The sequence below is a fragment of the Undibacterium sp. Ji50W genome (assembly GCF_049340445.1).
Taxonomy (GTDB): Bacteria; Pseudomonadota; Gammaproteobacteria; order Burkholderiales; family Burkholderiaceae_D; genus Undibacterium.
Map to the genome: position 1 here is coordinate 57,672 of NZ_JBMPOX010000016.1, position 57,671 is coordinate 115,342.

Annotated in this window: 49 protein-coding genes (2 of these 49 cut by a window edge); 25 read left to right on the forward strand and 24 right to left on the reverse strand. The window is 54.3% G+C overall.

Going from position 1 to position 57,671, the window contains the following annotated elements; all coding sequences use genetic code 11:
* Positions 1-364, forward strand: the final stretch of a protein-coding gene (locus ACO0K9_RS19850) for a bifunctional diguanylate cyclase/phosphodiesterase (protein ID WP_422987817.1). The gene continues 3,275 nt to the left of window position 1, outside the view; 364 of the gene's 3,639 nt are visible here — the last part of the coding sequence; its start codon lies beyond the left edge, outside the window; it ends in the stop codon at positions 362-364.
* Between the two features lie 24 nt (positions 365-388).
* On the opposite strand, the gene ACO0K9_RS19855 is transcribed toward ACO0K9_RS19850, so the two are convergent.
* From ACO0K9_RS19855 to ACO0K9_RS19865, 3 genes are all read right to left on the reverse strand, one after another.
* The gene (locus tag ACO0K9_RS19855; protein ID WP_422987818.1) at positions 389-1,501 is read right to left on the reverse strand and encodes a 6-phosphofructokinase; all 1,113 of its coding nucleotides are present in this window, start codon (positions 1,499-1,501) and stop codon (positions 389-391) included.
* A 23-nt stretch (positions 1,502-1,524) separates the two neighbouring features.
* Entirely contained in the window at positions 1,525-2,463 is a 939-nt protein-coding gene (locus ACO0K9_RS19860; protein WP_422987819.1) for a DUF4214 domain-containing protein, read from the reverse strand.
* Positions 2,464-2,610: 147 nt separating this feature from the next.
* Positions 2,611-3,471: an MBL fold metallo-hydrolase gene (locus tag ACO0K9_RS19865; RefSeq protein WP_422987820.1), complete on the reverse strand. Its 861-nt coding sequence runs from the start codon at positions 3,469-3,471 to the stop codon at positions 2,611-2,613.
* 143 nt (positions 3,472-3,614) lie between these two features.
* On the opposite strand from ACO0K9_RS19865, the gene ACO0K9_RS19870 reads away from it, so the two are divergent.
* Complete coding sequence (locus tag ACO0K9_RS19870) at positions 3,615-4,427, forward strand: sulfite exporter TauE/SafE family protein (RefSeq protein ID WP_422987821.1); 813 nt, start codon at positions 3,615-3,617, stop codon at positions 4,425-4,427.
* Positions 4,428-4,590: 163 nt separating this feature from the next.
* On the opposite strand, the gene ACO0K9_RS19875 is transcribed toward ACO0K9_RS19870, so the two are convergent.
* Complete coding sequence (locus tag ACO0K9_RS19875) at positions 4,591-4,932, reverse strand: ArsR/SmtB family transcription factor (RefSeq protein WP_422987822.1); 342 nt, start codon at positions 4,930-4,932, stop codon at positions 4,591-4,593.
* A gap of 188 nt (positions 4,933-5,120) precedes the next feature.
* Here ACO0K9_RS19875 and ACO0K9_RS19880 point away from each other — a divergent pair, with 188 nt between their 5' ends.
* Genes ACO0K9_RS19880 through ACO0K9_RS19890 form a run of 3 tightly spaced genes read left to right on the forward strand, consistent with a single transcriptional unit; the run spans position 5,121 to position 9,612 of the window.
* Positions 5,121-6,188 (forward strand): efflux RND transporter periplasmic adaptor subunit, encoded by a 1,068-nt coding sequence (locus ACO0K9_RS19880; protein ID WP_422987823.1) that lies wholly within the window; start codon positions 5,121-5,123, stop codon positions 6,186-6,188.
* Positions 6,189-6,196: 8 nt separating this feature from the next.
* Complete coding sequence (locus ACO0K9_RS19885) at positions 6,197-9,391, forward strand: efflux RND transporter permease subunit (RefSeq protein ID WP_422987824.1); 3,195 nt, start codon at positions 6,197-6,199, stop codon at positions 9,389-9,391.
* Between the two features lie 11 nt (positions 9,392-9,402).
* Entirely contained in the window at positions 9,403-9,612 is a 210-nt protein-coding gene (locus tag ACO0K9_RS19890) for a YgaP family membrane protein (protein WP_422987825.1), read from the forward strand.
* A 3-nt stretch (positions 9,613-9,615) separates the two neighbouring features.
* Here ACO0K9_RS19890 and ACO0K9_RS19895 read toward each other — a convergent pair whose 3' ends face one another.
* Positions 9,616-9,921: a hypothetical protein gene (locus ACO0K9_RS19895; protein WP_422987826.1), complete on the reverse strand. Its 306-nt coding sequence runs from the start codon at positions 9,919-9,921 to the stop codon at positions 9,616-9,618.
* Between the two features lie 129 nt (positions 9,922-10,050).
* Positions 10,051-10,761, reverse strand: coding sequence for a queuosine precursor transporter (locus ACO0K9_RS19900; RefSeq protein ID WP_422987827.1), 711 nt, complete (start codon positions 10,759-10,761; stop codon positions 10,051-10,053).
* 254 nt (positions 10,762-11,015) lie between these two features.
* On the opposite strand from ACO0K9_RS19900, the gene ACO0K9_RS19905 reads away from it, so the two are divergent.
* Positions 11,016-12,305, forward strand: coding sequence for an HD-GYP domain-containing protein (locus ACO0K9_RS19905; protein WP_422987828.1), 1,290 nt, complete (start codon positions 11,016-11,018; stop codon positions 12,303-12,305).
* A 206-nt stretch (positions 12,306-12,511) separates the two neighbouring features.
* Here ACO0K9_RS19905 and ACO0K9_RS19910 read toward each other — a convergent pair whose 3' ends face one another.
* Complete coding sequence (locus ACO0K9_RS19910; RefSeq protein ID WP_422987829.1) at positions 12,512-13,201, reverse strand: GntR family transcriptional regulator; 690 nt, start codon at positions 13,199-13,201, stop codon at positions 12,512-12,514.
* 195 nt (positions 13,202-13,396) lie between these two features.
* Here ACO0K9_RS19910 and dctP point away from each other — a divergent pair, with 195 nt between their 5' ends.
* From dctP to ACO0K9_RS19965, 11 genes are read left to right on the forward strand one after another with little or no spacing between them, the layout of a single operon-like run.
* Positions 13,397-14,425 carry a TRAP transporter substrate-binding protein DctP gene (dctP, locus tag ACO0K9_RS19915; RefSeq protein WP_422987830.1) on the forward strand — a complete coding sequence of 343 codons (1,029 nt, stop codon included), beginning with the start codon at positions 13,397-13,399 and terminating at the stop codon, positions 14,423-14,425.
* Complete coding sequence (locus ACO0K9_RS19920) at positions 14,422-14,976, forward strand: TRAP transporter small permease (RefSeq protein ID WP_422987831.1); 555 nt, start codon at positions 14,422-14,424, stop codon at positions 14,974-14,976. Before dctP ends, ACO0K9_RS19920 begins: the two co-directional genes overlap by 4 nt.
* The gene (locus tag ACO0K9_RS19925) at positions 14,973-16,322 is read left to right on the forward strand and encodes a TRAP transporter large permease (protein ID WP_422987832.1); all 1,350 of its coding nucleotides are present in this window, start codon (positions 14,973-14,975) and stop codon (positions 16,320-16,322) included. The genes ACO0K9_RS19920 and ACO0K9_RS19925 overlap by 4 nt, the downstream gene beginning before the upstream one ends.
* Positions 16,322-17,986: a malonate decarboxylase subunit alpha gene (mdcA, locus tag ACO0K9_RS19930; RefSeq protein WP_422987833.1), complete on the forward strand. Its 1,665-nt coding sequence runs from the start codon at positions 16,322-16,324 to the stop codon at positions 17,984-17,986. Before ACO0K9_RS19925 ends, mdcA begins: the two co-directional genes overlap by 1 nt.
* Positions 17,987-17,994: 8 nt before the next feature.
* A complete protein-coding gene (gene mdcC / locus ACO0K9_RS19935; RefSeq protein ID WP_422987834.1) occupies positions 17,995-18,309 on the forward strand; it encodes a malonate decarboxylase acyl carrier protein in 315 nt (104 codons plus the stop codon).
* A complete protein-coding gene (locus ACO0K9_RS19940) occupies positions 18,306-19,223 on the forward strand; it encodes a biotin-independent malonate decarboxylase subunit beta (protein ID WP_422987835.1) in 918 nt (305 codons plus the stop codon). The genes mdcC and ACO0K9_RS19940 overlap by 4 nt, the downstream gene beginning before the upstream one ends.
* Positions 19,223-19,933, forward strand: coding sequence for a biotin-independent malonate decarboxylase subunit gamma (mdcE, locus tag ACO0K9_RS19945; protein WP_422987836.1), 711 nt, complete (start codon positions 19,223-19,225; stop codon positions 19,931-19,933). Before ACO0K9_RS19940 ends, mdcE begins: the two co-directional genes overlap by 1 nt.
* Positions 19,934-19,936: 3 nt before the next feature.
* Positions 19,937-20,629: a malonate decarboxylase holo-[acyl-carrier-protein] synthase gene (gene mdcG, locus ACO0K9_RS19950; RefSeq protein WP_422987837.1), complete on the forward strand. Its 693-nt coding sequence runs from the start codon at positions 19,937-19,939 to the stop codon at positions 20,627-20,629.
* Positions 20,623-21,552, forward strand: a complete 930-nt coding sequence (mdcB, locus tag ACO0K9_RS19955) for a triphosphoribosyl-dephospho-CoA synthase MdcB (protein ID WP_422987838.1) — start codon at positions 20,623-20,625, stop codon at positions 21,550-21,552. The genes mdcG and mdcB overlap by 7 nt, the downstream gene beginning before the upstream one ends.
* The gene (locus ACO0K9_RS19960) at positions 21,545-22,492 is read left to right on the forward strand and encodes an ACP S-malonyltransferase (protein WP_422987839.1); all 948 of its coding nucleotides are present in this window, start codon (positions 21,545-21,547) and stop codon (positions 22,490-22,492) included. The genes mdcB and ACO0K9_RS19960 overlap by 8 nt, the downstream gene beginning before the upstream one ends.
* Positions 22,493-22,526: 34 nt before the next feature.
* On the forward strand, positions 22,527-23,159 hold the full coding sequence (locus ACO0K9_RS19965; protein ID WP_422987840.1) for a carboxymuconolactone decarboxylase family protein: 633 nt from the start codon (positions 22,527-22,529) through the stop codon (positions 23,157-23,159).
* A gap of 73 nt (positions 23,160-23,232) precedes the next feature.
* Here the strand turns inward: ACO0K9_RS19965 and infA are convergent, their stop codons facing one another.
* Positions 23,233-23,496, reverse strand: coding sequence for a translation initiation factor IF-1 (infA, locus tag ACO0K9_RS19970; RefSeq protein ID WP_110258049.1), 264 nt, complete (start codon positions 23,494-23,496; stop codon positions 23,233-23,235).
* 590 nt (positions 23,497-24,086) lie between these two features.
* On the opposite strand from infA, the gene ACO0K9_RS19975 reads away from it, so the two are divergent.
* The 3 genes from ACO0K9_RS19975 (at position 24,087) to ACO0K9_RS19985 (ending at position 31,693) form a co-directional block, all read left to right on the forward strand.
* Positions 24,087-28,898 (forward strand): response regulator, encoded by a 4,812-nt coding sequence (locus ACO0K9_RS19975; RefSeq protein ID WP_422987841.1) that lies wholly within the window; start codon positions 24,087-24,089, stop codon positions 28,896-28,898.
* 65 nt (positions 28,899-28,963) lie between these two features.
* A complete protein-coding gene (locus ACO0K9_RS19980) occupies positions 28,964-30,121 on the forward strand; it encodes a response regulator (protein ID WP_422987842.1) in 1,158 nt (385 codons plus the stop codon).
* A gap of 42 nt (positions 30,122-30,163) precedes the next feature.
* The gene (locus ACO0K9_RS19985) at positions 30,164-31,693 is read left to right on the forward strand and encodes a response regulator (RefSeq protein WP_422987843.1); all 1,530 of its coding nucleotides are present in this window, start codon (positions 30,164-30,166) and stop codon (positions 31,691-31,693) included.
* 24 nt (positions 31,694-31,717) lie between these two features.
* On the opposite strand, the gene ACO0K9_RS19990 is transcribed toward ACO0K9_RS19985, so the two are convergent.
* The 10 genes from ACO0K9_RS19990 to ACO0K9_RS20035 all read right to left on the reverse strand — a co-directional run bounded on the left by ACO0K9_RS19990 (position 31,718) and on the right by ACO0K9_RS20035 (position 44,434).
* Entirely contained in the window at positions 31,718-33,466 is a 1,749-nt protein-coding gene (locus ACO0K9_RS19990) for a phospholipase D-like domain-containing protein (RefSeq protein WP_422987844.1), read from the reverse strand.
* 54 nt (positions 33,467-33,520) lie between these two features.
* Positions 33,521-35,047: a flavin-dependent monooxygenase QhpG gene (qhpG, locus tag ACO0K9_RS19995; RefSeq protein ID WP_422987845.1), complete on the reverse strand. Its 1,527-nt coding sequence runs from the start codon at positions 35,045-35,047 to the stop codon at positions 33,521-33,523.
* A 1-nt stretch (position 35,048) separates the two neighbouring features.
* Positions 35,049-36,482, reverse strand: coding sequence for a radical SAM protein (locus ACO0K9_RS20000; RefSeq protein WP_422987846.1), 1,434 nt, complete (start codon positions 36,480-36,482; stop codon positions 35,049-35,051).
* Positions 36,466-37,287 (reverse strand): hypothetical protein, encoded by an 822-nt coding sequence (locus ACO0K9_RS20005; RefSeq protein WP_422987847.1) that lies wholly within the window; start codon positions 37,285-37,287, stop codon positions 36,466-36,468. The genes ACO0K9_RS20000 and ACO0K9_RS20005 overlap by 17 nt, the downstream gene beginning before the upstream one ends.
* Positions 37,287-38,696: a hypothetical protein gene (locus ACO0K9_RS20010; protein ID WP_422987848.1), complete on the reverse strand. Its 1,410-nt coding sequence runs from the start codon at positions 38,694-38,696 to the stop codon at positions 37,287-37,289. The genes ACO0K9_RS20005 and ACO0K9_RS20010 overlap by 1 nt, the downstream gene beginning before the upstream one ends.
* 9 nt (positions 38,697-38,705) lie before the next feature.
* Positions 38,706-40,289, reverse strand: coding sequence for a ferritin-like domain-containing protein (locus ACO0K9_RS20015; RefSeq protein ID WP_422987849.1), 1,584 nt, complete (start codon positions 40,287-40,289; stop codon positions 38,706-38,708).
* A gap of 280 nt (positions 40,290-40,569) precedes the next feature.
* The gene (locus ACO0K9_RS20020; protein ID WP_422987850.1) at positions 40,570-41,583 is read right to left on the reverse strand and encodes an XdhC family protein; all 1,014 of its coding nucleotides are present in this window, start codon (positions 41,581-41,583) and stop codon (positions 40,570-40,572) included.
* A gap of 11 nt (positions 41,584-41,594) precedes the next feature.
* Positions 41,595-43,832 carry a molybdopterin cofactor-binding domain-containing protein gene (locus tag ACO0K9_RS20025; protein ID WP_422987851.1) on the reverse strand — a complete coding sequence of 746 codons (2,238 nt, stop codon included), beginning with the start codon at positions 43,830-43,832 and terminating at the stop codon, positions 41,595-41,597.
* Positions 43,833-43,842: 10 nt separating this feature from the next.
* Positions 43,843-44,316 carry a (2Fe-2S)-binding protein gene (locus ACO0K9_RS20030; protein ID WP_422987852.1) on the reverse strand — a complete coding sequence of 158 codons (474 nt, stop codon included), beginning with the start codon at positions 44,314-44,316 and terminating at the stop codon, positions 43,843-43,845.
* Entirely contained in the window at positions 44,297-44,434 is a 138-nt protein-coding gene (locus tag ACO0K9_RS20035; protein ID WP_422987853.1) for a hypothetical protein, read from the reverse strand. Before ACO0K9_RS20035 ends, ACO0K9_RS20030 begins: the two co-directional genes overlap by 20 nt.
* Before the next feature lie 198 nt (positions 44,435-44,632).
* Here ACO0K9_RS20035 and ACO0K9_RS20040 point away from each other — a divergent pair, with 198 nt between their 5' ends.
* Positions 44,633-45,514, forward strand: a complete 882-nt coding sequence (locus ACO0K9_RS20040) for an AraC family transcriptional regulator N-terminal domain-containing protein (RefSeq protein WP_422987854.1) — start codon at positions 44,633-44,635, stop codon at positions 45,512-45,514.
* 93 nt (positions 45,515-45,607) lie between these two features.
* Here the strand turns inward: ACO0K9_RS20040 and ACO0K9_RS20045 are convergent, their stop codons facing one another.
* The 3 genes from ACO0K9_RS20045 to ACO0K9_RS20055 all read right to left on the reverse strand — a co-directional run bounded on the left by ACO0K9_RS20045 (position 45,608) and on the right by ACO0K9_RS20055 (position 51,067).
* Positions 45,608-48,166, reverse strand: coding sequence for a chemotaxis protein CheW (locus ACO0K9_RS20045; protein WP_422987855.1), 2,559 nt, complete (start codon positions 48,164-48,166; stop codon positions 45,608-45,610).
* Between the two features lie 1,009 nt (positions 48,167-49,175).
* The gene (locus tag ACO0K9_RS20050; protein WP_422987856.1) at positions 49,176-49,544 is read right to left on the reverse strand and encodes a hypothetical protein; all 369 of its coding nucleotides are present in this window, start codon (positions 49,542-49,544) and stop codon (positions 49,176-49,178) included.
* A gap of 8 nt (positions 49,545-49,552) precedes the next feature.
* On the reverse strand, positions 49,553-51,067 hold the full coding sequence (locus ACO0K9_RS20055; protein ID WP_422987857.1) for an MFS transporter: 1,515 nt from the start codon (positions 51,065-51,067) through the stop codon (positions 49,553-49,555).
* Positions 51,068-51,271: 204 nt separating this feature from the next.
* On the opposite strand from ACO0K9_RS20055, the gene ACO0K9_RS20060 reads away from it, so the two are divergent.
* The 3 genes from ACO0K9_RS20060 (at position 51,272) to ACO0K9_RS20070 (ending at position 53,363) form a co-directional block, all read left to right on the forward strand.
* Positions 51,272-52,231: an AraC family transcriptional regulator gene (locus ACO0K9_RS20060; protein WP_422987858.1), complete on the forward strand. Its 960-nt coding sequence runs from the start codon at positions 51,272-51,274 to the stop codon at positions 52,229-52,231.
* Positions 52,232-52,345: 114 nt separating this feature from the next.
* A complete protein-coding gene (locus ACO0K9_RS20065) occupies positions 52,346-52,855 on the forward strand; it encodes a Crp/Fnr family transcriptional regulator (protein WP_422987859.1) in 510 nt (169 codons plus the stop codon).
* A 178-nt stretch (positions 52,856-53,033) separates the two neighbouring features.
* Complete coding sequence (locus ACO0K9_RS20070; RefSeq protein WP_422987860.1) at positions 53,034-53,363, forward strand: hypothetical protein; 330 nt, start codon at positions 53,034-53,036, stop codon at positions 53,361-53,363.
* A gap of 191 nt (positions 53,364-53,554) precedes the next feature.
* Here the strand turns inward: ACO0K9_RS20070 and ACO0K9_RS20075 are convergent, their stop codons facing one another.
* On the reverse strand, positions 53,555-53,791 hold the full coding sequence (locus ACO0K9_RS20075; RefSeq protein ID WP_422987861.1) for a hypothetical protein: 237 nt from the start codon (positions 53,789-53,791) through the stop codon (positions 53,555-53,557).
* A 131-nt stretch (positions 53,792-53,922) separates the two neighbouring features.
* Complete coding sequence (locus ACO0K9_RS20080; protein ID WP_422987862.1) at positions 53,923-54,909, reverse strand: alpha/beta fold hydrolase; 987 nt, start codon at positions 54,907-54,909, stop codon at positions 53,923-53,925.
* 145 nt (positions 54,910-55,054) lie between these two features.
* Here ACO0K9_RS20080 and ACO0K9_RS20085 point away from each other — a divergent pair, with 145 nt between their 5' ends.
* A complete protein-coding gene (locus ACO0K9_RS20085) occupies positions 55,055-55,933 on the forward strand; it encodes a helix-turn-helix domain-containing protein (protein WP_422987863.1) in 879 nt (292 codons plus the stop codon).
* A gap of 201 nt (positions 55,934-56,134) precedes the next feature.
* Here ACO0K9_RS20085 and ACO0K9_RS20090 read toward each other — a convergent pair whose 3' ends face one another.
* On the reverse strand, positions 56,135-57,671 hold the 3' portion of the coding sequence (locus ACO0K9_RS20090) for a hypothetical protein (RefSeq protein ID WP_422987864.1). 584 nt of this gene lie beyond the right edge of the window; the window shows 1,537 of its 2,121 coding nt (coding positions 585-2,121); the start codon falls outside the window, past its right edge; it ends in the stop codon at positions 56,135-56,137.

A 57,671-nucleotide genomic window follows, 5' to 3' on the forward strand; every position in this document is an offset into this window, starting at 1 on the left:
TCCACAGGGTGCTATTGCGGTCATGAATAACCTGCATGAGCGTGGCATACGCATGTCCATCGATGATTTTGGTACCGGCTATTCTTCGCTCAGTTATCTGAAACAGTTCAAGGTATACAAACTGAAGATAGACCGGAGTTTTGTGCGCGATATTACCAGTGACCCAGAGGACCGGGCCATCGTCAGTGCGGTCATCAGCATGGCCAGAAGCATGGGCCTGATGACTATTGCCGAAGGGGTGGAAACGGCCGAGCAACTGGAATTTTTGCGTCAGCAAGCCTGTGACGAAGTGCAGGGTTATCTGTATTCAAAACCTTTGCCGGCCGACCAGTTTGAGGCGTACGTCAGAAACAGTTTGGGGTAAGCCAGTCAGTACGCCCTGGAAAATTCAATGATCACCAAGACAGATGCCGATGTCACGGGCGGTTTGCAGGGTGTCACTGTCCATGGGTACGGCCTTCATGCGTCCTGCCACTTCTTCCAGCGCGACATAATTCACATTCGGAAAAGCCAGCGCCACCATGATGCCGGAATGGCCTTCATCCAGGGCGCGCACGGCTGCTGCACCAAAGCGCATGGCTGACAGACGGTCAAATGCCGTCGGGCTGCCACCGCGCAGCAGATGACCCAGTACGACGGTGCGGGCTTCCTTGCCGGTCAGTCGCTGCAAGTCTTGCGCCAGCTTTTCGCCTATGCCGCCCAGCCTTTCAAGGTGGCCACTACCTGCGCTTTCCTGCACCGCATGCTGGCCACCGACTGGGGTAGCGCCTTCTGCTGCCAGCACGATGGAATAATGACGGCCATTGGTATCGCGGTTACGTATCATGGTGGCGATTTTTTCTGCATCGTAGGGAATTTCCGGTATGACGATGGCATGGGCATTGGCCGCAATGCCGGAATGCAAGGCAATCCAGCCGGCATAGCGTCCCATTACTTCCACCACCATGATGCGCTGATGGCTTTCTGCCGTGCTGTGCAGCCTGTCCACACATTCGGTGGCAAATGACACTGCCGTGTCAAAACCAAACGTGGTAAAGGTCTTGTCCAGGTCATTGTCTATGGTCTTGGGCACACCCACCACACGCAAGCCCTGCAGATGCAGGGCATTGGCGATGGTCAGGGTGCCATCACCGCCTATGCAGACGAGGGCGTCGACATCCATCTGTTTCAGGTAACGGTGGATGTCGGCACTGCGGTCAATTTCCTGCACGCTGCCGTCCGGCATGCTGGTGGCAAACTTTAAAGGGTTACCGTGATTGGTGGTGCCCAGTATCGTGCCGCCCAGATGACCGATGCCACGCACCTGATCCACCGTCAGACGTAGCACACCATTGTGTGGATAACGCTCTGGCAGCAGGATGCCATTGAAGCCTTCGCGTATGCCAAAACATTCCCAGCCGCGTTGTTCCGCTGCCAGCACCACCGAACGTATGACGGCATTCAGGCCGGGAGCATCACCACCGCCGGTGCTGATGGCGATACGTTTGATCGGTGTGGACATGGCAGCCCTGACAAAATGAGGATTTAACCGAAGGGAATATATTCTATACCGTGGGAAATCTGCCCTATGACCTGGGCGATGTTTTCCGTGCTTTCGCTAAAGCTGGCCAAAATATCCGAACGTGTCATGCCGGCTGCAACACGGCCATTCCAGTAATCGAAACCTGCCTGGTCGGGATTGCGATGCAAGACATTGTTGTATAGCGCCGTCAGAAACGTGTTGTCTGAAATATTCGAGCCATACATTTGTTTGAATTCGGCAGAATTCACAAAACCGGCTGCGACATGGTTCAGGTTTTCTGCCCCCTTGTCCAGTTGGCCTATCCAGTATCCCAGCCCTGCTTTATCAGGTGTGCGATTGAAGGCCGCCTGATACAAACGATAGGCCTGACCGGCATTTCCATCCAGGTCCAGTGCCACTATCTTGTCATTAAATTGCAGCCTTTCGACATTGGTAAAAGAATCCACCTGACCATTCAGCCGATTTCCCGGGACATTAAAAGTGGTAGTGAAGCCATTCTTTACCTGGTTAATAGAGAAATAGCTCGACAAATTCTGTATCTGAACCGTGTCCAGGCCGGCGCCACCATCAAATGTGTCGTTGCCTTCGCCCATGACGAACAATTCATTTCCTGCCGTGCCAGTCCAGTTATCACTCCCGGCTACCATCTTGACGAAAATATCTGTCAGTTGACTAAAGTTATCGTTGGCTTGAATTTGATACGAGACCCCACTGATGCTGAACTGCTCGACACCCAGTCCATCTTTTACAGTAAAGGAAGTAACGGTGCCGCCAGTTGGCGTATAAATGCCACTGGTGTAGCTCAGGTTAGAGCCGGTCCATTCGTATTGCAGGGCGCCGCTGACGTAGGTGCCCGATGCCGATTTTTGCGAATAGCTGATAGTGGTAGCCGCGGGAGCGCTGAAAAACAAACCCTGACCATTGACACGTATTGTTGCCATTATTTTCCTTCAAGTTGTAATTATTAAAGCTACTGTACAGATTTTGTGCAAAAATTAATTGTGCAAAATAATAACATTTTGTAACTTTGCATGCAGGCGTTCCACGCGCTTTGAAGCGCCTTGTGTCAGAGAGTTGACTGGCTTTTTTCAAAGGCTGTTCAGGGGGATTTTCAGATAGCTGATGCCATTGTCTTCAGGTGCAGGAAAAACGCCGGCGCGAATATTTACCTGTATCGCCGGCAGCAAGAGGTAGGGCATTTCCAGGCCGCTGTCCCGCTTGTCGCGTAGGGCGACGAATTCAGCTTCCGTGACACCGTCACGAACATGCACGTTTTCTGCTTTCTGTTGGGCCACGGTAGTCTGGGTGCAGGTACTGCGCCCGGCAGGTGGATAGTCGTGACACAGAAACAGCCGCGTCTCGGGTGCATAGGCCAGCAATTTGCGTATGGAATGGTATAGCTGGGTGGCATCGCCACCGGGGAAATCGCAGCGTGCCGTACCCACGTCCGGCATGAACAGGGTATCGCCGACAAAGATACTGTCCACGATATGGTAAGCCATGTCTGCCGGTGTGTGGCCCGGCACCAGCAATGCACGCGCTGCCAGTTTGCCGATGAAAAATTCTTCATTGTCGACAAACAGGTGATCGAACTGTGAACCGTCGACGGCGAATACCGGGTCCAGATTGAACAGGGATTTGAATACTTGTTGCACCTGGCTGATGTGCTGGCCGATAGCGATCTTGCCGCCAGCTTGTTGCTTGATGTATTGCGCCGCAGACAGGTGGTCGGCATGGGCATGGGTTTCCAGTATCCATTGCAGTTGCAAGCGCTGAGCCTGAAGAAAATCCAGTACCTGATCGGCAGACTGGGTTTTGGTGCGGCCCGATTTGGGCTCGTAATTCAGCACCGGATCAATCACGGCAGCATGGCCGCCGGCTTCGTCAAACACGACATGGGTCGCCGTGCAGGTTTGCGTATCGAAGAAACTTTGTATGTGCGGTTTCATGGCGAGCCCGGTTTTGCGTGATGTTCTGATGATAGCAAAATTGTTGTTGAATTTGATATCGTTTTTGCAGCCATTTCCACAGATGTAGACTCGACGAGCAGGACGGCAAGGACTACACTGGCGTTTTTCCATTGCGAGCTTGTATGCTGCTGACGCTGACTGATTTCATCGTTATCCTGATTGGTGCCGTGGTGGGGCTGATCATGGGTTTGACCGGGGCCGGCGGCGGTATTCTGGCGGTGCCGGCCCTGGTGTATACGCAGGGCTGGAGCATGCAGCAAGCCATGCCGCTTGCCTTGCTGGCAGTCAGCACGGCGGCTGCCATTGGTGCCATCGAGGGCTTGTACCGCAAGCTGGTGCGTTATCGCGCCGCCATCCTGATGGCGGTGGCCGGCAGTCTTCCGACCTTGCTGGGTGTACAGCTTGCGCATAGGCTGTCCCAGCAATGGCTGATGCTGGCCTTTGCCCTGATCCTGTGTGCCGTGGTAGTGCGCCTGGTGGTGCAACTGCGTTCGCCAGACGATGCGGATGGTCCACGTTCTGCCCTGGCGCGTATCAATAGCAGCACCGGGCGCTTTGAATGGTCTTTCAAGACGGGGGCCGTGATCGCCTTGATTGGCGCTGTCTCCGGTTTCATGACTGGTTTGCTCGGCGTCGGTGGCGGTTTCGTCATCGTCCCCATGCTCAGGCATTACACCAATGCCAGCATACATGTGGCGATAGCGACGTCGCTGCTGGTGGTTAGCCTGGTAGGTGGCATGGGCGTGGCTTCTGCCTTGCTGAGCGGGGTCAGCTTACCTTTGGCTTTGTCGGCTTTTTTCGTGATCACCACGGTGGGCGGCATGCTGGCGGCGCGACACATTGCGCTTCGTTTGCCTGCACGTCAGGTACAGCTTATTTTCATCGGCTTGCTGGTTTGTGTGGCAGTCAGCCTGTTTTACCGTGCTTTGAAGTAAGAACCTGTTTACGATCTTAAGCGCGAGCGTGATCGGGGCTCATGCGCTGCTCAAAATGCTCATGTACTTAAGTACATTCCGCTTTTTGCGCTGCGTTTTTGTTACCCTTACCCCGCTGACGCTCGCTCGCTACAGATCGTACACACGTTCTGAGTCGTTCGAATCAGCCGGTGCCAGTGCGGCTGCCATTCAGCAAGGCGGCCTGGGCTTCAAACTGGCGTGCCACGTTGTCACACACCAGGTCGCACAGCGCATAGATGGACTGGTCTGCAATATGGTAATACACCGAAGTGCCACGTCCCTCGCGTGCCACCAGGCCATGCTTGGCCAGTGTAGACAGATGGCGAGACACATTCGCCTGCGAGCAGGCACAACGTTCAGCCAGTTCGCCGACATTGTGTTCTTTCTCGCGCAGGCAATTCAGGATGCGCAAACGGGTCGGTTCAGCCAGGGCTGAAAAATAATGGGCAATCTGTATCAATGCCTGATCCGATAATCCGTCCATATCAATCAATGCAGTAGTGGGAATGTTTCTATCATACCTCGACTAGTCTGGATTGCCCACGCTTAGTTTACTATTTGCGTAATTGCGCAAATAAGAATATTATGTGTTCGTGGCTAAGGCAAAAGCTTCCCGCAAAAAATCGCCATTTTTTATTTGCTATTTGTTATTTGTTGAAAGAGGCTTTATCCGTGGCTACCAGACCCTTGACCGTATCAATTCAACTAACAACGAAGCAAGTACTTGCTTCCATTGCCGTCTGCTTTGCGTCGCAAGTTGCAGCGGCAAGCCTGGAGGTTGCCGGGGTCAGGTCCAGCCACAATGCCAGCAGCATTACCGCCGATGGCGTGGTGGAAGCAGTCCGGCAGACGGTCATCGCGGCCCAGGTATCCGGAGCCATTACCGATTTACCGGTCAAGGCCGGTGACAGCATAAAGGCAGGACAAATGCTGGTGCGTCTGGATGGCCGCGCCGCCAGCCAGCAGGCGCATGCAAGCCAGGCACAAGTCGAGGTGGCACGTGCCAGCTTGCAGGTGGCAAGTAAAGATTTCGAACGGCAAAAACAGTTATTTGCACGCCAGTACATCAGTCAGGCGCAACTTGATCGTGCAGAAGCACAATTTAAATCTGCCACTGCCGATGCCAACGCGCAAATTGCCCAGGCCGGCGCAGTGCAGACACAAGCGGGCTTTTATAGCCTGACAGCACCCTATGCGGGCCGGATTGCTGATGTCTTTATCAGTGAGGGCGATATGGTGACACCTGGCAAGGCATTGCTGGCGGTATTTGATCCTTCTGCTTTGCGCGTCACGGCAACCCTGCCGCAAGCACAACTCGCCAGTTTGGCGAACGGGCAGACTATCAATATTGAAATACCTGGCTTGCCACTGGCACAGCGCATCATCAGGCTTGATAAATACATCGTCCTGCCCGTGACGGATGCCAGCACCCATACCGTACAACTGCGCTTTGATTTACCTGCGGTGCCTGGTCTTGCACCCGGGATGTTCGCACGGCTGCAATTGCCAGCAAGGGCAGTGGATGACATGGGTGACAACACGCGTTTGTATGTGCCTGCCACAGCAGTATTGCGTCGTGCTGAGTTATACGGCGTGTATGTTGTGAACCCGCAAGGCAAGGCCATGCTCAGGCAAATCAAGCCTGGTCCCATTGTTGGCGAAGAACAGGAAGTGCTGGGCGGTGTCGCTGCTGGTGAAAAAGTGGCGCGCTATCCTTTAGCCGCCTTACAGTCGCGCTAAGGATTTCCATGTCAAAAGAATTGGGATTGTCGGGACGCATCGCGCAATTTTTTCAAACTGCACAAATCACACCCTTGCTGGCCCTGGTGGCGTTTCTGCTCGGCGTATTTGCCATCCTTGTCACGCCGCGTGAAGAAGAACCACAGATCAATGTGACGATGGCGAATGTATTGATTCCCTTCCCCGGTGCAGCGGTCGGGCAGGTGGAACAGCAAGTGGCTATACCGGCAGAACAACTGCTGGGCCAAATCGCCAATGTCGAACATGTGATATCGGTCTCACGACCAGGCATGGCCATCATGACCGTGCAATTTGAAGTGGGGGTGCCGCGCACCGAAGCACTGGTGCGTTTGTATGATGTGGTACACAGCCACCGCGACTGGTTGCCTGCCAAACTGGGTACCCTGGAAGCCATCGTCAAACCGAAAGGCATAGACGACGTACCCATCGTCGCGTTGACATTGTGGAGCAAGAATCCACAGAGTGCTGCCTATGATCTGGAACGTGTTGCCCACAGCATGGAAGCCGAACTCAAGCGGGTAAAGGGCACGCGTGACATCAGTACCACGGGCGGCCCTGGCCGTGCCATCCGTATCGATCTCGATCCGGCCAGGATGGCAGCGCATGGCCTGACCGTGGTGGATCTGCAAACCAGTCTGCAGGCAGTTAATCTGGGCTTGCCTGTCGGTGAGTTGACGCGCGCCAATCAAAGTATCACCATCGATGCCGGTCCGTTTTTGCATGATGCACGAGCCGTGGCGGAAGTCGTGGTCGGTGTCAGGGGCGGCAAACCTGTATTCATGAGTGATGTCGCCAAAATCGAAGACGGGCCGTTGCCAGCCACATCTTATGTCTGGCACGGCCAGGCGGGTAGCGATGCGGCTGACTACCCCGCTGTCACCATCGCCATCAGCAAGCAGCCTGGCCAGAATGCGGTGGCGGTTGCTGATGCGGTCAGGCAGCGCGTAGCAGAATTGCGCAATACCGTCATACCTGAAGGTGTGGAAGTCAGCATGACGCGCAATTATGGCCAGACTGCGGACGACAAGGCCAAAAAACTCATACAAAAATTATTGTTTGCCACAGCTTGCGTAGTGGCCCTGGTCTTCATCGCATTGGGGTGGCGCGAAGCCGCGATCGTCGGTACGGCGGTGATACTGACCTTGACCGTGAACCTGTTTGCATCCTGGGCCTGGGGTTTCACGCTGAACCGGGTATCGCTGTTTGCCCTGATTTTTTCCATCGGCATACTGGTCGATGATGCGATTGTCGTGGTTGAAAACATACACCGACATCAGATCTTGTTTCCAGATAAACCGCTGCTTGAAATCATACCCGGTGCCGTCGATGAAGTCGGTGGCCCCACTATACTGGCGACACTGACGGTGATCGCTGCCTTGTTGCCGATGGCCTTTGTCAGCGGCTTGATGGGGCCGTATATGAGCCCGATTCCCATCAATGCCAGCATGGGCATGTTGTTGTCACTGGTGATCGCTTTCGTCGTCACACCCTGGCTGGCACGCATCTGGATGAAGCAGGGCCACGATGGTCATCAAAGTAAATGGCAGAAAACACTGGGCTGGCTGTTCCAGCGTGTATTTCGCCCCTTTCTTGACGAGCGCAAGGGCAGTGCGAATGGCTGGCGTCTGGCACTGGCTATCTTTGCACTGATCGTCATGTCGGTGGTGTTGCCGGTGCTGGGCTGGGTGCAGTTGAAGATGCTGCCTTTTGATAACAAGTCTGAATTCCAGGTAGTGGTTGATATGCCAGCCGGTACCCCGGTAGAAAAAACCGCAGCGGTACTGCGCGAGCTTGGCGGGTACTTGTCGAAGGTGCCGGAGGTCGCTGATTATCAGGCGTATGCCGGTACGGCAGCACCGATCAATTTCAATGGCCTGGTGCGCCAGTATTATTTGCGGGCGGTCGGGGATGTTGGTGACATCCAGGTGAATTTGGTGGACAAGCATCATCGCAGCGCGCAAAGCCATGGCATCGCCAGCCGCCTGCGCCCGGCCTTGCAGGAAATCGGCCAGCGTTTTTCTGCGAATGTCAAAGTGGTGGAAGTACCGCCCGGCCCGCCGGTGATGGCAGCCATCGTGGCAGAAATTTATGGCCCGACGGATGCTGGCCGGCGACAAGTTGCCAAAGCCGTACGTGCCGTGTTCATGCGGACGCCAGGTGTGGTTGATGTCGATGACAGTAGCATCACCGATGCACCGCGCAAAGTCTTGCTGATAGACCAGCGCAAGGCAGCGGCACTGGGTATCAGCCAGGCCACCATAGTGACGACGCTACGTGCAGGCCTGCAGGGCGATGCGGCCAGCTATCTGCATGATGAAAGCAAGTATGCCACTGCCATACAACTGCAATTGCCAGTCGCTGAACAGGGCAACCTGGATAGCCTGTTAAATCTGCGTGTCAAGTCAGCGCAAGGACAACTGGTACCGGTGCGTGAGCTAGTGAATGTTTCAGACAGTCTGCGCGAGCAGGCGTTGTTTCACAAGGATGGCCTGGCAGTCAATTACGTCATTGCCGACATGGCTGGCGCGACAGACAGTCCGCTGTATGGCATGTTCGCCATGCGCGCTGAAATCGCAAAAATTATTGCCCCTGATGGTGGCAAGCTGGATGAATTCTTCATCCACACCCCATCGGACCCGTATCGCGGCTTCAGCCTGAAATGGGATGGCGAATGGAAGATCACTTATGAAACCTTTCGCGACATGGGCGCTGCCTATGCCGTGGGCCTGATACTGATTTATTTGCTGGTGGTGGCGCAATTTGGCTCTTACCTGACGCCACTGATCATCATGGCACCGATACCTCTGACCATCATCGGCGTCATGCCGGGTCATGCCTTGCTGGGTGCGCAATATACGGCTACCAGCATGATAGGCATGATCGCCCTGGCTGGCATCATCGTCAGAAATTCTATCTTGCTGGTGGACTTCATCCATGTGCAGGTGGCTGCGGGTATGGCATTCAGGGATGCGATAGTCAGCTCTGCCATCACACGCGCCCAGCCAATTGCGCTGACCGGCTTTGCTGCCATGCTGGGTGCCTTCTTCATCCTTGATGACCCCATCTTCAACGGTCTGGCGATTTCACTGATTTTTGGTAATTTTGTTTCCACCCTACTCACTTTGGTGGTGATACCGCTGCTGTATTACGCCGCCTATAAAAATAACCCTGATTTTCAATAAGGAGTTTCATCATGACTAGCTGGCAAATCGTTCGTATTATTGCAGGTTGTTTCATACTTTTGAGCCTGGTGGTGGGCGCACCCGCCAGCCCACTGTTTGTGAATCAGTGGTGGCTGGCCTTCACGGCTTTTGTCGGAGGTAACTTATTGCAGAGTGGCATCACCAAGTGGTGCCTGATGGAAAGTATTTTGTGCAAACTGGGTGTACACGCAGGTAATTGAAGCTTAACCCTTGATGGAAAAATGTATACGGGAATTCGGTGCTGCCAGTTTGTCTTCCAGGCGGCGTCCCGGGTCTTTGCGCCTGCCTTGCAATTTACGGGTATTCAGCAAGATTGCCTGCTGTTTTTCGCGGCGGTCGGCGCGGCGTCTGCCATCGTTTTGACGGCGATCGACTTCTGGCCAGGTAGGTTCTTCAGTCGTAGTACCACCCGCCTGCGTGGTTGCGGCTGGTGGACGGCGTTGCTGTGTGGTGTTTTGCGGCGTTTCTGCTGCCTGCTCAAACAAACGAAATACTTTTAAAGGAAACATGGCCTAAGTGCTTGTAAATATACGCATCACACTTAGAACGGTAAAATTGCGTAAAACTTTAGAAAATGCTGGTAAATTGGTTTAATTGCGATTAAACCAATTTTTCCGTAGTGAAATTTTTGTGGTCTTTTACAGCTTTAATCTGAAGGGTGTGAAATCAGTATCCTTATCGTAATAGTCTTCATTTTCCATGCGTTTCAAGAAAGCCACGACCTTGTAGGTCACCGGTGTCATCACGACTTCCCAGCCGGTTTTCAAAATGTATTGCGCCACCATGACCGTGATCAACTGGCTGTTTGACCAGATGCCATAAAAGGCAATCACATAAAACAGGCTGGAATCTACAAATTCACCGCATATGGTGGAGCCTATGGTACGCATCCATAGTTGCCTGCCCTGCATGGCCAGCTTCATCTTGGCCAGTACATAGCTGTTCACAAAACTGCCACACCAGAATGCAGTGATGGAGCCGAGGATAATCCTGGGCGTATTGCCAAACACGGCATTCAGGTGAGTCTGGTATTCGGTATTGAAGGGGTCTGCTGCCGGTGTCAGTGACAGCACGACGATAGACATGACGGCGGCAAACAACAGCGCCCCAAACCCCGCCCAGATCACACGCCGGTCACGTCCGTAGCCATACACTTCAGTCAGGATGTCGCCAAAAATATAGGATATAGGGAAAAACAATACACCGGCACCAAAAGTGACCGTACCCAGAATGGGCAGCGTGACCTGGGCAGCCTTGGCGGCACCGATCAGATTGGAGCATAGCAGGACGGTGACGAAAGCCGCCATCACGAAATCGTAGTATTTATAACTGGCAAGTGGGCGTGTCATAAGTGATGTCCTGAAAGAGGCAAAAATTTTGATTAAAGATAGTGCGGCAAGCTATAGATAAGTTCACGTTCGCCCCAATCTATAAATGGGGCTTGATGTGTCCTTTGAGGTCCTGATTTGGCAGATTGCTGTACAGCATAATCCTGTAGCCTGAACCGGCTTGTCAACCTTGAATCTGCATGTATTGAAAATGAAATAAGTTTTGAAACCAGCATTTGTTAAAATGTTCTCATTTTAGCTTTACAAGAATTTCCATGTGCGCAACCCCGATTACCGTTGATGTTCCAGTTGAGCAATTGTGCATAGGATTATATGTACATCTGGACGTCTCATGGCTGGAGCATTCATTTGCCTTGAATAGTTTCAAGATCAAGACCCAGGAAGAAGTTGATGCCATCAGGCAGTTGGGCCTGGCCACGGTCAGGGTCAATCCGGCAAAGTCGGATAACCGGCCCCTGCCACCTCAGCCAAAGCAGGCTGCTTCAGTTGCGCCACCCGTGCTGCAGCAGAGCCCTGAAGAATTGGCCATGATACAAGAAAAGAAAGCACGCATAGACCGGCTGGTGGAACAGAGGCGTGCGGTGGCACAGTGCGAGAAAGAGTTGCTGAAAGCCGCCACGACGCTAAAGAATATTACCAAAAACCTGTTTTCCCGCCCGCAAGAATCTGTACGGGAGGCAGACCAGATGATCCAGCAAATGCTGGATTCATTGCTGCTGGATAAAGACATTGCGATTCACCTCATGAATGACAAGATCGTTGGGGAAGAAACGTATTACCACTCCCTGAACGTCGGCGTGTTGACCATGATGCTGGCGAAAGAGCTGGCGTTTTCGCCTGAAGACATCAAACTGATGGGGATGGCATGTCTGTTCCATGACATTGGAAAGGTAGAAATACCTGATCGCATAGTCCACAAAACCTTTGGCCTGACCAAGGCGGAACAGAATCTTTTGCAGATGCATTGCCATTACGGCCAGCAGATTGCCGAAAAAATTGGTTTATCCAAAGGCGTGGCTGACATCATCATGCAACATCATGAGCACGTGGACGGCAGTGGCTATCCGCAGCAATTGAAAGGGAACAGCATTTCTCACCTGGCGCGCATTGTCGCCATCGTCAATACCTATGATAACTTGTGCAACCGACCGAATCCTGCAGATTCACTCAGCCCGTATGAAGCCATGTCCTTTATGTTTGCCCAGTTGCGCAAACAGTTCGATGCACCGGCGCTGAACATCTTCATCCGCTGCATGGGTGTGTATCCTCCGGGCACCATAGTCAAGCTCAATGATGGTACTTTGGGTATGGTAATAGGTGTTAATTCCGGTAAACCGCTACGCCCCAGTGTCCTGATTTATGATCCCAGCGTCCCCAAGTCCGAGGCCATCATTCTTGACTTGATACATGAGCCGACGCTAGACATCAGTTCCAGCCTGAAACCCGGCCAGTTGTCGCCAGAGGTCTATGATTACCTGAGTCCACGCAAGCGCATGACGTATTTCTTTGATACACAAAAGGCAGACAACCAGCATCGGCCTTAGAACCTGTTTGCGATCTTAAGCGCGTGCGCAATCGGAGTCCGCGCGGGGTTCATGCGCTGCTCAAAATGCTCATGGTCTTAGAGTACATTCCGCTTTTTGCGCTGCTCTTCTCCCCGCTGACGCTCGCTCGCTACAGATCGTAAACACGTTCCTTAGCGGACTGTAATAGTTCATCAGGTCTGCACGCCATAAGCCAGGTAGTAATATTAAGAGCTTGTTGCGAGGTGTTTGCCGGCGGTCATATTGACTAATTGTCGCGGCAGGGAGGCGATCAAATCGGCAAAGCGCTGGCCCTGTATCATGATATGACCGCGCAGTAAATTTGCAGTCAATTCAGCTTCGCCCTGCAGGATGGCTTGCACCACCTGGTCGTGTTCGTTATAGGAATTGGCAATGCGGTCACGTACGCGCAATTGCAGGCGACGGTAAGGGCGCAGGCGCCGGTGCAGATTCATGGCTTGCATCGCCAGGAAATCATTGTGGCTACCCTGATAAATCAGGTAGTGAAAGATTTCATTCTTGTAAAAATATTCGTCCGGGTCTTCGGCATCACGCGCATCCTTGCAGGCTTCATGCGCAGTTTTTAAATCTGTCTGTTCCTGTTTCGACATGCGGCGTGCCGCCATGCGGCCGCACATGGCTTCAAATTCTGCCATGACTTCAAACATTTCCACCAGTTGCTGGGGGCTGACGGTCGCCACCTGGGCACCACGCCGTGGGCGCATTTCTATAATGCCCATGGAAGCCAGTTGTATCAGGGCTTCGCGTATTGGTGTGCGGGACACGCCAAAGCGTTCTGCCAGTTCGGTTTCGTCGAGATGATGGCCGGGCTGGAGTTGCCCTGTTGCTATCAATTCTTCTATTTCTTCTCGCAGACTGGCGGAGCGGTTTTTCATTTTTTTGGTACATCAATATAAATCATGTAGCTAGTATATATTCAAGTTGACTTTGAATGCAAAATATAAGATCTTGTATACAAGAAGATTAAAAAAGCATACACGGAAGAATTTCTGGCAAAATATGCAAGACACAGGGCAAGAGAGAAACTTGCCCAAACGAGATGTTTCGTCCACAAAACCTTAGGAGTAATCATGTCGCAACTGAAGAGAAGAACAGTCTTACAAGCTCTGAGTCTTACCCCATTGGCTGCAGCATGGTCACCCTTGACCGCGTGGGCACAAGCCACGACGCTGAAAATTTCCCATCAATTTCCTGGTGGCACGCTGGAAGAGGGCGATTTCCGTGATCGTCTGTGCCGCATGTTTGCTGCGGAAGTGCAAAAGCGCAGCAATGGCAGCCTGAAGTTTGAAATCTATCCCGGTTCTTCACTGATGAAAACCAATGCGCAGTTTTCTTCCATGCGCAAAGGGGCGCTGGATTTATCTTTGGTGCCTTTGTCGTATGCCGGTGGTGAAGTGCCAGAAGTGAATATCGGCCTCATGCCGGGGCTGGTGCCATCATATGAAGTCGGTGCCGCCTGGAAAAATGCTGAAATCGGCAGAGAACTGAATAAACTCTTGCTGGACAAGGGCATCGTCGTCGTCAGCTGGATCTGGCAAGCCGGTGGCGTGGCATCGCGGACCAAGGCGGTGGTGGAGCCGGACGACGTCAAGGGCATGAAGATACGTGGTGGTTCACGCGAAGTGGATCTGGTATTGAAAGCCGCTGGTGCTGCCGTGGTATCGCTGCCTTCCAATGAAATTTATGCCGCCATGCAGACCGGGGCGATGGAAGCCGCCATGACTTCATCGACTTCGCTGATCTCTTTCCGCCTGGAAGAAGTTTCCAAATTCCTGACCAGTGGGCGTGGTCAGAGCTACTGGTATATGTTTGAGCCGCTGATGATGTCAAAAACGATTTTTGACAAGCTGAGCAAAGATCAGCAAAACACCATCATGACTGTTGGTGCCGAGTTGGAGGCTTTTGCCATCAAGGCCGCCAAGCAAGACGATATCGCTGTCGCCAACGTGTATGAAAAGAAAGGTGCCAAGGTAGTTGACCTGAATGCCGCCACCGTCAAAAAATGGCAGGCAATCGCCCGCACCACAGCCTGGAAAGATTATGCAGACAAAAGTGAAAACTGCGCCAAATTGCTGAAACTGGCGGAGAAATTATTATGAGCCATGGCTTTGAGATGGAAGCACCCAAGGGGCCGCCAGTTCCTGACAATGCCCATGTCGCCGTGCTGGCTAAAATACTGGCATGGCTGAATAAAGTCATCGTCAGCATATCCATGTTTGCCATGCTGTTGACGGCTTTCATCCTCACTTATTCCGTGGTCACACGTTATCTGTTCAAGGTGCCGACGGATTGGCAGGACGAGGCTTCGGTCTTCATGCTGATAGGCGTGACGTTCTTTTCTGCAGCGTATGTCCAGTCGCATCGCGGACATATAGGCATAGAGGTATTGTCCTCGATCTTGCCACCGTCCATCAACCGCTTGCGGCTGTTGATGGTGGATATCATCAGCGGTGCTTTTTGCCTGTTCTTTTCCTGGAAATCCTGGACCCTGTTTCATGAAGCCTGGGTCGATGGACAAACCACATCATCAACATTTGCCCCCCCGCTATGGATACCCTATGCCATGATGGCTGCCGGTATGACGCTGCTGTCGCTGCAAATTGTGGTTCAGGTGCTGGCTGCCATCACCGCCAAACGGAGGGCAGCATGAGCCCACTGACCTTAGGTGTCTTATATGGCATCGTGACCCTGATCGTGATGTTTTCCGGCATGCCCATTGCCTTTGCCCTGGGTGTGGTGGCCACTGGCTTCATGTATTTTTTCATGCCCGCCGCATCACTCGATACCATTACCCAGAACGTGTATGAAGAAATGGCATCGATCACCTTGCTGTCGATACCGCTCTTCATTTTAAAAGGGGCGGCCATAGGCAAATCACCGGCCGGGCGTGACTTGTATTCGGCCATCCATGCCTGGCTGCACAAGGTGCCGGGTGGTCTGGGTATTGCGAATGTTTTTGCCTGTGCCATGTTTGCGGCAATGGCTGGTTCTTCACCAGCGACATGTTCAGCGATTGGTTCTGCCGGCATACCTGAAATGCGCAGGCGTGGTTATTCGCCCGGCTTTGCGGCAGGTATCATTGCTGCTGGCGGTACCCTGGGTATCTTGCTGCCACCATCGATCACCATGATCCTGTATGCCGTCGCTGCCGAACAGTCGCTGGGTCGTTTGTTCCTGGCTGGCATAGGCCCGGGTGTTTTGCTGGTGATTTTATTTTCGGGCTATGCCGTGTATCGTGCGCGTCGTGAATATGCGATTGCGTACAAGGCTTATGAACAGGGCGGCGTAAAATCAGCCTATCTGGAAGAAGAACATTTCACACTCGCGCAAAAAGTTGAAATGTTGCCGCGCGTGCTGCCCTTCGTCATCCTGCTGATCGGTGTCATGGTAGCTTTGTATGGTGGCTATGCCACACCTTCAGAAACCGCTGGCCTGGGCGCTTTGCTGGCGATGGTGCTGATTGCCATCGTATATGGTGTGTGGCGACCAAAAGATATTTCACCCTTCATCACCTCGACCATCAAGGAATCGACGATGTTGTTGCTCATCATAGGCATGTCGCTGCTGTACTCCTATGTCATGAGCTATCTGCACATCAGCCAGTCGGCAGCACAATGGGTGGTGGATTTGCATCTGAGTAAATGGATGTTGCTGGCGGTGATACTGTTGATGGTGGTGGTGTTTGGTTTCTTCCTGCCGCCGGTATCGATTATCCTGATGATGTGCCCGATTATTTTGCCGCCATTGAAAGTGGCCGGGTTTGACCTGATCTGGTTTGGCGTGGTTATGACCATCGTCATGGAAATGGGCCTGATACATCCGCCCGTGGGCTTGAATATTTTTGTCATCAAGAATATTGCGCCTGACATACCCTTGAAGGATATCGTATGGGGTGTCATGCCTTTTCTGTTGTTAATGCTGGTGGCCGTGATCCTGTTGTGCGTTTTCCCGCACATCGCGACCGCATTTCCTGATGCCTTGATGGGAGTCAAATAATGACCGCAGCCGGTCGCTGGAACACCCTGCAAACCAACCGCCAGCAGCGCCTGCAACGCGCTGCTGATGTGCTGGGCAATGATTTGCAGGGCAAGCTATTTCCGCAGCAGCGCATAGGCGACTGCCTGCATGCGGTACTGGAAGCAGGCGACCGGGTTTGCCTGGAAGGTAATAACCAGAAGCAGGCAGATTTTCTGGCCAAGGCACTGACCAGGCTGGATGCTACACGTGTCCACGATTTGCACATGCTGCTGTCCGTGCTGGCCCTGCCTGAACACCTGGATGTGTTTGATAAAGGCATTGCCAGCAAGCTGGATTTTTCTTTTTCCGGCCCGCAGGCAGCCCGCCTGGCCAAACTGGCTTCAGCCGGCAGGCTCAATATCGGTGCCATCCATACGTATCTGGAATTGTATGCGCGCTATTTCGTCGACCTGACACCGCGCGTGGCCCTGGTGGCTGCACAGTCGGCTGACCGCGCAGGTAATTTATATACCGGCCCGAATACCGAAGACACGCCGACGATCGTTGAAGCTACGGCTTTCAAGTCCGGCATCGTGATTGCCCAGGTCAATGAAATTGTGGATGTCTTGCCGCGTGTCGACATCCCCGCCAGTTGGGTGGATTTTGTGGTGCAGGCACCGACACCGCATTACATAGAACCGTTGTTCACCCGTGACCCGGCTTTGATATCCGAGATACAGGTCTTGATGGCGATGATGGCCATCAAGGGCATTTACGCCGAATATGAAGTGAAACGCCTTAACCATGGCATAGGCTTTGATACTGCCGCCATAGAATTGTTGTTGCCTACCTATGCAGCGTCGCTGGGTTTGAAAGGCAAGATCGCCAGCCACTGGGCGCTGAACCCACACCCGGCACTGATCCCTGCGATAGAGGCGGGCTTTGTTGAATCGGTACATTCCTTCGGTTCGGAACTGGGCATGGAAGATTATATCCGTGCCCGCCCCGATGTCTTTTTTGTCGGTGCCGATGGTTCCATGCGCAGCAACCGTGCGCTGTCACAGGCAGCCGGGCATTATGCCTGCGATATGTTTATCGGTTCCACCCTGCAAATTGATCTGCAGGGTAATTCGTCGACGGCAACCCTGGGACGTATCGCCGGTTTTGGTGGTGCGCCGAATATGGGGGCTGATGCGCGTGGCCGTCGCCACGCCAGCCCGGCCTGGCTGAAGGCAGGGCGCGAAGCACGTGCTGGCAGCAATAAAATACCGCGCGGGCAAAAACTGGTGGTGCAAATGGTAGAGACTTTCCGTGAACACATGCAGCCTGCATTCGTAGAAAAACTTGATGCCTGGCAGTTGGCAGAACAGGCCAATATGGCCATACCACCGGTGATGATTTATGGTGATGATGTGACCCATATCCTGACCGAAGAAGGTATTGCCAACCTGCTGTTGTGCCGCAGCGAAGAAGAACGCGAACAAGCCATACGCGGTGTCGCTGGTTATACGCCAGTGGGTCTGGCAAGAGACCAGCGCATGGTAGAGAACCTGCGTGACCGTGGCATCATCAAGCGACCGGAAGACCTGGGCATAGACAAGCGCATGGCCACGCGTGATTTGCTGGCAGCGAAGAATATGAAAGACCTGGTACGTGCGTCGGCAGGTTTATATCAGCCACCAAAACGTTTCAGGAACTGGTAAGGATCATCATGGAAACTTTGGTATACCGCTTTGAACAAGGGCAGCGCAAGCTGGGGTCAGCGGCGCAACTGGTCGGCGTCGTCAGTTCGGGCAATCTGGAAGTGCTGGTGCAGTCACTGGATTTGCAATCGGCCTGTGAAATAGAAATCAGTACTGCAGCAGTTGGCTTTGGTGCGATCTGGCAAGCGGTGATGCATGACTTTAACCAGCGCTGGCAACTGGCCGATTGCCGCATCGCCATCAATGACATGGGCGCCACCCCGGCGGTCGTCAGCCTGCGTATGGATCAGGCGATAGAAGCCTGTCTGGAGCAATTGAAATGAGCAGCTATCTGGAAGCAAGCGCCAGGCAACGAGTTACCGCCCTTATCAGTGATTTTAAAGAATTTTTGCCACCAGCCAGACAATGGACCAGCCCGCATCTGCCACAACTGAATGCACCGGTCTCATTTGATGATGGCGTCATCATCGGTCGTGGCAGGCTGGATGGAAAAACAGTGTATGTCGCAGCGCAGGAAGGCGGTTTCATGGGGGGGGCGGTCGGTGAAGTGCATGGTGCCAAACTGGTAGGCCTGATGCGTGCTGCCATCATCCACAAGCCACAAGCGCTGGTGCTGCTGGCAGAATCGGGTGGCGTGCGTCTGCATGAAGCGAATGCAGGTCTGATTGCCGTGTCGGAAGTCATGCGTGCCCTGCTGGCTGTGCGTGCAGCTGGCATACCCGTCATCGTCGTCATTGGTGGCAGCAATGGCTGCTTCGGTGGCATGGGTATCGTCTCGCGCTGCGCAAATGTCATCATCATGTCGGAAGAAGCAAGGCTGGCCATGTCCGGCCCTGAAGTCATAGAAACCGCCAACGGCGTCGAAGAATTTGATTCACGTGACCGTGCACTGGTATGGCGTACTACGGGTGGCAAACACCGTTACCTGCTTGGCGATTGCCAGATGCTGGTGACCGACGACGATGCTGCGTTCAAGATTGCGATAGTACAAGCCATGCAGCAATATTCCCTGACCGAAGCCGCACTCAGCGTGCTTGAACTGGAAGCAGAACAGCGCATGCTGACCGAACGCCTGCAAGATTTTGGCGACAAGAAAGAACCGATGGATATCTGGTCTGCCATGGGTGTCAAACAACCGGAAGAGCTGGCCATGCTGGATACCCAGACTTTCCTGCAACTGACCGCCGGGCTCAGGCAAAACAAGCATCGCTATGCGGATACGGATGGGGGGCAATAATGGATAGCATGCAATTGCTGGGGCAGTTATTCCCGCAAGGTCATCAGGTCACTATCACCGATGATTTCATCTCTGGTACTGCAGAAATCGATGGGCAAGCCATCAGCCTGATCGGTACCAGCGGCCATACACCCATAGGGGTGGAGATTGCCCTGGCGCAGGCCAGGGCCGTGCTGGCGACCGTGCGCGACTTCCCACAAAGACCGATACTCTTGCTGGTGGATACCCAGGGCCAGCGCCTGCGCCATCGCGATGAAATGCTGGGTATTAACAGCTATATGGCGCATCTGGGAAAATGCCTGGAACTGGCAAGGCAGTCCGGTCACAAGATCATTGCCCTGGTGTATGACCAGGCCTTGTCTGGTGGCTTCATCACCAGCGGCATGATGGCCGATGCCTGCTATGCCTTGCCAGAAGCGACCATACGTGTCATGGGCTTGCCTGCCATGGCGCGCATCACCAAGGTAGCGGAAGACAGATTGACCGAACTGGCGCAAGATAATCCGGTATTTGCCCCCGGCCCCAGGAATTATGAGCGCATGGGCGGCATACAAGCCATTTGGGATGGTGACCTGGTAGCTTGCCTGCGCACGGCCCTGGCGCAGGCCGACGCGCGTGACCAGCGCAGCGAACTGGGTCAGCAACGCGCTGGTCGCCGCATGGCGCAGCAGGTGATTGACGCCATCCTGCTGCAAGCACAAGAAAATTAAAGCATGGATGGCATTGTGCAATTCCAAAGGCATGATCTGGTCTGGCTTTCCGATGAAGCCTGGGCTGTGGTGTTGCAGACGGCAGCAGCACCAGACATGCTCAAACAATGGCAACAGCAGGAATGGCCCGCCGTCGTTACGCGCCGCCATCCGCAGGCAGCAGAAGATGAAGTCTGCATAGGTTTCCCGCTGCCACCTGTAGACGGTAACAAGCCAAGGTTTGCCGCCATCGTCAAGGCGGAACACATTGCCGTCCATCAGTCGGCCCTGTCCTTGCATACCGTGCTTGTGGTTGCTCCCGCCAACTGGCAGGCTGGTTTGCAGAACCTGCATCAACAGGCACTGCTGGCAGGTATCAAGCTGCGTGTGTATGGCTCTTTGGCGATGCAGTTTTTAACCGGACAAAACTATCTGAGTGCAACATCTGATATCGACATCCTGTTTCGTCCTTTTCATCAAGCGCAATTGCGTGCCGGCCTGGCGCTGCTGCAAGAATTTCAGCAAAGCTTGCCACTGGATGGTGAAATCGTATTCCCCGGTGAAGCTGCGGTCGCCTGGAGGGAATGGGTACTGCCCGCTGATACAGAACCAGAATTCAACCAGCAACGTGTCATCGTCAAAGACATGCACGGCGCCAGCTTGCGCACACGGCAGAGTTTGCTTGCGCATTTGCCTGCAGCTGAGTTGCCATGCTGACGCAGCTAAAGGCCTTTGCTGATTCTGGTTTGCCATTGCGGCAAGAAGCTGGAGAATCTGATCGGCAATATCCCTATGCCCAGCAGATCGCCAGACAGGCAGTACGCAGCCTGTATGCCGAACTGGTGCTGTATCCCAAACCTGGCCTGGTGTCCCTGCGTGATAATGGCAGCCATCATGACATGGATGCTGCATGCTTCATGCGCAGCCTGTTTTCGCTACGCCATTATTTCAGGCGCATTACCATCGCCGGCGCACAGGGAGCCGACTTCCAGACATTGAAGTTGTTGGGTATCGTCGCAGAACAACGCATGCTGCAGGCGACCGGGGGCATCAATACCCATCGCGGTGCCATCTTTGCACTGGGTATGCTGAGCGCTGCTGCCGGTTATTGCCTGGGCCGTGGCCAGGCTGTGACGGCTACCGTGCTACGGCAAGCCATTGTCTCGCAATGGGGACAGGCGCTGAGCATGCATAGTGTGCCACCCGTGAGCGAGACCTGCAGTCATGGGCAGCAGGCCGCACAGCACTATGCAGCCAGTGGCGCCAGGGAAGAAGCGGCGCTGGGTTTCCCCTCCATCTTCGAACTGGCACTGCCACGATTGCAACAAAGTCTGCACCAGGGGCGCAGCCTGTATCAGGCGCAAGTGGACAGTTTCTTTACCTTGATGGCACATATCAGCGACACCAATCTGTATCATCGTGGTGGTGCCGAGGGTATCGCCTATGCCAGGGATATTGCGCAGCAGTTTCTGGATCAGGGGGGCACCGACCATCCGCAGTGGCTGGGCATGGCTGAACGCTGTCATCAGCAGTTCATCGCACGCAGGCTGTCACCTGGTGGTGCCGCAGACCTGCTGGCCGCAAGCTGCTTTGTGCATCATTGTGCCGAGGCATTTTCTATCCGCATTGCTCATGAATAAATTCGCTTTGCTTTGTCCGGGACAGGGTGCACAGTCAGCGCAGATGTTTAATCTGGCCAGGCAACATGCCGGTGCAGCCAGTTTTATCCAGGACGTGTTGAAGCAAACCATTAATCAGCATACGCTGGCAGATGTGCTGTCATCGACAGAGCTTCTGTTTGAAAACCGCTATGCCCAGCCCCTGTTGGTTGCCGCCACCCTGGCCCATTGGCTGGCGCTTAAAGAACACCTGCCTGTACCGGATATGGTTGCCGGTTATAGCGTGGGTGAAGTGGCGGCCCATGCTGTCAGTGGTAGTCTCGACGTACATGCGGCACTGGAACTGGCCACGGCACGTGCTGCCCTGATGCAGGCTTGCGTACTGCAACCACAACGCATGCTGGCCATCTCGGGTGTCGCTGTGGCGGATATCCGGCATTTCGCTGCCAGCCATGATTTGTATGTCGCGATCATCACGGCAGACAACAAGGCGATTGTCGCCGGCCTGGAAACGCAACTCATTGCTGCCATGCCACACATAGCGACTCTGCCCGGACACGATATTACCTATACTGAAATTGCGGTACACGTCGCCTCGCATACGCCATTGATGCAGGCGGCTGTACCTGGCTTTGCGCAAGTGCTGGAAAATACGTTAAAAAATGCCGCGATGCGCGACACGGATGTCGCCGTGCTGGCCGGCATTACCGGGGAGCCGGTCACGACAATGGCAGCGATACGCAGCAGTTTGCTGGCCCAGATGACACAGACCATACAGTGGCATGCCTGCATGGATGCACTGGCAGAAAACGGTATCCGTTTTGCGCTGGAACTGGGGCCAGGTTCAGCTTTATCAAAAATGCTGCAGGTACGACATCCGCAGATCGCCTGCCGTTCAGTGGCAGATTTCCGCAGTCTGGAAGGTGTTGTGCAGTGGGTGCAACGCCAGCGGGAGAATTGAAATTTTACCGTAGTCAACATCGTCAGGAGCCAGCATGAAACGCATTACACTGATACCTATCTTCATTCCCTTTATTCTCGCCATGACTATCAATACTTTGGCCCAGGCTGCCGAACGCCTGCCTACCATCCCGCCATCGCAATATACGGAGGAACAGAAAAAAGCTGCCGAAGAATTCCTGGCTACGCGCAAAGTGCCGGTGTTTGGTCCCTTTGAACCGCTGATGTATAGCCCGCAAGTCATGACGCAGGCACGTGCCATGGGTGATTATCTGCGTTATCAGTCCGCGCTCGGTACTACCCTTAGCGAACTGGTGATACTGATCACCGCACGTGAATGGTCACAAGATTATGAATGGTATGTGCATCATCCCATCGCCTTGAAGGCTGGCATCAAACCCGAAGTGACAGCTGCCATCGCCGACGGCAGGCGTCCGGTGGGCATGACTGAGGATGAAGAAATTGTCTATGACTTTTCTACCGAACTGCACAAGAACAAACGTGTATCAGATCGCACTTATGCACGGGCAGAAAAACGTTTTGGTAACAAGGGCATAGTCGACCTGACAGGCATCAATGCCTATTACACCTTGCTGGCGATGCAGATGAACGTGGCGCAGTATCAGATACCCAGGGATGGAAAAAAACTGGTGCGCTTTCCTGAATAGAAAGGCATAAAAAATATGGGGCCAATGCCCCATATCTTCTTCTTATTTATTTACTTGCTTATTTACTGATCTATCAGTAACGACGACGCTGCTGACCACCACCGGATGGTCCGCGTGTTTCAATATGGCGGAAAGTAATTCTGCCCTTGCTCAAATCATAGGGTGATAATTCCAGCGTCACCTTGTCACCGGCGAGTATGCGTATGTGATGCTGACGCATTTTGCCGGACGTGTAAGCGATCAGCTTGTGACCGTTTTCCAGATTCACACGAAAACGTGAATCGGGCAGCACTTCTTCAACTTGACCACTCATTTCCAACAGTTCTTCTTTTGCCATGGGTTTTTCATCTTTATAGTAGGTGAGACAACAGCACACAGACGGCGTCTCAAATGAACAGATGATCGCGATCATCTGCAAGGGAATACGGTGAACTCGCTGGTAATCGGGCAATTGGGCCATCAGCCTGTCAGGCCAGAAAACCGGTGCATCGAGTATGAAGTAGGCTGTGTACCCATGGCTGTGGCCATCAGGTCATCACAGTGCGTAGATACAAAGGCAGATAAGCAGTGCAAAGGGCGACGAATCATTTTTCGCAGCGTGCTGTCGGGATAGCAAATACGAAAACCCGGCTTGTTCAGATGCGCGAAATTGAGTTATATCCGGATTATACTCCCTTGCACCAATTTCGACGCATTTGCTTGCAGTTCGTTAATAAAAACATGAAATTAATGTTGGTTTGCCATCAAAATAGGCTCGCGATCCAGGGAAATGTGCCTGGCCGCATCTATATTTCATGAATATATAAGCATGGTTTTTACATAATTTGTTGCTTTTATGAAATTATCAGAACTACTTCAGAAAAGCTGTTGCGTGACCTAAATCTATGTGATACGGTGTTTTTTTATCAATAGATTCCAGATTTTATTATGAAAAGTCGCCGAATCACCATACGCCGTGCCCTGATCACGCGCGTATCCATATTGATAGTCTTTTTGCTCATCATTTTTGCTTTCAGCGCCATCAAATTCATTATCACGCCTGCCGTGACCGCGCTGGCGAAATCCCAGATGGCGCAAGCCAGCAGCGAACTCAGTGCCAGGGTCAAGCAATTGTTTGGTACGGTCGAAACCACCTTGCGCACCAGCCAGGACTGGGGTGAGCAAGGCTTGCTGAATGTCGATGATTTACCGACTTTTAATAATTATTTATTTTCCGTGATAGCCAATCATGCCGAGATCAGTTCGGCATTGATCGCTACCGAATCCGGACGTGAAATTCTCTTGTTGCTGAATGAAGATGGTACCTGGGTGAATCGCATCAGCGATCCCGGACATTTTGGCAAAAAAACATACTGGCTGAGCTGGGATAAACAGCATCACCTGACCAAGATTGAAATGCGCGAACGCGATTATGATGCGCGCCAGCGACCCTGGTTCAAAGCTGCCATGGCGTTGAATAGCGATGACCAGATTGCCTGGACAGCACCGTATATTTTCTTCACCACCAAGGAGCCGGGCATTACCGCATCCATGCGCTGGACTGCCGCCAATGGCACCCGTTATGTCATCAGCCATGACGTCAAATTACTCAGCCTGTCGCGTTTCACCACCAAGGTAGTGGCAGGCAGCAGTGGCATAGGCGTGATCTTGAATCCGGATGGCCGCATCATGGGTTTGCCGAAAGATGCGCGCTTCAAGGATGACGATAGCCTGAAGGCGAGTATTTTGCATCCGGTTGCTGATCTGGGGGTAGCACCGCTGGCCAAGGGCTTGCAACGCTGGCACGATATCAGCAACAAGCCTGATGAATTATTGCGTTACGACGTCGATGGGCAAGCCTGGTACAGTTTGTTCCGGCCATTTTCCATAGGACAGAATGAAGTCTGGCTGGGTGTGGTCGCACCAGAAGAAGATTTTGTTCCCGGTAGCCGCTCTGATTTCCAGGTGTTGATAGAACTGGCGCTGGCAGTCATGCTGGCTGGCGCATTGATGGCGGCATGGATAGCGCGCCAATTTGTCGGCCCGCTGGAACGCCTGACTTCAGACAGCAGGCGCATAGGCCAACTGGACCTGGAACAAGCCGTGCAATCCGATGGACGCTGGCAAGAAATCTGGCAATTGGGTGAAGCGCAGGAAGCCATGCGGAAAATGCTGCGCGATGCCACCCGCCGCCTGGCCGACGCCAATACCAACCTGGAAGCCAAGGTTGCCCAGCGCACCGAAGAGCTGGAAATAAGCCGGACCGAATTGTCACGGCGTGAGCAGTTTTTCCGCGCGATTTTTGATTATGCTCCGGTCGGCATCCTGAACATGACAGAAGATGGCCAGCGCGATACCAACCAGGCATTTGCAGATTTTCTCGGCTACGAATTGAATGCATTGCCCAACGTAGCACCAGGCCATCTCGTAGCGGACGAAGACCGGGCCCTGATTTTTAATGCTGCCAGCAAACTGCAGGAAGGAGCCAATACACAAAGACTGGAAGCGCGTTATATACATCGCGATGGCAGTTATCGCTGGGCAGATGTCAGCCTGTCTGCTGTGCGGGACGAGACGGGAAAATACACATCGACCATCGTGATTGCGATTGACATGACGCAGCGCAAACTGGCCGAAACGGCATTGGAAAGCGCCCGTGCCCAGGCCGAAGCAACCAAGCGCCAGCTGGTTGCGATGTCCGATGCCTTGCCGCTGGCCATGTTCCAGATGCAAGTCAGTGCCGACGGCACGCGCCGCTACAACTTCATCAGTAGCCCGGCGCAGCAGGTGCTGGGCGTAAGCGCGGAAGAATTGATGCAGGATGCAGATGCGCGTTGGCGCAATATCTTGCCAGAAGATATCGAGGCCGCCTCAAAAGCCTTGAGTGAAAGCACACAAAAAGCCAGGGATGGCGTGGCCAAAGCGACGGGCGAATTGCTGGTACGGGTGCGTGGGCCAAACGGCTTGCGCTGGGTGTTGACCACTGCGTATGCCGACACGCTTGATGCCGATGGCACCCTGATCTGGAACGGTTATAGCCAGGATGTGACCGAACGCAAACATGCGGAAGATGCCATCAGGGACAGCGAAGCCTACAACAAGCTCTTGTTCCGGGATTCTTATGTACCCATGGTGATCTTTGATCCCATACTCAAGAAATTTGTTGACTGCAACCAGGCCGCAGTCGAGATGTACGGACATCAAAGCCGGGAAAAATTGTTGCAGATGAATACCATCGATGTGTCGGCACCAACCCAGTATGACGGACGTCCTTCCACGGTGGTGGCCGCTGAATACATAGAGCAAGCCCTGGTGCAGCGCAGGGCCGTGTTTGAATGGCGACATCAGCGTGCAAACGGGGAACAGTGGGATGCGCAGGTGCACCTGATGGTGTTTGTGCACCAGGGGCGACAGTTATTCCAGTTTACCCTGATCGATATTACAGAGCGAAAACGGGCACAGGCCGCGGCGCAAAAATCCAAGGAAATCGCAGAAGATGCCACGCGCATGAAATCCGATTTCCTCGCCAATATGAGCCACGAAATACGCACGCCTATGAATGCCATCATAGGCATGAGCCATCTCGCCCTGAAGACTGAACTGACACCGCGCCAGCGTGACTATCTGGAAAAAATACAGTTATCAGGCAAACATTTGCTGGGCATTATCAATGATGTGCTGGATTTTTCCAAGATAGAAGCCGGCAAGCTGAGTGTCGAGAAAACCGATTTCAACCTGGAGCAATTGCTCGACAATGTGGCTAACCTGATCGTCGAAAAGGCCGCTGCCAAGGGCTTGGAACTGGTGTTCGATATCAGCAAGGACGTTCCCGTCAACCTGATAGGCGATAGCCTCAGGCTGGGGCAGATATTGATCAACTATGCCAATAATGCAGTCAAGTTCACCGAACACGGTGAAATCGACATCATCATCCGTCTGCATGAACAGGATGATGACAGTGTGCTGCTGTATTTCGCCGTCAAAGATACCGGCATAGGTTTGACAGAACAGCAGATAGCGCAATTATTCCAGAGCTTCCAGCAAGCCGATGCATCCACCACCCGCAAATATGGTGGTACCGGCCTGGGCCTGGCGATTTCCAAACAACTGGCGCAATTGATGGGCGGAGAGGTCGGGGTCGAAAGTGAACACGGCAAGGGTTCCACCTTCTGGTTCACTGCCAGACTGGGCAAGGGCAATGTGATCGAACGCAGCCTGTTGCCCGAACCCGATTTGCGCGGCAAGCGCATCCTGGTGGTAGACGACAATGACAGTGCCCGCACCGTGTTGACGGAATTACTCGACTCTATGACCTTCCTTACCGGTGCCGCAGAATCCGGCGAACAAGCCTTGCGCATGGTACAGGACGCCGCAAGACAAGGGCAGCCGTATGACGTGGTGATGCTGGACTGGCAGATGCCCGGCCTGGATGGCATCGGTACCGCTCGCGGTATCCGCGCCCTGCAATTGCGGGATGAACCCAAGCTGGCGATGGTGACAGCGTATGGCCGCGATGAAGTCTTGAAACAGGCCCAGGACGCAGGCATAGAGCATGTGCTCATCAAACCGGTCAATTCTTCCATCCTGTTCGATACCTTGATACGCCTGCTCGGCGGTGTCTATGCCGAAGAGCGCGAAAAGGCGGACGACAGCAATGCCCATGGTATGGAAGCACTCAGCGCGCTTCGTGGTGCCCGCATCTTGCTGGCCGAAGACAATGAACTGAACCAGCAGGTTGCCTGCGAGTTGCTGGCGGATGCAGGTTTTGTCGTTGAAGTCGCCGACAATGGCAGTATTGCGTTGAACATGGCGCAGCAGCATGCGTACGACCTGATCTTGATGGATATGCAAATGCCAGAGATGGATGGCGTCGAAGCGACCACGCGCCTGCGTGCACTGCCGGCCCTGGCTGGTTTGCCCATCGTCGCCATGACCGCGAATGCCATGCTGGCCGACAAAGAACGCTGTCTCGGTGCGGGCATGAATGACTTCCTCAGCAAACCGATAGAGCCGGACGATTTATGGCGCGTGCTGTTGCGCTGGATTAAGCCACGTTCAGTTGCAGGTTCGGCTGCAAGTTCGGCGGTCGATACAGCCGGACTTCAGGCAGCACCTCACACCACCACTGCAACACATGCGGCGGATGTGCCAGCAGGCTTCCCGGATCATATAGACGGGCTGGATGTGGCAGCCGGCCTGCGCCGGGTGCTGGGCAAACATGCGCGCTATCTGACCATGTTGCGCGGCTTTGTCAGCAGCCAGGCTGTCGTCACACTACAAATCCAAACCTCCTTGCAGCAGGGCGATAGCACAACAGCAGAACGTCTGGCCCATACCCTCAAGGGTCTTGCAGGCAATATCGGCGCTACCCGGTTGCAGGAAATCAGTGGCGAACTGGAGCTGGCACTGCGCTCGGCGCAGCCGACAGAAACTTTACTGGCGGCGACAGCCGAAACACTGGCGCGCCAGGTGGCAGCGATCCTGGATAAATTGCCACCAGAAGAACAAAAAGTTGCCACGGTGGCAGACATGACCAGGTTCAAGCTGGTCAGTGATGAGCTGGCCGGTCTGCTGGCAGATGACAATGCCAAAGCAGAACGGCTACTTGAGCAGCATGAGGCCATGCTGGAAGCTGCCTTGCCCAGCCATTTCAAACAAATCGCTGAACTGATACGACAGTTTGATTATGAGCAGGCATTGCTGGTGTTGAATCAGGCCCGCGCGCAGATCGTCAATGTGCAGACCAGCAAGGCTGAATAAGTGACAGCAAGCCTGCAGCAAACCTGTTGAATTTGCCACCATTCTCAAACATGGGGAGTATTGAAATGATCCATCTGGAAGCTGGTTTACCCAAACCCACCATACTGGTGGTGGATGACACGCCGCAAAACCTGTCTGTCATGAACGACTTGCTGCAGGACGATTATGTGGTCAAGGTGGCCCCCGGTGGCGCACGGGCGCTCAAGGTGGCACGCTCTGACGCACCGCCAGATTTGATATTGCTCGATATCATGATGCCAGACATGGATGGCTACGAAGTTTGCCGCCAGCTCAAGGCCGACCCACAAACCCGCGATATCCCGGTGATTTTCCTGACCGCCAAAGCAGAACAGGATGATGAGCGCCAGGGTTTTGAAATCGGTGCCGTCGATTACATTACCAAACCCATCAGCCCATCCATCGTCCTGGCCAGGGTGAAAACCCATCTTGCCTTAAAAGCGTCTGCCGATTTCTTGCGCGACCAGAATGAATTCCTGGAACAGGAAGTCGCCCGTCGCACGGAAGAAACCAGGGCAATCCAGGATGCCACCATCCTGATGATGGCATCACTGGCAGAAACACGTGACAATGAAACCGGTAACCATATCCTGCGCACACAGTTTTATGTCAAAGTGCTGGCAGAAAAACTGCAGGGCCACCCGCGTTTTTCTGCTTTCCTGACAAGCTCCACCATAGAATTATTATTCAAGTCGGCACCCTTGCATGACATCGGCAAGGTCGGCATTCCTGACCGCATCTTGCTCAAGCCAGGCAAATTCGATGTCGCTGAATTTGAAATCATGAAAACCCATGCCGCGCTGGGGCGTGACGCCATCGTGCAGGCAGAACGCAGATTGGGTTACAAGGTGGCCTTCCTGGATTTTGCCAAAGAGATCGCTTATTCGCATCAGGAAAAATGGGACGGTAGTGGCTACCCACAAGGCCTGGCTGGTGATGCCATCCCGGTTTCAGCCCGCCTGATGGCCCTGGCCGACGTGTATGACGCACTGATCAGCCGGCGTGTCTACAAGGCTGCCATGTCCCACGAAAAGGCGGTGGAAATCATCAGCGAAGGCCGTGGCAAACATTTTGATCCCGACATGGTGGATGCCTTCCTGCAAATACAGAAAGATTTCCAGGCGATTGCCACCCGCTATACCGACAGTGACGCCGATATCCAGGGCCAGCAAGACCGGCTGGAATGGATCGCCGAACAACCCTGAGCCGTCATTCGCAAGCATCCAGCGCCATATTGAGAAACCACTATGCATACACCGGATTTCAGCAAGCTCACTTTCCTGATCGTGGATGACATTTCTGCCATGCGGCAGGTGGCGGCAGGACAATTGCGGGCTTTGGGGGCAGAGCAGATTCAGGTAGCGGGAAACGGGCTGGAAGCCTTGCAAATTCTGCGCAGAAGCAAGATAGATGTGGTCTTGAGCGACTGGAATATGCCAGTCATGGATGGGCTGGAGTTATTGCGCGCCGTGCGGGTCGATCCCAAGCTGGTAGATTTGCCCCTGATCATGGTGACTGCTGAAGTGGAACGCGATCGGGTCGCCGAAGCGGTCAGGAACGGCGTGTCTGACCTGCTGGTCAAGCCTTACACCGCGCAGCGCATGGAAGACAAGATCGTCGGCGCATTGCGCCGCAGTCGCTCACCCACTGCGCCCGAACCAGTGACTAGTGAAGCACCCAAACCGGCACAGTTACCCAGCATTCTGGTGGTTGACGATACCCATCTCAACCTGAGACTGATAGCTGAGCTGTTCGCCGATGAATACAGGGTACGCATAGCCGATAATGGCAAACGCGCATTGACGATCTGCCAGTCAGACAATCCGCCAGACCTGGTCTTGCTGGATGTGATGATGCCGGAAATGGATGGTTTTGAAGTCGCACAGAAAATGCGCGAACATCCAAACAGTGAATTGATACCCGTGATTTTTGTCACCGCACTCAGCGACGACAATTCACGACGCAAGGGCTTTGACCTGGGCGCGGTGGATTTTGTCAGCAAACCAATAGACCCGGAAATCCTGCAAGTCAGGGTCAGGAATTTCATCCGTTATGTAGAGATGCACAAACAGCGTCAGCAAGAATACGACACCATGCTGGCCAATGCCCGCCTGCGCGAAAACGTGGACCGCATGCTGCGGCATGATATACGCGGGCCGCTGGCTGGTGTTATCGGCTTGCTGCAAGACTTTCCCGACGACGGTCAGTTGGGTGCACAGCAAGCGCGGCGTTTAAGTGAAATCGAAGCAGCGGCAGTGCAGGCACTGGATACCATTAGCTTATCTTCAGACCTGTTCAAGATAGAAACGGGTCGCTATCAGTTGGAGCCAGTCGCTGTGGATATAGGCCGATTGCTGCAACAGGTGCTGCAATTGGTACAGTCTGCTTTCGCTGTCCGGCAACTGGTGTTTGTCGATGAGATTCACCTCACCGCCAACGCAAGTGGCGACCCGGTTCTGTGTCATGCCATATTCCATAATCTGCTAAAGAATGCCTGCGAAGCTGCACCCGAAGGTGGCCGTATCAGGCTGAGCCTGCGTGAAGGATCACCTCTGCGTATCGTCATAGAAAATACCGGTGCAGTGCCTGCAAGCATGCTGGACAGGTTTTTTGACCGTGGTGCAACGGCGGGTAAAACTGGCGGCAGCGGCCTTGGTACCTATTCAGCAAAACTGCTGACAGAGGCACAAGGCGGCACCATCACCATGGACAGCCATGAGGGTGAGAACATAACCCGGCTCACCGTATGTCTGTTGCGTGAACCGGCAGGGGAGTGAGCCTTCAGTAAGCCCCGGGTTTTTTCAAGACTTTGAGAAAAGTATCCTCTCCTTGAATTTGATATGTCCCGGTGTATAGTAATTTTCTGACCAGTCTTCATCATTGAATTTAAGCCTGAGTGGCGTGGCTTTTTGTGCGGTGCTGACTGCGGCCCTGAACGCATAGTGGTCCACCAGTCGTACCGCCTCAATCGCAAAGACAGTAGCGATTTCCTGATCGTAAATGGCAATCAAATTGTCACCGTTTTCCTGTTCGCCACCTTCTGCCAGGTTGGATGATCCAAAGAAGACCACCGGATTGCTGTCATTGAAATCCACCACCACGAATTTATGGTGGATTTTATGTGCCAGGCCTTCCTGTATTTCTTTGCTGAAGGGGGGCGGCACGAGTTTATTCAAGGCTGCCGACGTGACCAATACCCCAGCTTTTCCGGGCGAATAGACTTGTACGCCTGAAACGGACTTAGTCTCGTCTGTTGAATTTTTCTCGCCATCTGCCCCGCCAGGATTGTCGGTAATACCATACGAGAAAACTTTCCCGTCATCGTGAATCGTCCTCAGTGTATCCAGCACAGAACTTTTGCCTACCAGTGCCATGACGGCAAACAGGACGGAGCTATTTGCCGTGTTCAATTCGTTTTGCAGTCTGTCCAGAGAAAACGTATTTTTCTTGTGGGGTGCGAAGCTGAAAACGCTGGAAGGCAGGCCAAGTTTGCTAATGGCATATTCTTTCTGGGATATCTTGTCTGCTGTAAATGCAGGCGTGCTCAGTCCACCATTGAACGCAGCTTCGAAGGACTGCGCATACAGCTGTGCCACATCGCCATCGTCGAAGATGGCTACATGATTGGCATTGACATACAGGCCCGTCACAGAAAAATTGGTCGAGCCGGTCAGTACGCGTGCAGGTTTACCCTTGACACGCATGATGAAGACTTTATTGTGCTGGTATCTTGAAAAACTCCCGGTCTTGACGTTTGCCTTTCCGGCAGATTTCTGTAACAGTGCTTCAGCCTGTGGTTCCAGTGCTTTAGCGCCGACATGGGTAGCAGAATTGTCCATCACGATGCGTACCTTCTTGCCAAGAACCGTCAGCGCACGGACTATATCCGGTTCATTGAAGTCATACACCATGGCATCCAGCGTGGCGTCTTTATTCAGGTAGCATTCGTTCAGGAAATCAATGATGGCTACCCGCGCATGCGCCCCCAGCCATTGGTATTGTTCTACATAGTCGGCGGTAGGGAAGTCAACCGTCTTTGGATTTGGGCCGATAGCTTTCGTACCAAATTTGTCGGTGTAAGCCTGCGATGATAAATAGCCCCTGGTAAACGCCAGTTCAAAGTTCTTTTGTTTAAACGGTTGGCACATGACTTTGATACTGACCGTGTCGCCCGTGGTCAGGGCACTGGTATGCGCGGCTGAAAATGATTTGACCGCCACTTCATATTCATATTCGCCAAAGGCATCGCCTGCCGGGAAATCAACCCACCAGAACTTCTGGAAAGGCGCATCTTCAGACGAGTGCCATTTTCTGTCTTCGGCGGTGGTGTCACTGGTGTAATCCGATGTGAACGACAGCCTGTTGAGCAGCGGGCTCCAACTGCCATCTTTAAAGCGCCGTCGTATGGAAAAACCAGCCAGGTCTGTTTTCTTGTGTTCGTCGACGTTAAAGGCCAACATCACACATTGGTCTCCACTATAAGCACGCACGGTGAGGGCACCGGAACTCGCAGAAGTAGGATTGATAGAAGTACTTAGATTGCCAGGCATGTCGCTTCTCCAGTTAGTGAATTACATCGCTTTGAAATGAGTTTTAATTTTTTCCTAAACCAGGCTTTCCAACACTCCCCGCTGCCACAACCACGCCGTGATTTTTTGCGAGGTTTGCCTGCCCATGCTGTGTTCCAGTTTCTGCAATACCTGTGCCAGCGGCTGTGGTTGCCACAAGAAATTCAGATGGGGAAATAAAGCCTGGTTTTCCAGGAAAGAGATAGGGCGCTCAAGATTGGGGTGGCTCAGTGCCAGTTGCTTTTGTACTCTGTCATCCACCACGCAATAGCTTTCTGCCAGACTGGCGGCAGGATGGATACGCAGGGGCTGACAGGGGTTGAATGTGGATAAGGGCTTTAGCTCTGCCGGTTGGTAGTCGCGTAGTTGCGCACTTTGTTCGTGCATGGCCCGGACCAGGGGGTGGTCATCCCCGGCGGCAGCGCCATCGGCGCAGTTAGCGGCAATACCAGCCCGGCTTCGCCAGAACGGATGCTCGCTACACCAAGCTTGCGCATAATATGACTGCGTCCAGTATTGGTGGCGGGCACAGGTTTCTGTCAGTCTTTGCTCAAAGAAGTGGCGGGCCAACTCATGACGATCATGATGGTCATGACGATTACTGTCTGTGCTACCCAGTAGCGTATGTATCGCAACCACCGCCTGCAAGGAAAAGCGCATGGCCTTTTCTACACCTGACGATGAAATCGGGTCCAGCGCAAAGGCGGCATCACCCAGTTTCAGCCTGCCATCTTGCCAGCTATCCAGTGCCAGGTAGGGCGTTGCCACGCATGCCTGCAAGCGACTCGCATACGGAACTTGCGCTATCGTCTTGAATAACTGGCTGTTTGCACAATTCCATCGTAACCAGTTTTCTGCCTGCCCCGGCATCTTTTGATGGGCCGTTTGCGGATCATTGACCAGCATGACTCGGTAGCGCAGGTCGGGCAGGCGTGTGCCCCATAGCCAGCCATGTTCCAGTGCTTCGACCTGGGTCAGGTTGGCCATCTCATTGGCAATATTATGGGCAATATTATTGGAGATCTGATCTGCTTCCAGTTCCACCCACATCGCAGACAGGCGTGGTGCGCAGGCATATTGCTGTACTCCAGTGCTGCGTCCACCTGCATCAAGAATAAAGCGGGCGGTGATTTGCTGCCTGCCCGCAGGCGTGCTGATGTGTAATTGCCAGTTACCTGCCGTGCCGCTGATGTCTTCGATCCGCGCTGGCATGCATACGCTGATGCCGCGTTGCCTTGCCAGTTGCAGCAGGGCGGCATCAAAGGCGGCACGGTTGATGACTGCTGCATCGCCGTGGCCTGCAATTTCTGGCGTAGCGCTGCGCCAGCGCAGTCGGGTAGAAAGGCCAGCCAGATGAGGAACCGCTGCCAGCGCTTCGTTGGCGTCCAGCATGTCTATGATGTTTTTAACACCGGGCGTCAGTGCTTCACCTATCTGTGGGCGCGGCCAGGTTGCGCTACGCTCCAGCATTTGCACGCGGTAGCCCAGTTGTTGCAAACGCAAAGCTGCGGTCAGCCCGGCGGGCCCGGCCCCAATGATGATGATATCGACCGCGTTGTCCATATCAGGTATGACGGTCGTCTGGCGCGCCGGTAAACCATTCGGGTGCCAGGTGGCTCAGGCGTTGATGTGCCCCTATGGTGTAGTGCAGCCATCCGCGTATGTAGTCGCAGGCATGGCGTCCGCGTGCCAGCACTTCATGATGGCAGCCACCGCCGCAGAGGTAACGTGCCCAGCAGGTATTGCAGGGCTGCTGCTGATGCACATGGCGTTGGCTCAGCCAGATGGCTTGCCTGCTGCGGTCAACACCCGTATCCAGGTGACCCATGCTGCCTTGTTCGTCACCGACAAAGCGATGGCAGGCGGACAGATCGCCATCAGCAGACACCCCAAAATAACCGGCACCGGCACCGCATGGGTAGGGCCTGTGTGTGCCGCGCTGCAATTCACGCAAGGCATTTTGCATGTTCATGAAAGGGTAGCGTTGGCCCTGCATGACATGCTGCTCAAATGCCAGGCCGCAGGCGATCATGCCTTGCAGCATGTCGGCCATATCTTCCGGCCCCATTTCTGCCTGCCCATTCGATGCACGTAGTAGCGGTGAGAAGCCGACACTATGAAAACCCATGTTGATAAACATATCCAGGGTTTGTGGCAGGTTCAGGTTGAACGGCGTCACCGTCACCCGTGCTGACACCTGCATCTGGCGCTGGCGTTGCAGCAGTGGGGCGATGCGCTCCACAATCTGGTCGAAAGAACCCTTGCCGCCTTTAAAGGCGCGCAGGCGATTATGTTGTTCTGCCGGCCCATCCAGGCTGACTGTCACGGCAAAGCCATGCTTTTCAAAAAAATCGGCATCGTCAGCCTGCAACAGCGTGCCATTGGTCGTGATCGAAAAATGACAGCGCACCCCCAGCCTGGCTGCCTGCTCGCTTGCATAGTCAGTCACGCTGCGCAAGACCGGGCGATTCGATAGCGGCTCGCCACCCATGAATGCCAGGTTCACCTTGGCACCCGGTGCGGCTTGACCCAGCAATAAATCCACCGCCTGCATGGCTTTCAGCAACTCCATGCTTTTGGCCTTGCCGCCAAACTCACCCTGCTGCGCATAACAATACGTACAACCCAGATTGCATTTCTGCGCAATCGCCAGCGACAGGGCGTGCACTGGTGGCGAAGACAGTGGCACATCATCAATAAACGGTTCGGCGTGCAAGCCATAGCTGTCTATCAGTGCTGCCAGTAATTGCTGGTCGTCGGCATGCACGGCAACACGAAATTCTGGCACTAGTTCTGCCGGCAAGTGAAACAGCCTGCTACCATTCACCAGCAATAACTGCGCACCCTGGGCATCTTCCACCAGGTGTGCATCACGGTGCGAGGGGCGCGATGCTTCGACGATGCGCAAGGCCAGGGCCGGTGCCAGCTTGCCATCTGCCCTGGCCGCATGCTCAGGTTCAGGGGTACGCTCAATGACCAGATCAGGACTCATCGGCATCTTTACCCCGGATGATGAATTGCAAATCCTCTTGCCAGGACTTGAATAAATCATCGTAAGAATACAGCCGCGTGTCAGTGCGGTTATCCGGGATATAGGTGCCGGTACGTTTTTTTGCAAACCACATATCGCCGCGCGACAAGCCATCAACACCAGGTTCTACGTTCACATAATCGGGTCGCGATGCAGCCCAGTAATAACATGCACATTCGCGGTAATCGTTTTGCCATGGTGCACACAAACCCTGCGTCAATTCTCCCGGGTGTAACAGGGCCGGATTGAATGAGGCCGTATTCGCTTCAAAGAAATGACGCAGCTTCAAATTGACCTTGAGGGTAGGGGTATCCTTGCTGTACAAGACCTCGGTGTCGGCATCTTTATCAAGAGTAAATTCACATTCCACCATTTTCCCCTGCAAGTGGATGATGCGGGCGATCGAGTTGGACCATTCCATGAAAGACACTGCGTTCGGATTCGCCACTGACGCCAGCGTGCCTGAGCTACCATCGGGAAACACCGGTCCGGTGGTCACCACCATGGTGCCGGCATCCAGCCCGGCAAAGCGCAGCAGGCGCCTGGATTTCAGATCGGCATGGGCCGGTTCAGCATCCACCACATAGTTATTGTTTTCCACCAGGGTGATGCCTTCAAAAGCGCGCCGCCACAAGTTCCTGAAATCAAACTCCAGCCCAGGGAAGCAATTGGAAATCGCGCTGCGCGGCAAGACCGATGCCGGGTTGCCAGTGCCACGATGGTGGATTTGCGCCGTCAGGTTGCTGGCACTGATGGTTTTCTTGTCAGACATTATTGACCTCCTGCTGGCGTAGGTGCTGCAAACATCGCATTTTTGGCAGCCTTGATGACCATATCGATATGGCGGCGTGTCAAGGTCAGGCTGCGGCCATCGGCACCGCGCATCAGGGCTGGCATCTTGCGCAAGGTGGCAGCAGACAGGTCGCCTATTTCTTCCGGCTGGCGCATTACCTGGGCAAACCAGGGTGCACCACCGGCAGACAGGGCGCTGAAGACCCGTTCATGCAAAGCCCGCAACGCCAGGTTATCGACCAGCGAACTGGCCGCAATCGGTTCGTAATAGCGTTCAAAGTCATTCGTGTTTTGCCGCACCATGGTGCTGGCCACATTCAGTCGGCCATTCACCGGGTTGCCGTTCATTACCGCGGTATTCATCAGCCGGACAGTTTCCAGCGCCCGCAGTACCAGCTCGGTGGCATCATCGAGTGAGACCTCGTCTTCCTTCACTTCCGGCCCGTAGAGCAATTGTTCCATTTCGTCAGAGATCACGCGCACCGGCAAGGTATCGGGTGCAAATGCCGGTGGTCCGGCCCCGATATAGCTTTGTGCATGCAGCACTTTGCCATCGTGCAGTTTAAGGAATACCCGGACGTGACCATCGCATTCATCATCCAGGTAACCCCAACTGACCTGGTTGCCGTCGGCATCTGCATATCCCGCATAAATGCCGGCAGGATTGGTCAGCGCGGGGCCTACGCTTTCTGAGTAATTCAGCCAGTCTTTCTTTTCGTTGTACAGTATCAGCTCATCGCTATCGATGATGGGGTCGGGTGTCAGGACGGGTACATTGTTCTGGTCTGGTTCCAGCCTGTGTTTGCGTGAACCGTACACGATACCGGCGGCCGGTGTATAGCGTAGCCGTATTTCCGGGAATTGCTTGGTCGGCTTGATAAACTGCACATGTCCCAGCGGCAGGGTTTTTCCAGGCAAAAAATTCTTGCAATGCCCTGTCATGGGGTGACGTGCATGATCCTTGATATCTGCAAGTTTGGCGTGAATCTGGTCATCCGCCTTACCGGTGCGGCGAAACAGTTTGATGTTACCCAAAGCCACGTCCCAGTGCAGGCTGGCCATGCTCAAGCCTTCCTTATGCAGCAAATCCGGTGTCAGTGGTTGCAATTCAGCAGGGTGTTCAGTAGTACGCACATACACTTCGAGGAAAGGGGCCACCGGCCGGATTTTTTTGTTTTCATCCTTGAAGCGGATTTGCTCTGGCACGTAGGCACGCACAATCTCGCCTGTTGCCTGGTTCACTTCCAGGCTGGGGCGGGGTACGATGCGGCGATAATCAAGTGGATTGTCCGGGTTTGTCTCCAGGTCAAATGCTTCCAGTGGTTCGTCTGCTGCACCCAGGCGGGCAATGGCCAGGGGCGGCAAAATTCGGATTTCCAGTATGGACATTGTGGGCTCCTAGATCAGTGCAGCATCAATGCTGCCAGACAGAATACGCAGGGCCAGCGCCCGCATGTTCTGGTCGGCTTCGCGCATCGATGTCAGATAAATGTGGCGAGATGGCGGTGCAATATGCAATAAGGCTTTCACCAGGCTGTCGGCTGCCGCCAGCAAATCCAGATGGCCGCGCCAGCGATTGGCTTCACCCAGTGGGCTGTTCAGCGTATAGGGCATCTGGAAAGGTGGCCCGGCAAAACCGGCACTGGCGTCCTTGGCCGACAGCGGTGACTGCATCAAAATCTCGGATATCGCACGCAGGTTATACATCTCACCAAAGCTGCCGTTGACGATGGCGCCGCGCGGGGTAATCGCCCCTGCCGCATTCAGTCCGCCAAACAGGGTAAAGCTGTGTATCAGGTAGGTCAGCAACATGCGATAACGCACATTGTGTAACTGCGCCCAGAGTATCGATTCCGGATGGGTAATCCGCGAAGTTTGAGCGCCTCCATTTTGAGACTCCAATTCAGGTTCCAGATCGGGGTCCAGTGATACATAAGGGTTGATCGCCACCTTGCGTGACGGTGACCATGGCACAAATGTAGAACGCAGCAAGCCAGCCTTGCTTGCTGGCTGCAATTTCTGCCAGCCGTCCGTCGTATAATCAGCCGGACGTGCTTCGCTCCATTCAAGATCGGTCAGGGTTTCCAGGCCCAACAGTTCACGCATTTCTATATAGATGCGCAAGAAGCGCACAAAATGCGATTTTGTCGATCCCGTAGTGGCTTCGCCCTGATAGGCAATCGCCTGCAAGGCCGACACCATGTCGTCACGGCAGGTTTGTGGCACCACCAGCACATCCGGTGTCTGCCTGGGCTGGCCCGAACTATTACCCCGGTTACCACCTTGATAGCCACGCCCCCATTCGGCCCAGTTAGCCTGGGCCGGATAGGTATTCGCCTGGAATACCGTATCAGGCAAATAATCCGGGTCTTGCACCAGCGGTATCAGCGTGTTGAACAATTCCGACACCTGATGCGGGTCATCTGTCTGCGCATGTACACGGGCGCGTATTTCCTTGCCCAGCGCACCGCCATCCCAATCCACCGGGGATTCGGCAAATACGTACTTGGCCAGCGAATCCAGTGTCAGTGGTTCCAGCGCAAAGGGGAAAGGATAAAACGGCACATCCCAGGGGTAATCTTCGCGCTCCATATGCAGGGGGGAACCAATCAGGCGCAGGGAGTTTTGTACCGAGATTAAATGCCCCATCTCTTCCTTGGCGATACCCAGTATCACTTCCTGCCAGTCGCGCACGATATCCCGGTACGCTTCCGGCACCTGCGGCCCACCCAGCGAATACGCACCATACAGGTATTGCACCATCAGGCAATGTTCTATTTCCGCATCGATGGATAACAGGTAAGTCACGTAATCACGCGGCGAAAATTCCAGATTGAATGAGGTTGCATGGCTGGTGGCAGTAGGGCTGATCGCCTCGGCCGAGAGCATCTTTACCCCGGCCATCAAACCCTTGGGCGACCCGGTCTGGGGTAAGGGTTTGTTCATGGCGCCAAGATGACGCCTGATTTGTGCAGAACGCATTTCCTTGTCCTTCTGATGTGGTATGGATGAACGCAAAAGCAAACATCCTAAAAACATCTGAAGGACGTTTTACTGTGGAATTGGATTGAAAATATGATAACTAAAAAGATATTAATTTATTATTGACTTAATATCAAGGGAGGCCGGGGGATTTATTTGACAAAGCAGTTGGCCAGTGAAAAGACGTATTCAAATTGCAACAGTGTGCTTGTTGCCAATGCGCTGGCCTGGCAGCGATAGTCAGATGCAGAAATTAAATTATTTCTGCTTGTGGAGTAGTCTAAGAAGGGCTTTCGTACAAGGTCTTACCCACCACCACTGCTGTGGTCTGGGGCTGGCTGATACCATTTTTCACTGCCACGATCTCGGCCATGATGGACAGGGCAATTTCTACCGGGGTCTTGCTGGCGATATACAAACCGGCTGGCCCATGCAGGGCTTGCAAAGCGGGTTCGGCGATATCAAAGTGCGTGCGCAAGCGTTCACGCCTTTGCTCACTGTTACGACGTGAACCTATGGCACCGACATAAAAAGCTGGCGATTGCAAAGCGTCGATCAATGCCAGGTCATCCAGCTTGGGGTCGTGCGTCAGGGCGATGACGGCGGTGCGGGTATCGGGTTGTAGCCTTAGTATCAGATCGTCCGGCATGTCGTCGCTGACCACTACCCCAGGCAACTGCCAGCTGGCGCGGTATTCTTCTCGCGGGTCGCAGACGATGACTTCAAAACCCAGACTCAAAGCAAACTGGCATAAGTAGCGCGACAGGTCACTGGCACCGATGACGATGATGCGTGCTTGTGGGCCGAGGTAAGTGATCAGTTTGTGTTCATCCAGTTGTGGCAAGCCATCGCGCTGGCCGGTGCGCAGTTCTACCTGGCCAGTCAGCAAATCCAGTGTTCGCTCTATACTGCGCCGCTGTTCGCAAGCCAGCAGCAATTCATCCAGACGGCTAAGTGCAGACACCGGCTCCAGCACCAGTTCCACCGTGCCACCGCAGGGCAGGCCGAAGCGATGCGCCTGGTCGGCAGAGATGCCATAGCGCAGGACCAGAGGCAGGTTGCCTGCGCAGACCACCTGCACCCCTTCTTCCCTGATACGATAGATGAGATCGTCTTCTATGCAACCACCGGATACCGAACCCACGGTTTCACCGCGCCCATTGATAGCCATCAGCGAACCCGGTGGCCGCGGCGACGAACCCCAGGTGCGTGCCACCGTAACGAGGATGACGGGCAAACTCTGTGCATGCCAGTGCAGCGCAGTCCGCAAGACCAGGGTATCGAGATCTTCCATCTGGCCTGGTGCTAGCTGATATTGAACGGCAATTGACGCACAGGCTTGCCAGTCAGTTTGGCGATAGCATTGGCAAACGCTGGTGCCAGTGGCGGCAAGCCGGGTTCACCCATACCGGTAGGCGGTTCGGCACTGGGCACCACATGCACTTCAAACGCCGGTATGTCGGTCATGCGCGCCACTGTGTAGTCACCAAAATTACTTTGCTCAACCACACCATCCTTGAAGGTGACGGCAGCACCTGGCAAACACATTCCCAAGCCCATCACCGCCGCGCCCTGCACCTGTGCTTCTATCGTGCGCGGATTCACCGCCAGGTTGCAATGGACACCAGCAGTTACCTTCTTGAGCACAGGGCGACCTTGCTGCACGCTGGCTTCCACCACATACGCCACCACGGTCGAGAATGATTCATGCACGGCCACGCCCCAGGCACGTCCGGCTGGCAGGCGCTTCTTGCCATAACCGCTTTTATCCACTGCCAGTTGCAATGCTGCGCGGTGACGTGGGTGTTTGTCCCCGAACAGGCTCATGCGATAAGCTACCGGGTCTTGCTTGGTAGCCCGGGCGATGTCGTCCAGCAGGGTTTCCATGACAAAGGCCGTATGGGTAGAACCTACACTGCGCCACCACAACACCGGCACATTCAGTTTGGGGTGATGCACGGTCAGTCGCATGGGGAAAGGGTAGGGATCGCGCATGCCCTCAGTAGCCGTGCCATCCACACCATTCTTGACCTGGAATTGCTCAAACACCGTACCCGCAGTGATCGACTGCCCAACGATCACATGGTCCCAGGCCAGTACCTTGCCCTTGTCATCAAAACCTATGCGGGCACGGTGCAAATGCATGGGGCGATAATAGCCGCCGCGCATATCGTCTTCACGACTCCAGACGGTGCGCACGGGTGCATTCAAACCTGCAGCGCGGGCTGCCCTGGCGATTTCGCAGGCTTCCACCACAAAGTCGCTGCTGCTGGCAAAGCGGCGGCCAAAACCACCACCGGCCATCTGCACATGCATGGATACCTGCTCAGGCTTGATACCCAGTGTACGTGCCACGGCGGCCGCATCCAGTCCGGGGCTTTGTGAACCTGTATAGATATCCGCCGCACCATCCTTCAACGCAACCGTGCAATTCAGCGGCTCCATCGCGGCATGTGCGAGATAAGGGAAAATGATCTCCGCTTCCAGATGTCTGGGCGCAGTGTCCAGTGCTGCCATGTCGGCATCAAAACGACGTGGGCCGGTTTGATCAGCCAGCTTGCGGTAGTCGGCCAGTTGTTGTGTCGTGTCTACCTTCTCGACGCTGGCAGTATCCCATTCCAGCTTCAATGCATCGCGCCCCCGCTTGGCGGCCCAGTAACCGTCAGCCACTACAGCCACACCTTCGGCACCCCGGTCCAGCGGCAGGCGAAATACCGCCTTGACACCGTTGATGGCGTGCGCTGCACTGTCATCTACCGTTTTCAGGCGTGCGCCAAATACTGGCGGGCGTGCCACCACTGCCGTCAATTGACCTGGCAAGTGCATGTCTATGCCGTAATCCTGTTTGCCACTGCTTTTGGCGCGCGCATCCAGACGTGTAGTCGGCTGGCCGATGAGGCGAAAATCCTTGGGGTTTTTCAGCGCGACTTTTTCAGGTACAGGCAAGGCCATCGCAGCTTCGGCCAGTTCGCCATAACCCAGCTTGCGGCCATCTGCGGCAATCACGGTACCGGCCTGGGTGCGCAGGGTGGCCACATCCACATTCCAGCGTGCTGCCGCCGCAGTCAGCAACATGGCGCGAGCGCGGGCACCCAGCTCACGGTATTGCATGAAACTGTTCTTGACTGAATTGGAGCCGCCAGTGATATGGATACCGAAGAAAGGATCATGATAGGCTACATCACTGTTGCCATGGCTGCTGCGTACCAGATTCCAGTCGGCATCCAGCTCTTCGGCCAGTATCATTGGCAATGCAGTCTGCACACCCTGGCCAAATTCCAGCCGGTTGATGATGACCGTGACCTCGCCATTCGTGGCGATTTGTACGAAGGCAGATGGCTGTTGCGTAGGTTTCAAGGTTGCATTGGCCTGGGCCAGTGCAAGATTAGGAAAGGCACCCAGTGCCAGACCGCCTATACCGGCAAATTTGAGAAAGCTGCGGCGTGTCAGTGCGGAGGTGTTGACTGAGTGGTCGGGCTGGTCGCGCTCCAGCATGTGTTGTAGGGCACGCGGCATTTCGCTGTAATCGATATTCGGCAACATGGTAGCTCCTTCAGATAATGGCTTTGGCTGCATCAGCCACGGCAGCGCGGATGCGAACGTACGTACCGCAGCGGCAGATATTGCCAGCCATGGCGCTATCGATTTCAGTAGCAGTCGGTTGTTTGCCCCGCGGCAGGGATTTCAAAAAAGCAGTCGCACTCATGATTTGTCCGCTCTGGCAGTAGCCACATTGCGCCACATCGTGCTTGATCCAGGCGGCGCTGACTGCATTGCCGACCTTGTCATTACCACCAGTCGCTGCTTCTATGGTGGTGAGTTTCTTGCCCTGTACGGCAGAAGCAGGCGTGACGCAAGAGAGTATCGCCTGGCCATCCAGATGCACGGTACAGGCACCACACAAGGCCGCACCACAGCCAAACTTGGTGCCTGTCAGTTGCAGCGCATCGCGCAGCATCCACAGCACAGGCGTATCGGGCGTGACATCGACGCTGGTATTCTTGCCGTTAATCGTGGTGTTGATCATGAAAACCTCCAGGATGGGGTGATGCGGGATGGATGATGTCGGCCATGCTCTGATGAAGCTTGCCAGTGGAAATGCCTTCATAAAACTGGTGTGAATTGATGATCAATGCATGTTTCATTGATAAGTCCTGTGCCGTTTTTACAGATGGCTATTGTGTGCCAGGTGTTATAAAAGACGTTTGCCTGATTCGATGCATTTCTTGCCCAATTTGATGATTCATCAGCAGAAATACGAAACCAGGCATTGAAAATGGTAGGCTATGCTTATTCAAGAATTCTCTCGCGCTGCCATGCAAACTGGACATCCAACCCCATCTGTGAATAGTCAAACACTGGCCGGACTGGTCAGCAATATTGCCCAAAGCGATGGTGACCATACGACCCATATTCCCGGGTTGATGATTTACAGGCGCAGCAAAGCGACCGACCCCATGCCCTGCATTTATGGCCCGAGCCTGGGCGTGACCGTGCAGGGTGGCAAGCGCGTCCTGCTGGGAGACGAGATTTTTGACTACGCACCCGGTCAATCACTGGTGACTTCGCTGGATTTGCCCGTGCTGTCTTATGTGACGCGTGCCAGCAGCGCGCAACCATTTCTGGGAATGGGGCTGGCACTGGATGCCCGCGTTATTACCCAATGCGCTGCCGAAATGAATTTCTCCGCGCCGCTGAAAGCATCAACCTCACTGGCGATGTCAGTTGTGACCGTGGATGAGGGTTTGCTGGATGCCATCACCCGCCTGGTGCGCCTGCAGAATGAACCGCAACTGATACCACTGGTTGCACCGCTGATACAGCAAGAAATCATCGTACGCCTGCTCAATGGCGAACATGGGCCAACACTGCGCCATCTGATGACAGCCGGTTCGCCAGGCCAGCAAATTGCCAAGCTCATCGCCTGGCTAAAACGGCACTACACCGAAAATATTGCCATGGATGATCTGGCAGACAAAGCCCACATGAGCCCATCCACCTTTCGCCAGCATTTTCGTACAGTCGCAGGCATGAGCCCCTTGCAATACCTGAAGCACTTGCGCCTGCAGGATGCACGGCAACTGATGCTCAGTGAAGACATCGACGCCAGCAGCGCAGCATTACGGGTAGGCTATGAAAGCGCATCCCAGTTCAGCCGTGAATACACAAGACTGTTTGGCGCGCCACCACTGCGGGACATAAAACGGGTGCGCTTGGCTGTCTGAAAAAAATGGCTTATGTCACCGCACATAAGCCATATTCAATTTTTCAGCAGTGCGCCCATCTCAATTAAAACGCAAACCTGTATGCACGCAACATCAAGTCACCACCAACTCGTTTTCCTTGGTCATCAGGGTGGCAAACAAATAGGCGACGTCCATCACCTGGATCAACAGCTTGCCTGCATTGGCCTTGATGACTTTGCTGATCAAGCTGCTGCTGGTATTGCCGGCAAAAGGCGCAGGCGTGATCTGTGCGGCATTGAATTGCGGTACGCCGTGCAGGCCACTTACCAGCAGGCCTATCATTTGTCCGCCAAAACGCACAATGATGACCTGGTGGTGATTGGCGATTATGGCTGGTTTGCCCCGCATGGCATGGCCCAGATCGAATACCCAGACATAATTCTTTTGATCGTTGTCACGCTCCGGCACAATCAGGCCTATGCGTTCCGCACGCCCATTCATTGATGCCATGGATATCCTGGATGCTGGCAAGGCTTCCAGTACACACTCTGCCGGTAGTGCAAACAGTTTGCCGTCAATAAAGAAAGTGGCGAACTCTTCATCATCGACCTCTGTGGCCTCAGTTGTTCCAGAAACCAGCGCGGTGTCCATTTTACTGATGCCGGCATAGTCCCGCACCGGGCCAAAGCTGTCGAAGACCACCGCCAGTATGTCTTCACGATAGCCGTCAGATACCTTGAATTCCCGATAGCCGCTCGATACCGTACAGGCCATGACGGCGTAGTGTCCATCATGCACCAGGATGCGCGATGCGCTGCTGCCGTTTGCCAACGCAAGCAGTGTAGCGTCAATCTCCAGGCGGCTGCCAACCGGACGGCTGGCATCGGTGCTGGACAAGATGACACCTTGCCGGTTGATAAAGAATGCACTGCTATGGTCTTTGCTGCCCATGCCACTTTTCAGCATCGCAGAAAATTCTGGGGCTGAGTCGAAAATAATGCCTATGCCACCTATCACCAGCGCATCATCATCCGGGTCACGGATGGCCGCATGATACATATAGGTCGGCTCGTCTTCATACATGGGGGTAGGCGAAAACGGCGTTACATAGTAATCCTGCTCGGTACGCAGCGCCAATACCTGTGACAGGGTCTCTGTGTCGATATGGGTAGCAATTGCCGGGTCCATTTCCTGATCAGGCAGGGCCAGTTGGTTGCTGGCGATAATCTCGCCGCTGCCATCATACACAAAGATGCGGGTGTACACGGTGTACAGGCAATTAATGTATTTCAATATACCGTTAACATCCGCCATGGTTTCCCAGTCCCGTTCCGGGTTTGCCAGCACCCGGCGCAGCTCAGGCGTCAATGCCCACCAGCGGCAATCATCCGCTCTTTCATACAGGTTACGGTCCAGCAGATCAACCAGCAGATGCGATACAAATTCTGCGTCACGCATGCTCGACGCTACGACCGTCTCGTACAGATCAGCAATCGATTTGGCAAATAATTCGTCGCTGCGTGCACCGGTGTCGCTGATCTGGTCGAGTATGGTTTTCAGTTTTTGCATGTCATTGGTTTGGCCTGCCGTCATCACCTTGCCATTCCACACCACGCAACGTATGGTTTCTGCCGCTACCATGATTTCGTGCAGGGGCGGGCAAAATGAATGGGCGTGGCTTAACAGACCTTCGGCAATCGCCGGGCTTAACTCGCTCAAATGATTGCTGCTGGCTTCGGTAAAGGCAACCTCCACCGGCACCATCACTTGTCCTTGCCAGCCGGGTGGCCCCATATAACCTTGGTAGCCCACTGCCGGAAAAGTCCGCACCAGATATTCGCGTCCGGCATACATCATCAGTTCCGGTTCGTTACTGTGATTCACCGGGACCCTGACACCCACAGGTATCCAGGTCTTGTCTGCACTTGCTATCACCTGGTTACTGCCATCCAGCAGTAACATATTCGCGCGCCCGGACGGGTCACGGTGCGAATTGAAGATGCCTGCCATTTCCTGTTCAAAATTAAAGCACAGGCACAGCACACCCACCACCACGCCAGTTTCCGGATGCAGCATGCGGCGTGAATAAATCAGGGCTTTTTCTTTACCTGGCCGCAGGTCGCTGGCCCTGAAAGTTTCTACATACGTGTCGGATGCCAGGCTTGCCGCCAGCAAAGGGTCGGTGCTGGCTTCCAGGGGTGTGGCTTCGTCAATTTGTACCAGCACATTGCCGGCAACATCAAGCAGAATGATTTCGTCATACACCGTGTATTTATTGCGATAGGCACGCAACCTGGCGCGTATCTTCCCCTGCATATCATGCAGACCGGCAGTAAAGGCGCATAGCTCATTGTCTGTCGCCAGAAAACCGATGTCGGCAGTGCGCTCATACAGATTGCGTACAACGATATCGATCACATACTGCGCCTTGGTACCGATAGCGTTCAACACGGTGGACACTTTTTCATGCACCAGACTGGTCACCAGTTCCTGCTCCAGGCGATTGAAACCGTCACGTGTGGCTGCCATGGTGGGCAATACCGCTTTGGCTTCGCTTGCACATGTCATCTTTGCCGTCGCCTCTATCATGCGCCACATCAAATTCAATTCGTGCAGGGCTTGTTCGCACCGGATCACATTGCGCATGTAAGGTAAAAATGTATCAATCTGGAGCGGGGTAGTATTGTTCATTTTGCGAAACCCTTTAAAAGGTGTTTTCTTTCGAAAGTGAAATAGGTAGGACTTACGCAAAACCGCCCCAGCCGCGTTGCAGCTCCCGCATTTAGCAAGATTCGGTACTATTCGTACTGTCTTCGTCGCTGCGCCTTGCTGGGACAATTTTGCGTAAGTCCTAATAGGAAATAGTCGAAATACGCCGACACATGCCGCTATGACCGGAAAAAAAATTAATGCAAAAAGTCAACGTCGAAACTGCAAGTTTCAAGTGGCACCAGTGGTATTGGTGCCTGTTGGTCACATCCATGCGCGATTGCTAATGCTATGGATTCACTCCCTTGTGGGTGCTTCAATCTCTTCTGCGCCGCAAGCAAATATGTCGAAGCACATATAACGAAGAACCGGTTGTCAATTTTCAGGGCTGACACAGAATTACTTCAACTGCGTGAGCCCTATATATAAAAAAGCGTAGATCATCAATGCTTCTGTGACGCACCAAGGCATGCCCAAACATGGTGCGCACGCGCGATTCGAGTTTGTTTTTTTATGCGCCCCCTAAGTAAATGATGCCTATTTGTGCGGCTATGAAATTGAAATGACTGACCCCTGGCGACAGCTTTGCGTGTCAGCCAGCGTTGATTCAACCTGGGTCGGATTTCCCCCCGGGCGCGGGTTTTTCCGCACTACGTCCAGAGGCGAACGTCCGACCTTCAATCATATCCGCACTGCATCCGAATCGTCTTGTTGGTACCCAGTTCCAGTGGTGAAATGAGTTTTATGTGATTCGTTAATATATTTGATCTGTCTTGCGCAATACCGAACGCTGCATTGGCAGACGACTATGCATGGCGTGAATGCAATTCCTATGCCAGTGCTAAATCGTGGGTGCGGGCTCAGCACGCGATGGAGCGTATCCAGGTGTTGGAAGCGAAGTGAATTTTTGTATAAGAATTTTTGTATCGTTTGCCGAGAAAAAGCCAGAAGGAAAATGGCAGGCAAGCTATTTTCCCTCCAAATCGCAATATTACGAGACCATGAATTGATAGTCGCTGATGATGCGGCCATCTGTATCGATCTGTAGAAACTCCAGGCCGACGGCAAGCACTTCAGCCGTGGCTGGCCGTATCATCTCCCAGTTGAATGTGACGACCCCCCGCAGTGCTTGTGCGTTCTGCACCGGCCTGAACATATAGCCTCCGTCACGCACGTTCTTGTTGTGCGAGCCGGTGATGCGTTCCTCCAGTGCCGCGTAGGCGCGCGCTTCGCGCGTCGTTATGTAGTGTACACCATCGGGTAACCAGAGCTGTGCGATGGCATCGCGCCGCGCCGCCAGGTCCGTTTCATTCCATACCGCGACGTAGCGGTCCGCCAGTTGTTGTGCATTGATGTTCATGATTATTCCTAGCTAAGTGTGGTTTGTGTGGTTTGACTAAAGTGCCGGTACAGGGCTGCCACGCCGAGTGCCAAAGCGAACAGGTACAACAGGCTGATGCCAAAGGCACGAGCAATGATAGCGAGGCCAGCACCCTGACCCAGCGTGCTGTAATACAAGACGCCGATCAGCGCGACGCCAAGCGCATTTCCCACTTGCTGCATGGTTGCCATCACGCCCGACGCAACGCCTGCATGTTGTGACGGCAGCCCGGCCAGGACGGTGGAGGCCAGGGGTGTCATCACCATCCCAAGGCCACAGCCCTGCAGCAGAAGCACCGGCAGCATGAGCGCCACGTTCTGTGCCGACAGCCAGCCCAGCAGGCCATACAGCGCCGCATGGCCTGCCGCCAACACCAGTGCGCCGCTGAAGATGGCGTGTCGACCCAATTTTTTCGCGAACCATGGCGAAGCCATCGAGGTCGCAAAGAAACCGACGGCAAGCGCAGTGAAGACCAGCCCCGAATCAAGCGCTGGCAAGCCCAATCCGCGTTGCAGGTACAGCGCCAGCACGAAGTAGAACGATGCGTTGCCCGCGAAGAACAGCAGCGTGATCAGCAAGCCCAGCACAAAGGGCCTCTGAGCCAGCAACGAAGGCGCAAGCAAAGGCTGGCCACCACGTGCCGCCAGACGACGCTGGTAAGTCCAGAACACGATGAGCAATGGTACCGATGCCGCCAGACAGATGAAACTCCACAGCGGCCATCCCTCGTCGCGCCCCACCACCAGTGGAAAAATAGCAGCCGTCAGCGTTAACGCGACCAGCGCCATACCAGGCAGATCCAGGCGACTGGCGCGCTGGCCTTGCATCGGCGGTAATACACGCTTGCTCAGTAGCAGCGTCAGCAGGCCGATCGGCAGGTTGATCAGGAAGCAGCTACGCCAGCCCAGCCCCGCCAGGTTGGCGTGGATCAGCAAACCGCCGATGATCTGACCACTTGCCGCAGCCAGCCCCAAGGCCAGGCCGTAGGCAGCGAACGCCTTTGCGCGTTGCGCTCCGGTGTAGAGCAGGCCCAGCATTGCCAGCACCTGCGGCTGCAGCAGTGCACCGGCCACACCCTGGGCGATGCGCGCAGCGACAAGCACGGCTGCGTTTGGTGCCATGCCGCACGCGGCGGAGGCCAGGGTGAACAGGCCGACGCCGATGATAAACAGCCGCCGACGGCCATGGATGTCGCCCAGCCGCCCGCCGGTGATCAGCGTCGCAGCGTTGGCCAGGCCATAACCGATGACAATGAGCTGCAACGCACTGGCGCTAGCGTGAAGATCGTGCTGAATGGATGGCAGCGCGACATTGACGATGAAGAAGTCCAGCACCACCATGAAGGTGCCGCTAAGCATCACCAGTAGTGCAAGCGCACTTGGGCGCTGTTCTGCAATTGCAGAAGGCGCTGCGGACGTGGCCGGTGTCGCTTTGATGAGGGGGACGATGGGGACAGCGGGGATAATGTGGATACCGGGAACGAGTGGGACGGCCTGTGACATGATATTCATCCTGTTCAAAGAAGAGCGCTGGGGGGCAGTGTATCGACGTCCCGGATGCCTGGCGATTACCTGCGAGGTAATCGCCATTAAGCAACGGGACTGACGAGTGAAATGCCGTTGAAGTGAATTTTAGGGGGGAGGTGATGGACACTCAATGCCTGTAGCGCTATAATTTTTGTCCGATCATCCAAATGATGCCTGGCTATGGATCCGCTTGACGAAGTATTTACTGCGATGCGTGTTGAAAACGCCCGCTATGCGCGGCTGGAGGCTACGGCCCCCTGGGGCCTGAGTACGCGGCGACGTGACGACACGGCGCGCTTCGGCCTGATGTTGCGCGGCGGCGGCTGGCTGACGCTCGATGATGGGGTTGACGGGGCTGACCGGGAACCCGTCGCCCTGATAGCAGGCGACTGCTTCGTCATCCCACACGGCCTGCCTTACACGCTGTGCGATGACCAGAAGTCCGCCACGGTTAGCTGTAGCGATCTTGTGCGTGCGAATGTCGGCGGCGTGGCGCAGATTGGCGGTGGCGGCGCGGCCACCACCATCATCAGCGGCTGGTTCAATTTCGATCCCTATGGTGCACGGCCATTGCTGGACCTGTTGCCAGCGTTGCTGCACATCCGCATGGACCAGGAACGAACCCATCTGCTCCAGGCTGCGCTGCAATTGCTGGCAATGGAGACGGCGCAACGCGGTCTCGGCTCTGGCCTGGTCGTTAGCCGCCTGGCAGATATTATCTTCGTGCAGGTGGTTCGGGCGTATATCGATACGCTAGACCCCGACACTGGGAGTGGATGGCTGGCAGCACTGTCGGACCGCCGCATCGGCGCAGCCTTGCATCTTCTGCACAAGGATGTTGCGTCGAACTGGACGGTCGAGGCGCTGGCCGCAGCCGCCGGGATGTCGCGCTCCGGCTTCGCTTTGCGCTTCAAGGAAAAGGTCGGCGAATCCCCACTTGAATACCTGACCCGTTGGCGCATGTTTCGCGCCGGGCATTTGCTGCGCCACACCGACAAACCCATGATAGATATTGCCGACAGTGTAGGCTACGAATCAGAGGCAGCCTTCAACAAGGCCTTCAAACGCTTGACCGGTGCCGCACCTGGCGCGTTTCGCCGAAACGCGAAGCTAGCTGCCACTTTGCCCGGACTGCGATAAACTATTAATCACTGGCAGAGACATTGACTTGCCAGCTTGGCTTGCTACCAACCAGCATGCCCAAATGAGCGTTCGATTGATGACCAGCAGGAATATTAAATTAACGAGTAAACAATGAATCCAGATCATGCTTTGGACGGTTTCCGCCTCGTGGGGATAGGCACGACATTTCAGTCGGGCGACATATGTGACATGATCGCAGAATCCCAGCTGTTTGCAGACCTGGAATGGAAAGACATCCAGGCTCTGGCGGGCTATGTGCAATGCTATGAAGTGTCAACCGGCACGGTCGTCTTCAAGGAAGGTGAATCCGGCACCTATATGTTCTTGTTGGTGAAAGGCGAAGTCGAAATACTCAAGTCAGACCAGGATGGCGGCCTGCACCGAATTGTCCTGGTGACGCACGGCAAGACCGTAGGGGAAATGTCCATCATCGATGGCGAAAAACGTTCCGCCACCTGCATTGCCTCACAAACCAGCATCTTGCTATTGCTGACCAAAGACAACTACGCCCGCATCATCAAGGAAAAGCCCGTGCTGGCGGTACACATCCTGGCAAAACTGGCAAAACTGATGAGCCAGCGCCTGCGCAGCGTGAGTGGGCAACTGGTTGAGTATTTGTGAGTGAGGGGAGACAGTACCCGCCAGATAGTAAAGAGCCTCATGTGTAGGGTGCGCCGCGCGCACCATGTTTGATGCCTTCTCTCACAGTTAAATGTCCTGTAAATGGTGGTGAATAACCAAATGCAATCACATGATCGGCTATTGTCGTTGAGTCCGACATTTGAGTGTTAAAGATAAAATGGACGAAATTAAAATGCACGCGCTGCTTTCAAATCCAAATGCGCTGGTGCTTTCTTCAATCGAGAATTTTCTGGCAGAAAACGAAATTCGCTATTGTTTTTATCTTGGAGGTAGTGAAATTTTCTTTACGGGCTGTGCAAAAGAAAGTGCAGGGATTCGGTCAGTTGCCTTTTCAGAAGAAATGGATAAATTTCTTCTTACCCTCTGCGTGTACGACCCCAGTATCGTAAAGAAAATGGTTCGTCTCACTTGGGAGCATCTGGAAGGTAACGATGTTGGGCTGCCGGTATCCTTATTTCAACATTTGGTTACGAATAAACTAGCGTAGACGCATGCAAACAGAAACTAAGAATCCCAGTAGGAGTCTACAAATAGAAGTGTGTAAGTAATTCTGATGAACTTCATATAATGAGGAATCGCCGCCAGTTATAACGCTGGCTGGTAAAACAGTGTCTGCTGATGACAGTACACGGCACGGTGCGCGCGGCGCACCCTACAAATACGCGTAACCTGCGTCCATCACTCCCGGTTAATCCGCTTCAACCTTTGCCCGAATACCGCCCAGATACAATCTTCGCCATCGACATTGCCGCAGATGACCCAGCCTGTGCCTGTTTTTTGTACCGTGGTCGCGCAGTCTAGTTCGGCACCAAGTTTTTTGGCCCAGTTCTCGGCGGCGCTTTTGCCTTTGAAGAGTTCATTGCCTTCAAAAATCACGGTGCTGTCAAAGACGGGGGCGGCGAATACAGTGTTCATGCGGGTTCCTGACGGAGATAAACGATGCGGTGTGCAGATAGCCATTGTAACGCAGCATGGTATTCGCTTCCGGCAATGATTTCCGCTTACATCTGTTGATGACGATGGCGCAGCAGTGCAGGTAGATGTAATCATCTCAATCCCCACAAGCGCCGGGCTTCATCCGCAATCACATCTGGAAGCTCTTCCTGAAAAAATAGCTTCCCTTCGGGTACCACGCGTATGCCACGTGACTGTGGAAATAGTCGGTCAAGGTAATCTGCATCAGCCAGCGAAAATAAGGTGTCACTGCCGCCCCATACCATCTTGACGGGGATGCGGCTGCGTTTGAGTTCTGCCTCTATACCCGCCAAGGGGTTGGGTTCCAGCGCCAGGTGAAAGGCGTGGTATTGCTGGCGACGCAGCGGCGAGCTGACCAGCGGCGTGACGTAATAAGCGATGTTGGCGTCGGTAAATACGGCCGGGTTGTGAAATACGGCCGCACCAAAGGTGGCGCGTGCCTGGTTGCCGTCGGCTAACCATTTGGCGGTTTCTTCGGCCAGGGTGCCAGCGCGGGCCATATTGATGGCTGGCTGCACACCTGCTGGCGGGCTGTCTGGCTCGACGTCGCAGTTTGTCAGCAACATGCTGCGCACGCGTTCTGGATAACGCACGGCGAATAGTTGCGCCACCGCACCGCCACTGTCGCTGGCAACAATATCGACCGCACCGACCTTCAGATAGTCCAGCAGGCTGATCAGCATCCCCAACTGGGCATCGGCTGTCAGTGCTTGCTGCGCAGGCACTTGGGTATAGCCCAGGCCCATGAAGTCGGGCGCGATGCAGCGGCGGTAAGGCGACAGCCTGTCTATCGCGCCACGCCATTGGAAGCTATTCAGCGGCGCGCCGTGCAAGAACAGGGCAGTATCACCGTGGCCCCGTTCTACATAAGCGATTTTGCCAAAGGGCAGGCTGGCAAAGCGGCGCATTGCGCCAAATGCGGCGGCATCTGTGGTCTGGTGTAGTTTGCCTTGTTCAGCCGCCCTGGCCAGCGCCGACATTGCTGGCAGTACCAGCGTGGTGGCGACGCCGCTGGCAATGGCCGCAGGGGTGATTTGCAAAAAAAGCCGTCTTTTCATTTCAGTCTCCAAATAGGATGGGCAAGTAGAGACGATGCTAGCAACATTGTTTTGCCACGGCGCGCACCAACAGCCAAACCTGAGCACAGACGGATGATTTGCGCTACATTAATACTTCTTCTGGTGTGCATATTTTGAGGGCGCGATGAACAGACCTGCATGCTATCCCCATCCGCCGGCGGCACTGCTCAACAGTGCTGGCAACCATGATTTACCGCTGCTTGATGTGCTGACCTCACCTGTACCAACAGGCCTGTTCAATTCCCCTGTCGATGCCCGTCATGTGCTCTGCCTGCATCTTGGTGACCCTGTGCCCGTGTCTTATGGCGCTGGCCGGTATGAACGCCAGGGCGTGCGCCTGCATGGCCAGTTCTGTGTCGTACCTGGTGGCTCCAGCACACGCTGGACACTGACCCAGCCCGCCACGTCCTTACTGTTGCGCTTGTCACCGCACACAGTGAGCGACACCGCAGCAGCCATGAACCTGGGCAGGCAGAATAACTTGCTGGCGCCAGCCATACACATACGCGACCCACAGATAGAACGCATAGGCTGGATGATGCAAGCCGAAGACCACGACGCCTATCCCGGCGGGCGTATTTTTGCCGATAGCCTGGCCGTCGCACTGGCCGCCCGCCTGTTTGCCTTGCAGTCACGCAAGCCAGCCACCGACCCGGTAGCTGGCCGCAGCCTGCCAGCCTGGCGGCTGCGCCACGTCATCGATTATGTAGAGGCACATCTGGATAGCGACCTCACCCTTGCCGAACTGGCTGCCGTGGCCGGGTTCAGCCTGTCGCACTTCAAGTCACTGTTCCGGCAGGCGACAGGCATGCCGGTACACCGCTATGTCATGGAACGCCGCCTGCAACGCGCACGCCAGCTCATGATGGAAGGCAAGCAGAGCATGACAGACATCGCCATGGAAACTGGCTTTGCTCACCCCAGCCACCTGGCCGGCAGCATGCGCCGTGTGCTGGGTTTTAGCCCGGCACAAATTCGCGGGATGATGACATCATCAATTTGATATTGATACCTTGACCTTGCTTGAAAAAAGATTGAATTGCCTGATCGTCGTGAAAGCTGTCATCCTGAATCAGTATTGGGCTGATGAGCCGTAGCCTGGCGAGGCCCGACCTGGCTAGGTCCGACCTAACGAGGCCCGACCTAACGAGGCCCGACCCAACCTACATTTGAAGTTGACCGCATGGCAGTACTGGACCATGTCTTACTTCGGCGTCTTGTTGGCAAACCACTTCAGGATAACCTGCGTGCGCTGTATCGACAAATCCCGGATTACCGGCATATGCAAGGCATCATCCATCGGTTTTGCCAGCACCACGCTGATAGGCTCGGCATACTGAACCACGGTAGCATAGTCGTCCAGCTTAAAACGACCCATGATGGGATACAGCTTGGCATACTGCGGCAGTATGAATTTAATGCAATTATCCCAAGTCGGATTATCGGGGAAGGTTTGCTGGCTAAACAGCAGGATACTAATCAAATCGTCCGGGTGCTGGGTGTAGCTTTTTGCGATGGTTTGATCGGCGAAATTGTAGCGTACAAAGTAAATTTGCCCATTGATGTTTTGACTGGCGCGTGGGAAACCAGGGTCAGTGCCAACGATTTTCAATTCAGCCATGCCTTGCTCATTGGTCGCCAAAGGCGTAGGGCTGAAGGATATGGCATTTTGCGGTATCGCGATGTTTTTCAATCCAGAGGTACCGCCAGTACCCATCGTATTTTTAGTGTAGTCCACGGAATCTTTCGGCGACATCAGCGTTGCCTGAAGCTTGATATTGGCCGCAGCTTGACCAAACTTGGTGGCATAGAAGCGAACCAGCGCGGTTGCGCCGTTAGCCTGATCTGGTCCTGTGGGAATGCCGGGATTCATTCTAAAAACAAACTGATCGGCCCGCAAATTATAGCCATTGATATTTTCTGCCAGCCAGATAACTGGCGCAGGCGCTTTTCTGCCGATCAGACCCAAGGGCATCGTCAATACCTTCTGTTCTGCCTGTTGCACAGTCAAGCCAGGTGGCAATAAGGCAGGATCGACTTTCACCGTCAGTATGCCACCGCTGACTGTCATCAACTGTGCCATCTGGACCGGGTCGTTTGGCAAAGCGGCGATGCTAACTGCGTTCTTCAAGCTGATGCCCACCTCTTGTTTTTGGTCAAAATAAACCAAAAACAGCGCGCCCAGCGCAGGCAATGCAACACCGAAACCCTGCTTTGGATCGTTATAACCGGGCTTGTCGGTGGCGAGCGAATTGCCGAGATTCACGGTGATCAATACCTCATTGCTATTGCTGAGCACCTGCGTGCAGAACGGTGCAAAATTGCATTGGGCCCGGCTATTGGGCACCTTGATCGGTGCCATCATGCGTGACGGCGTGTAAAACATGGGGATCGCCGTAGCCAGCGGCCCTATCGTGCCAGTTAACAAGCCGGTTGGAAACAAGGTATTGATGTTCGGCGGTGGCACTGGCGATGGGGGTGGTGCCAGTGTAGTCGCCAGGATAGTGGCGCGATAGGTATCGGCGTCGGCTTGCCCTAACAAAATAGTGAGACGATTATTCACATACGATTCGGTCGGAACCTGGCCCAGGTTAGCAGGCTTGCCCTGATCATCCAGACCCATGGAATATTGGGTCATGGGCTCTAATTTGGCAACGATATTGGCGGGTACGCCCTTTGTCACCAATGCCCGCAGGGTCGCAGTATTGAACAGATAGATTACTGGCGCATTATTATGCGCA

Excerpts from the sequence above, each read along its gene's own strand:
- ACO0K9_RS19860 (WP_422987819.1), bottom strand. The coding sequence starts at position 2,463 with ATGGCAACAATACGTGTCAATGGTCAGGGTTTGTTTTTCAGCGCTCCC.
- ACO0K9_RS19990 (WP_422987844.1), bottom strand. The coding sequence starts at position 33,466 with ATGCCTGGCAATCTAAGTACTTCTATCAATCCTACTTCTGCGAGTTCC.
- ACO0K9_RS20075 (WP_422987861.1), bottom strand. The coding sequence starts at position 53,791 with ATGAACACTGTATTCGCCGCCCCCGTCTTTGACAGCACCGTGATTTTT.
- ACO0K9_RS20025 (WP_422987851.1), bottom strand. The coding sequence starts at position 43,832 with ATGTTGCCGAATATCGATTACAGCGAAATGCCGCGTGCCCTACAACAC.
- mdcE (WP_422987836.1), top strand. The coding sequence starts at position 19,223 with ATGGATAGCATGCAATTGCTGGGGCAGTTATTCCCGCAAGGTCATCAG.
- ACO0K9_RS19975 (WP_422987841.1), top strand. The coding sequence starts at position 24,087 with ATGAAAAGTCGCCGAATCACCATACGCCGTGCCCTGATCACGCGCGTA.
- ACO0K9_RS19865 (WP_422987820.1), bottom strand. The coding sequence starts at position 3,471 with ATGAAACCGCACATACAAAGTTTCTTCGATACGCAAACCTGCACGGCG.
- ACO0K9_RS20020 (WP_422987850.1), bottom strand. The coding sequence starts at position 41,583 with ATGGAAGATCTCGATACCCTGGTCTTGCGGACTGCGCTGCACTGGCAT.
- ACO0K9_RS20010 (WP_422987848.1), bottom strand. The coding sequence starts at position 38,696 with ATGTCCATACTGGAAATCCGAATTTTGCCGCCCCTGGCCATTGCCCGC.
- ACO0K9_RS20000 (WP_422987846.1), bottom strand. The coding sequence starts at position 36,482 with ATGCCGATGAGTCCTGATCTGGTCATTGAGCGTACCCCTGAACCTGAG.
- ACO0K9_RS20050 (WP_422987856.1), bottom strand. The coding sequence starts at position 49,544 with ATGAACATCAATGCACAACAACTGGCGGACCGCTACGTCGCGGTATGG.
- mdcA (WP_422987833.1), top strand. The coding sequence starts at position 16,322 with ATGACCGCAGCCGGTCGCTGGAACACCCTGCAAACCAACCGCCAGCAG.
- ACO0K9_RS19965 (WP_422987840.1), top strand. The coding sequence starts at position 22,527 with ATGAAACGCATTACACTGATACCTATCTTCATTCCCTTTATTCTCGCC.
- ACO0K9_RS19890 (WP_422987825.1), top strand. The coding sequence starts at position 9,403 with ATGACTAGCTGGCAAATCGTTCGTATTATTGCAGGTTGTTTCATACTT.
- ACO0K9_RS19960 (WP_422987839.1), top strand. The coding sequence starts at position 21,545 with ATGAATAAATTCGCTTTGCTTTGTCCGGGACAGGGTGCACAGTCAGCG.
- ACO0K9_RS20085 (WP_422987863.1), top strand. The coding sequence starts at position 55,055 with ATGAACAGACCTGCATGCTATCCCCATCCGCCGGCGGCACTGCTCAAC.
- ACO0K9_RS19940 (WP_422987835.1), top strand. The coding sequence starts at position 18,306 with ATGAGCAGCTATCTGGAAGCAAGCGCCAGGCAACGAGTTACCGCCCTT.
- qhpG (WP_422987845.1), bottom strand. The coding sequence starts at position 35,047 with ATGGACAACGCGGTCGATATCATCATCATTGGGGCCGGGCCCGCCGGG.
- ACO0K9_RS19885 (WP_422987824.1), top strand. The coding sequence starts at position 6,197 with ATGTCAAAAGAATTGGGATTGTCGGGACGCATCGCGCAATTTTTTCAA.
- ACO0K9_RS19980 (WP_422987842.1), top strand. The coding sequence starts at position 28,964 with ATGATCCATCTGGAAGCTGGTTTACCCAAACCCACCATACTGGTGGTG.
- ACO0K9_RS20035 (WP_422987853.1), bottom strand. The coding sequence starts at position 44,434 with ATGAAACATGCATTGATCATCAATTCACACCAGTTTTATGAAGGCATT.
- ACO0K9_RS20065 (WP_422987859.1), top strand. The coding sequence starts at position 52,346 with ATGAATCCAGATCATGCTTTGGACGGTTTCCGCCTCGTGGGGATAGGC.
- dctP (WP_422987830.1), top strand. The coding sequence starts at position 13,397 with ATGTCGCAACTGAAGAGAAGAACAGTCTTACAAGCTCTGAGTCTTACC.
- ACO0K9_RS20060 (WP_422987858.1), top strand. The coding sequence starts at position 51,272 with ATGGATCCGCTTGACGAAGTATTTACTGCGATGCGTGTTGAAAACGCC.
- ACO0K9_RS20030 (WP_422987852.1), bottom strand. The coding sequence starts at position 44,316 with ATGATCAACACCACGATTAACGGCAAGAATACCAGCGTCGATGTCACG.
- ACO0K9_RS20045 (WP_422987855.1), bottom strand. The coding sequence starts at position 48,166 with ATGAACAATACTACCCCGCTCCAGATTGATACATTTTTACCTTACATG.
- ACO0K9_RS19875 (WP_422987822.1), bottom strand. The coding sequence starts at position 4,932 with ATGGACGGATTATCGGATCAGGCATTGATACAGATTGCCCATTATTTT.
- ACO0K9_RS19905 (WP_422987828.1), top strand. The coding sequence starts at position 11,016 with ATGTGCGCAACCCCGATTACCGTTGATGTTCCAGTTGAGCAATTGTGC.
- ACO0K9_RS20005 (WP_422987847.1), bottom strand. The coding sequence starts at position 37,287 with ATGTCTGACAAGAAAACCATCAGTGCCAGCAACCTGACGGCGCAAATC.
- mdcC (WP_422987834.1), top strand. The coding sequence starts at position 17,995 with ATGGAAACTTTGGTATACCGCTTTGAACAAGGGCAGCGCAAGCTGGGG.
- ACO0K9_RS20070 (WP_422987860.1), top strand. The coding sequence starts at position 53,034 with ATGGACGAAATTAAAATGCACGCGCTGCTTTCAAATCCAAATGCGCTG.
- mdcG (WP_422987837.1), top strand. The coding sequence starts at position 19,937 with ATGGATGGCATTGTGCAATTCCAAAGGCATGATCTGGTCTGGCTTTCC.
- ACO0K9_RS19895 (WP_422987826.1), bottom strand. The coding sequence starts at position 9,921 with ATGTTTCCTTTAAAAGTATTTCGTTTGTTTGAGCAGGCAGCAGAAACG.
- ACO0K9_RS20055 (WP_422987857.1), bottom strand. The coding sequence starts at position 51,067 with ATGTCACAGGCCGTCCCACTCGTTCCCGGTATCCACATTATCCCCGCT.
- ACO0K9_RS20080 (WP_422987862.1), bottom strand. The coding sequence starts at position 54,909 with ATGAAAAGACGGCTTTTTTTGCAAATCACCCCTGCGGCCATTGCCAGC.
- ACO0K9_RS19910 (WP_422987829.1), bottom strand. The coding sequence starts at position 13,201 with ATGAAAAACCGCTCCGCCAGTCTGCGAGAAGAAATAGAAGAATTGATA.
- ACO0K9_RS20015 (WP_422987849.1), bottom strand. The coding sequence starts at position 40,289 with ATGCGTTCTGCACAAATCAGGCGTCATCTTGGCGCCATGAACAAACCC.
- ACO0K9_RS19920 (WP_422987831.1), top strand. The coding sequence starts at position 14,422 with ATGAGCCATGGCTTTGAGATGGAAGCACCCAAGGGGCCGCCAGTTCCT.
- ACO0K9_RS19855 (WP_422987818.1), bottom strand. The coding sequence starts at position 1,501 with ATGTCCACACCGATCAAACGTATCGCCATCAGCACCGGCGGTGGTGAT.
- mdcB (WP_422987838.1), top strand. The coding sequence starts at position 20,623 with ATGCTGACGCAGCTAAAGGCCTTTGCTGATTCTGGTTTGCCATTGCGG.
- ACO0K9_RS19870 (WP_422987821.1), top strand. The coding sequence starts at position 3,615 with ATGCTGCTGACGCTGACTGATTTCATCGTTATCCTGATTGGTGCCGTG.
- ACO0K9_RS19985 (WP_422987843.1), top strand. The coding sequence starts at position 30,164 with ATGCATACACCGGATTTCAGCAAGCTCACTTTCCTGATCGTGGATGAC.
- ACO0K9_RS19925 (WP_422987832.1), top strand. The coding sequence starts at position 14,973 with ATGAGCCCACTGACCTTAGGTGTCTTATATGGCATCGTGACCCTGATC.
- infA (WP_110258049.1), bottom strand. The coding sequence starts at position 23,496 with ATGGCAAAAGAAGAACTGTTGGAAATGAGTGGTCAAGTTGAAGAAGTG.
- ACO0K9_RS19900 (WP_422987827.1), bottom strand. The coding sequence starts at position 10,761 with ATGACACGCCCACTTGCCAGTTATAAATACTACGATTTCGTGATGGCG.